58 protein-coding genes and 1 riboswitch (1 of these 59 cut by a window edge) are annotated in these 56482 nt (G+C 57.1%); of the genes, 17 read left to right on the forward strand and 41 right to left on the reverse strand.

Features of this window, described 5'->3' with window-relative positions; genetic code table 11:
• Positions 1 to 94 precede the first annotated feature (94 nt).
• From EL26_RS16045 to EL26_RS16095, 11 genes are all read right to left on the reverse strand, one after another.
• On the reverse strand, positions 95 to 649 hold the full coding sequence (locus EL26_RS16045) for a cupin domain-containing protein (protein WP_052036474.1): 555 nt from the start codon (positions 647 to 649) through the stop codon (positions 95 to 97).
• Positions 650 to 684: 35 nt separating this feature from the next.
• Entirely contained in the window at positions 685 to 1344 is a 660-nt protein-coding gene (locus EL26_RS16050) for a methylthioribulose 1-phosphate dehydratase (protein WP_038091132.1), read from the reverse strand.
• Positions 1328 to 2011 (reverse strand): 2-hydroxy-3-keto-5-methylthiopentenyl-1-phosphate phosphatase, encoded by a 684-nt coding sequence (locus EL26_RS16055; protein ID WP_038091134.1) that lies wholly within the window; start codon positions 2009 to 2011, stop codon positions 1328 to 1330. The genes EL26_RS16050 and EL26_RS16055 overlap by 17 nt, the downstream gene beginning before the upstream one ends.
• Before the next feature lie 25 nt (positions 2012 to 2036).
• The gene (locus EL26_RS16060; protein ID WP_038091137.1) at positions 2037 to 3269 is read right to left on the reverse strand and encodes a 2,3-diketo-5-methylthiopentyl-1-phosphate enolase; all 1233 of its coding nucleotides are present in this window, start codon (positions 3267 to 3269) and stop codon (positions 2037 to 2039) included.
• Between the two features lie 102 nt (positions 3270 to 3371).
• Positions 3372 to 3493, reverse strand: a riboswitch (SAM riboswitch).
• Positions 3494 to 3581: 88 nt separating this feature from the next.
• The gene (locus EL26_RS16065) at positions 3582 to 4748 is read right to left on the reverse strand and encodes a pyridoxal phosphate-dependent aminotransferase (RefSeq protein WP_038091139.1); all 1167 of its coding nucleotides are present in this window, start codon (positions 4746 to 4748) and stop codon (positions 3582 to 3584) included.
• Positions 4749 to 4869: 121 nt separating this feature from the next.
• Positions 4870 to 5508 carry a C39 family peptidase gene (locus EL26_RS16070; RefSeq protein WP_038091141.1) on the reverse strand — a complete coding sequence of 213 codons (639 nt, stop codon included), beginning with the start codon at positions 5506 to 5508 and terminating at the stop codon, positions 4870 to 4872.
• A 140-nt stretch (positions 5509 to 5648) separates the two neighbouring features.
• Positions 5649 to 6161: a PCYCGC motif-containing (lipo)protein gene (locus tag EL26_RS16075; RefSeq protein WP_038091143.1), complete on the reverse strand. Its 513-nt coding sequence runs from the start codon at positions 6159 to 6161 to the stop codon at positions 5649 to 5651.
• 57 nt (positions 6162 to 6218) lie between these two features.
• Complete coding sequence (locus EL26_RS16080; RefSeq protein WP_081857265.1) at positions 6219 to 8687, reverse strand: heavy metal translocating P-type ATPase; 2469 nt, start codon at positions 8685 to 8687, stop codon at positions 6219 to 6221.
• Between the two features lie 20 nt (positions 8688 to 8707).
• A complete protein-coding gene (locus EL26_RS16085) occupies positions 8708 to 9091 on the reverse strand; it encodes an ArsR/SmtB family transcription factor (protein WP_052036476.1) in 384 nt (127 codons plus the stop codon).
• Between the two features lie 101 nt (positions 9092 to 9192).
• Positions 9193 to 9771 (reverse strand): TlpA family protein disulfide reductase, encoded by a 579-nt coding sequence (locus tag EL26_RS16090; protein ID WP_038091148.1) that lies wholly within the window; start codon positions 9769 to 9771, stop codon positions 9193 to 9195.
• A gap of 18 nt (positions 9772 to 9789) precedes the next feature.
• Positions 9790 to 10515 carry a cytochrome c biogenesis CcdA family protein gene (locus EL26_RS16095; protein ID WP_038091151.1) on the reverse strand — a complete coding sequence of 242 codons (726 nt, stop codon included), beginning with the start codon at positions 10513 to 10515 and terminating at the stop codon, positions 9790 to 9792.
• Between the two features lie 120 nt (positions 10516 to 10635).
• Here EL26_RS16095 and EL26_RS16100 point away from each other — a divergent pair, with 120 nt between their 5' ends.
• The gene (locus EL26_RS16100) at positions 10636 to 11892 is read left to right on the forward strand and encodes an MDR family MFS transporter (RefSeq protein ID WP_038091155.1); all 1257 of its coding nucleotides are present in this window, start codon (positions 10636 to 10638) and stop codon (positions 11890 to 11892) included.
• 184 nt (positions 11893 to 12076) lie between these two features.
• Here the strand turns inward: EL26_RS16100 and EL26_RS16105 are convergent, their stop codons facing one another.
• A complete protein-coding gene (locus EL26_RS16105; protein ID WP_052036477.1) occupies positions 12077 to 14392 on the reverse strand; it encodes a GGDEF domain-containing protein in 2316 nt (771 codons plus the stop codon).
• 168 nt (positions 14393 to 14560) lie between these two features.
• On the opposite strand from EL26_RS16105, the gene EL26_RS16110 reads away from it, so the two are divergent.
• Positions 14561 to 15769, forward strand: a complete 1209-nt coding sequence (locus tag EL26_RS16110) for a spinster family MFS transporter (RefSeq protein WP_038091158.1) — start codon at positions 14561 to 14563, stop codon at positions 15767 to 15769.
• Between the two features lie 23 nt (positions 15770 to 15792).
• Here the strand turns inward: EL26_RS16110 and EL26_RS16115 are convergent, their stop codons facing one another.
• The 7 genes from EL26_RS16115 to EL26_RS16145 form a co-directional block, all read right to left on the reverse strand.
• Positions 15793 to 17205 (reverse strand): bifunctional metallophosphatase/5'-nucleotidase, encoded by a 1413-nt coding sequence (locus EL26_RS16115; protein WP_052036478.1) that lies wholly within the window; start codon positions 17203 to 17205, stop codon positions 15793 to 15795.
• A 127-nt stretch (positions 17206 to 17332) separates the two neighbouring features.
• A complete protein-coding gene (plsY, locus tag EL26_RS16120) occupies positions 17333 to 18034 on the reverse strand; it encodes a glycerol-3-phosphate 1-O-acyltransferase PlsY (protein ID WP_052036479.1) in 702 nt (233 codons plus the stop codon).
• An 86-nt stretch (positions 18035 to 18120) separates the two neighbouring features.
• Positions 18121 to 18951: a glycerophosphodiester phosphodiesterase family protein gene (locus EL26_RS16125; RefSeq protein WP_052036480.1), complete on the reverse strand. Its 831-nt coding sequence runs from the start codon at positions 18949 to 18951 to the stop codon at positions 18121 to 18123.
• Between the two features lie 96 nt (positions 18952 to 19047).
• Positions 19048 to 19713: a DUF1802 family protein gene (locus EL26_RS16130; RefSeq protein WP_052036481.1), complete on the reverse strand. Its 666-nt coding sequence runs from the start codon at positions 19711 to 19713 to the stop codon at positions 19048 to 19050.
• A 5-nt stretch (positions 19714 to 19718) separates the two neighbouring features.
• Entirely contained in the window at positions 19719 to 20363 is a 645-nt protein-coding gene (locus tag EL26_RS16135) for a DedA family protein (protein WP_052036482.1), read from the reverse strand.
• 233 nt (positions 20364 to 20596) lie between these two features.
• On the reverse strand, positions 20597 to 20983 hold the full coding sequence (locus EL26_RS16140) for a hypothetical protein (RefSeq protein ID WP_152559291.1): 387 nt from the start codon (positions 20981 to 20983) through the stop codon (positions 20597 to 20599).
• A 36-nt stretch (positions 20984 to 21019) separates the two neighbouring features.
• Positions 21020 to 22633: an ATP-binding protein gene (locus EL26_RS16145; protein ID WP_038091162.1), complete on the reverse strand. Its 1614-nt coding sequence runs from the start codon at positions 22631 to 22633 to the stop codon at positions 21020 to 21022.
• Between the two features lie 116 nt (positions 22634 to 22749).
• Here EL26_RS16145 and ftsW point away from each other — a divergent pair, with 116 nt between their 5' ends.
• Positions 22750 to 23934, forward strand: a complete 1185-nt coding sequence (gene ftsW, locus EL26_RS16150) for a putative lipid II flippase FtsW (RefSeq protein ID WP_052036483.1) — start codon at positions 22750 to 22752, stop codon at positions 23932 to 23934.
• 33 nt (positions 23935 to 23967) lie between these two features.
• Complete coding sequence (locus EL26_RS16155; protein ID WP_038091166.1) at positions 23968 to 24924, forward strand: MBL fold metallo-hydrolase; 957 nt, start codon at positions 23968 to 23970, stop codon at positions 24922 to 24924.
• 117 nt (positions 24925 to 25041) lie between these two features.
• Here EL26_RS16155 and EL26_RS16160 read toward each other — a convergent pair whose 3' ends face one another.
• From EL26_RS16160 to EL26_RS16185, 6 genes are all read right to left on the reverse strand, one after another.
• Positions 25042 to 26751 (reverse strand): methyl-accepting chemotaxis protein, encoded by a 1710-nt coding sequence (locus tag EL26_RS16160; RefSeq protein WP_052036484.1) that lies wholly within the window; start codon positions 26749 to 26751, stop codon positions 25042 to 25044.
• Positions 26752 to 26913: 162 nt separating this feature from the next.
• The gene (thpR, locus tag EL26_RS23970) at positions 26914 to 27474 is read right to left on the reverse strand and encodes an RNA 2',3'-cyclic phosphodiesterase (RefSeq protein ID WP_052036485.1); all 561 of its coding nucleotides are present in this window, start codon (positions 27472 to 27474) and stop codon (positions 26914 to 26916) included.
• Positions 27475 to 27541: 67 nt separating this feature from the next.
• Positions 27542 to 28264, reverse strand: a complete 723-nt coding sequence (locus tag EL26_RS16170) for a phosphocholine cytidylyltransferase family protein (protein WP_038091168.1) — start codon at positions 28262 to 28264, stop codon at positions 27542 to 27544.
• A 14-nt stretch (positions 28265 to 28278) separates the two neighbouring features.
• Positions 28279 to 30120, reverse strand: coding sequence for an aminotransferase class V-fold PLP-dependent enzyme (locus tag EL26_RS23975; RefSeq protein ID WP_052036486.1), 1842 nt, complete (start codon positions 30118 to 30120; stop codon positions 28279 to 28281).
• Between the two features lie 10 nt (positions 30121 to 30130).
• Positions 30131 to 30853 (reverse strand): CDP-alcohol phosphatidyltransferase family protein, encoded by a 723-nt coding sequence (locus EL26_RS16180; protein WP_081857269.1) that lies wholly within the window; start codon positions 30851 to 30853, stop codon positions 30131 to 30133.
• A gap of 188 nt (positions 30854 to 31041) precedes the next feature.
• Positions 31042 to 31530, reverse strand: a complete 489-nt coding sequence (locus tag EL26_RS16185) for a GAF domain-containing protein (RefSeq protein ID WP_038091170.1) — start codon at positions 31528 to 31530, stop codon at positions 31042 to 31044.
• 210 nt (positions 31531 to 31740) lie between these two features.
• Between EL26_RS16185 and EL26_RS16190 the strand changes: the two genes are divergently transcribed.
• From EL26_RS16190 to EL26_RS16205, 4 genes are all read left to right on the forward strand, one after another.
• Positions 31741 to 32604, forward strand: a complete 864-nt coding sequence (locus tag EL26_RS16190; protein WP_038091171.1) for an AraC family transcriptional regulator — start codon at positions 31741 to 31743, stop codon at positions 32602 to 32604.
• A gap of 3 nt (positions 32605 to 32607) precedes the next feature.
• Positions 32608 to 33432, forward strand: a complete 825-nt coding sequence (locus EL26_RS16195) for a transglutaminase-like domain-containing protein (RefSeq protein WP_052036488.1) — start codon at positions 32608 to 32610, stop codon at positions 33430 to 33432.
• On the forward strand, positions 33433 to 35877 hold the full coding sequence (locus EL26_RS16200) for an excinuclease ABC subunit UvrA (RefSeq protein WP_038091172.1): 2445 nt from the start codon (positions 33433 to 33435) through the stop codon (positions 35875 to 35877).
• Positions 35878 to 36006: 129 nt separating this feature from the next.
• Positions 36007 to 36762: a tRNA threonylcarbamoyladenosine dehydratase gene (locus EL26_RS16205; protein ID WP_038091174.1), complete on the forward strand. Its 756-nt coding sequence runs from the start codon at positions 36007 to 36009 to the stop codon at positions 36760 to 36762.
• A gap of 58 nt (positions 36763 to 36820) precedes the next feature.
• Here EL26_RS16205 and EL26_RS16210 read toward each other — a convergent pair whose 3' ends face one another.
• The 4 genes from EL26_RS16210 to EL26_RS16225 form a co-directional block, all read right to left on the reverse strand.
• Positions 36821 to 37363: an RNA 2'-phosphotransferase gene (locus EL26_RS16210; protein ID WP_038091177.1), complete on the reverse strand. Its 543-nt coding sequence runs from the start codon at positions 37361 to 37363 to the stop codon at positions 36821 to 36823.
• A 112-nt stretch (positions 37364 to 37475) separates the two neighbouring features.
• Positions 37476 to 37919: a hypothetical protein gene (locus tag EL26_RS16215; RefSeq protein WP_052036489.1), complete on the reverse strand. Its 444-nt coding sequence runs from the start codon at positions 37917 to 37919 to the stop codon at positions 37476 to 37478.
• Positions 37920 to 38008: 89 nt separating this feature from the next.
• Complete coding sequence (locus EL26_RS16220) at positions 38009 to 38287, reverse strand: hypothetical protein (RefSeq protein ID WP_038091178.1); 279 nt, start codon at positions 38285 to 38287, stop codon at positions 38009 to 38011.
• A 443-nt stretch (positions 38288 to 38730) separates the two neighbouring features.
• Positions 38731 to 39600, reverse strand: a complete 870-nt coding sequence (locus tag EL26_RS16225; RefSeq protein WP_038091180.1) for a tyrosine-type recombinase/integrase — start codon at positions 39598 to 39600, stop codon at positions 38731 to 38733.
• 169 nt (positions 39601 to 39769) lie between these two features.
• Between EL26_RS16225 and queD the strand changes: the two genes are divergently transcribed.
• From queD to queC, 3 genes are read left to right on the forward strand one after another with little or no spacing between them, the layout of a single operon-like run.
• Complete coding sequence (gene queD, locus EL26_RS16230) at positions 39770 to 40189, forward strand: 6-carboxytetrahydropterin synthase QueD (RefSeq protein WP_338010865.1); 420 nt, start codon at positions 39770 to 39772, stop codon at positions 40187 to 40189.
• A complete protein-coding gene (locus tag EL26_RS16235) occupies positions 40176 to 40832 on the forward strand; it encodes a radical SAM protein (RefSeq protein WP_038091183.1) in 657 nt (218 codons plus the stop codon). Before queD ends, EL26_RS16235 begins: the two co-directional genes overlap by 14 nt.
• A 4-nt stretch (positions 40833 to 40836) precedes the next feature.
• The gene (queC, locus tag EL26_RS16240) at positions 40837 to 41550 is read left to right on the forward strand and encodes a 7-cyano-7-deazaguanine synthase QueC (RefSeq protein ID WP_038091185.1); all 714 of its coding nucleotides are present in this window, start codon (positions 40837 to 40839) and stop codon (positions 41548 to 41550) included.
• Between the two features lie 159 nt (positions 41551 to 41709).
• Here the strand turns inward: queC and yfmH are convergent, their stop codons facing one another.
• The 8 genes from yfmH to EL26_RS16280 form a co-directional block, all read right to left on the reverse strand.
• Positions 41710 to 42993 (reverse strand): EF-P 5-aminopentanol modification-associated protein YfmH, encoded by a 1284-nt coding sequence (gene yfmH / locus EL26_RS16245; RefSeq protein WP_038091190.1) that lies wholly within the window; start codon positions 42991 to 42993, stop codon positions 41710 to 41712.
• On the reverse strand, positions 42986 to 44269 hold the full coding sequence (gene yfmF, locus EL26_RS16250; protein WP_052036491.1) for an EF-P 5-aminopentanol modification-associated protein YfmF: 1284 nt from the start codon (positions 44267 to 44269) through the stop codon (positions 42986 to 42988). Before yfmF ends, yfmH begins: the two co-directional genes overlap by 8 nt.
• A 144-nt stretch (positions 44270 to 44413) precedes the next feature.
• Positions 44414 to 44647, reverse strand: coding sequence for a hypothetical protein (locus EL26_RS16255; protein WP_038091194.1), 234 nt, complete (start codon positions 44645 to 44647; stop codon positions 44414 to 44416).
• Between the two features lie 189 nt (positions 44648 to 44836).
• Entirely contained in the window at positions 44837 to 45118 is a 282-nt protein-coding gene (locus tag EL26_RS16260; RefSeq protein WP_038091196.1) for a hypothetical protein, read from the reverse strand.
• A 108-nt stretch (positions 45119 to 45226) separates the two neighbouring features.
• Positions 45227 to 45475, reverse strand: a complete 249-nt coding sequence (locus EL26_RS16265; RefSeq protein WP_038091198.1) for a hypothetical protein — start codon at positions 45473 to 45475, stop codon at positions 45227 to 45229.
• Positions 45476 to 45563: 88 nt separating this feature from the next.
• Positions 45564 to 46733, reverse strand: coding sequence for an NAD(P)/FAD-dependent oxidoreductase (locus tag EL26_RS16270; RefSeq protein WP_038091203.1), 1170 nt, complete (start codon positions 46731 to 46733; stop codon positions 45564 to 45566).
• Positions 46734 to 47009: 276 nt separating this feature from the next.
• A complete protein-coding gene (locus tag EL26_RS16275; RefSeq protein WP_038091232.1) occupies positions 47010 to 47612 on the reverse strand; it encodes a CYTH domain-containing protein in 603 nt (200 codons plus the stop codon).
• 101 nt (positions 47613 to 47713) lie between these two features.
• Entirely contained in the window at positions 47714 to 48367 is a 654-nt protein-coding gene (locus EL26_RS16280) for a CAP domain-containing protein (protein ID WP_238546134.1), read from the reverse strand.
• Between the two features lie 118 nt (positions 48368 to 48485).
• On the opposite strand from EL26_RS16280, the gene EL26_RS16285 reads away from it, so the two are divergent.
• The 3 genes from EL26_RS16285 to EL26_RS16290 all read left to right on the forward strand — a co-directional run bounded on the left by EL26_RS16285 (position 48486) and on the right by EL26_RS16290 (position 49919).
• Positions 48486 to 49382, forward strand: a complete 897-nt coding sequence (locus EL26_RS16285) for a LysR family transcriptional regulator (protein ID WP_038091236.1) — start codon at positions 48486 to 48488, stop codon at positions 49380 to 49382.
• Between the two features lie 24 nt (positions 49383 to 49406).
• Entirely contained in the window at positions 49407 to 49583 is a 177-nt protein-coding gene (gene tatA / locus EL26_RS24645; protein WP_081857272.1) for a twin-arginine translocase TatA/TatE family subunit, read from the forward strand.
• A gap of 141 nt (positions 49584 to 49724) precedes the next feature.
• Positions 49725 to 49919: a hypothetical protein gene (locus EL26_RS16290; protein WP_038091239.1), complete on the forward strand. Its 195-nt coding sequence runs from the start codon at positions 49725 to 49727 to the stop codon at positions 49917 to 49919.
• A gap of 57 nt (positions 49920 to 49976) precedes the next feature.
• Here EL26_RS16290 and EL26_RS16295 read toward each other — a convergent pair whose 3' ends face one another.
• Complete coding sequence (locus tag EL26_RS16295) at positions 49977 to 50711, reverse strand: hypothetical protein (RefSeq protein WP_038091242.1); 735 nt, start codon at positions 50709 to 50711, stop codon at positions 49977 to 49979.
• Positions 50712 to 50806: 95 nt separating this feature from the next.
• On the reverse strand, positions 50807 to 52204 hold the full coding sequence (locus EL26_RS16300; RefSeq protein WP_038091245.1) for a branched-chain amino acid transporter BcaP: 1398 nt from the start codon (positions 52202 to 52204) through the stop codon (positions 50807 to 50809).
• Positions 52205 to 52391: 187 nt separating this feature from the next.
• Here EL26_RS16300 and EL26_RS16305 point away from each other — a divergent pair, with 187 nt between their 5' ends.
• Complete coding sequence (locus tag EL26_RS16305; RefSeq protein ID WP_038091248.1) at positions 52392 to 52853, forward strand: hypothetical protein; 462 nt, start codon at positions 52392 to 52394, stop codon at positions 52851 to 52853.
• Between the two features lies 1 nt (position 52854).
• Here EL26_RS16305 and EL26_RS16310 read toward each other — a convergent pair whose 3' ends face one another.
• Positions 52855 to 53940: an HD-GYP domain-containing protein gene (locus tag EL26_RS16310; protein WP_038091251.1), complete on the reverse strand. Its 1086-nt coding sequence runs from the start codon at positions 53938 to 53940 to the stop codon at positions 52855 to 52857.
• A 166-nt stretch (positions 53941 to 54106) separates the two neighbouring features.
• Here EL26_RS16310 and EL26_RS16315 point away from each other — a divergent pair, with 166 nt between their 5' ends.
• Positions 54107 to 55297 carry an ornithine cyclodeaminase, nickel-pincer nucleotide-dependent gene (locus tag EL26_RS16315; RefSeq protein ID WP_038091252.1) on the forward strand — a complete coding sequence of 397 codons (1191 nt, stop codon included), beginning with the start codon at positions 54107 to 54109 and terminating at the stop codon, positions 55295 to 55297.
• Positions 55298 to 55396: 99 nt separating this feature from the next.
• Here the strand turns inward: EL26_RS16315 and EL26_RS16320 are convergent, their stop codons facing one another.
• Positions 55397 to 55876, reverse strand: coding sequence for a hypothetical protein (locus EL26_RS16320; protein WP_038091254.1), 480 nt, complete (start codon positions 55874 to 55876; stop codon positions 55397 to 55399).
• 228 nt (positions 55877 to 56104) lie between these two features.
• On the opposite strand from EL26_RS16320, the gene EL26_RS16325 reads away from it, so the two are divergent.
• Positions 56105 to 56482: the 5' portion of a hypothetical protein gene (locus EL26_RS16325; RefSeq protein WP_152559292.1), read on the forward strand. 264 nt of this gene lie beyond the right edge of the window; 378 of the gene's 642 nt are visible here — the first part of the coding sequence; it begins with the start codon at positions 56105 to 56107; its stop codon lies off the right edge, out of view.

A 56482-nucleotide genomic window follows, 5' to 3' on the forward strand; every position in this document is an offset into this window, starting at 1 on the left:
AAAAAGACACCCCCTAAAATAGATTACCATTGAGGGGTCTTTTCTCAATGTCTATTTTAAGGGGGGCACATCACATCCATCGAGAGGCTCGTTCTTACAAAACTTTCGCTTTATCCGCCGGGATCAAGCTTTCATCATACACCGCAACCCAGCCGTCCTTGGATTCAAAGATGCGGATCGCTTTGACTTTGCGCAGGTCGGTGAGGGTGAACCAGTGGCGGGTGTACGCCGGGACGGAGATCAGGTCGCCCGGGTAGAGGATCACGTCAAAGTACATGTCGTCCTTCGGCCCTTTGATCGTGAAGATGCCTTCGCCGTCGACGATGAAGCGCACTTCGTCTTCCGTATGGTGATGCTCTTCCACGAACTTCACGAGCAGGTCTTCGATACCCGGGGTTTGCTTCGAGAGCACCACGATGTCCTGCGATTGGTAGCCGCGCTTCGCCGACAGCGCTTTGATCTCTTCGCCGAACACGTCGATGATCGCTTGCTGCAGCTCCGGAGTCACTTCGTAGGAGTCTTTCAACTCGCCTTGCAGACGGGAGATGTCCCAGTTTTCGTAGATGATGCCTTGGGATTCCAGGTAGTTCGCGACGTTCTCGGTTCCTTCAATCAGCTCTTGCGATTCAACAAAACGGATCACTGCCATAGTTGAATACCCTCCTCAAGTCTCCTCAGTATATCTTAGAGAGCCGCCGCTGCCAGCGCGTTGCCTTGCAGGGTCAGCTTCAAGAACAAGTTGTGGAACATCCACTCAAACGCCTCCAGATGGCGTTTCGCGGCAAACACGTTCTCGCCCCATGCGGTGATCCCGTGGTTGCGAATCAACACCGCCGGCACGCGCGGGTCGAGCACGTCGCCGATCTCCGCCGCGAGCTTCGGGATGTCGGCCCAGTTCTCCACGATCGGAATCTCAATCGCCGCGTTCTCTTCCCAAATGTTCAGCGCTTTGATCAGCTCCAACCCCTGAATCCGCACGCGGCCACGCTCGAACATCAAGTCGGAAATCAAGTTGTTGTACTGCGTGTGCACATGCAGGCACGCCCCCGCGTTCGGTACGCGCTTGTAGACTTCCGCGTGAATCAGCGTCTCCGCCGACGGCTTCAAGCTCGTCGGCTCCAGCGCTTTGGAGTCGGCGTCCACCACGAGGAAATCGTGAACGGTGAGGTTTTCCTTGTCCTTGCCGCTCGCCGTGACCGCAAACGCCAACGGCTCCCCGCTCAATTTGACAGACAAATTGCCCGACGTCGCCGGGAACCAGCCCTTCTCTGCAAAGTTTTTCGCCGCGTCCACGAGCTCTACAACCGTACGGATGCGATCTTCTTGCTTAAATGCGTAGGTCATTGGAAACCTCCCCCTTCACGATTTTTTGCAGTACCTCGATGACGTCATAAAACGTCGAGAACGGCGCATGCGCAAGCCCGAGGGCTTCACAGTCCTTCAGCAATTTCGAGCGAGCGATCACGAAATCGGCGAGCTTTGCCGCCTGCAGATCGGTGATCGAGTCGCCGATGACGATCTTGTAGACGTCTTCATCCGGGAATTGACGCAGCACCGACGGCTTGCACATGCCGCAGCCGTTCCGGCAGTGCTCATCGCACGCATGCGGCCACGTCACTTCAATCGTTCCTCCGGAGAAGTCGCTGCCGTTGCAATAGATCGGGTTCTCAATGGCAAACGGCGCCAACAACGGCTTCACAAAAAAATCAATGCCGCCGCTCGTCACCCAGAAATCGATCCCTTGTTCCTTGCAAAACTCCAAAAACTCCGGGAACCCGCTGCGAATCACCGCCACTTCCTGTGCATAAGCGGCAACGTCGTCGCGCAGGGCGGAGGAGATGCCCGCAAACATCCGGCCGACGCCGGTCTGAATGGGAATCTCTTGGTTTAAAATTTGGTCCTTGGTGGTCTCCCAACCCGGTGCCCCGAACTTCTCCATGATCGTGATGATCATGTCGCGCTCGGTGATCGTCCCGTCAAAGTCACAGAAGATGGCGATGCGTTTGCTCATGGGTCTCCTTCTTTCTAATTAGGGTCTATTTTTCAGACGGGTTGCCCCACAGTTCGAGGGCCGTCTTGAGCTCTTGAGAAGTTTCCGCCGCTTCGGAGAGGGTCTTGCCGCCCACAACCGCGTCGATTGCCGCCACAAACGCGCGTCCGCCCGCTGCCGATCCGCCCGGATGTCCGTGCACGCCGCCGCCCGCGTTGATGATCTGGTCGTTGCCCAGATCGCGGTACAGATACGGCACCAATCCCGGATGGATGCCGGCGCTCGGAACCGGAATCGCGCGCTTGAGATCCCCGCGCGGTTCGGTGAGAGCTTGAGCAATTTTCAGCGTTTCACCGCGCTCCAGCGCCACGGAGCCATACGCGGACGGATACAAACCGATGTCCGCTCCGGCGATGCGCATCAATTGACCCAGCAGAACGTTTGCCGCCACGCCGTACTGTTCCGACGGATACAACGCGCCCGCGAGTGCCGGGTGCGCCATGATCGGAACGTTGATGCGCGGGTCTTCCGCCAAACGCTGCAACACATCATAGCCGAACGTCAACACGTTCAACAACAAGGCAGAAGCGCCGGCGTCGACCGCCCGACGGGCTTTTTCAAAAATCTCCGTGACCGGCCCTGTCAAATTCGCCGCATAGAGCGTGAACTTGCCGGTTTCCTGCTGCGCGCGCTCTGCAGCCGCACGGCAAGCCGCAATGCGTTTTTCAAACGGCGCGTACGTCTCGTCAAAGAAAATCTCGTCGTCCTTGACCAAGTCCACGCCCCCGAGCGCTTGCTGATAGAAGTGTTCCGCCAGCGTCTCCGTGTCATAGCCGATGACCGACTTGAAGATGCTCATGAGCAGCGGTCGGTCGTACGCGTTCAACGTCTCGCGCAGCCCTTCGATGCCGAATTTCGGACCGGGGAAGCGGGAAGCGAACTGCGGCGGCAATTCGATGTCCACGAGGCGGATCATGCCGTCCATCGAAAGTTTGCCAAACACAGACGTCAACAGCGCCGGGATGTCCGGTGTGAAGTTGATCGTCGGGTACGCGATGGTGAGCAGGGCTTTTTCCAGCCCGTTGGCCGTTGTTCCCAGCTCTTTCACGTCGGCGACGTGACCGAGGTGTTTTTGCATCGCGCCTTTGCGAGCGGCCGGCAAATCGGTCCACGAGCCGACGGTGAGGCCGACGGCGATCCCGTTGGCTTTCTTCAACCAGTCGGTGCCCGGTTTGCCGTGCGCAAGATACGTAACGTGAACGAATTCTGCTGTCGTCATAGAAAAAGGTCTCCTCTCGATTCGAAACTCATGAATCCATAAAAAAGCCTCTTTCTAATGACGACAAGAAAGAGGCGTTGCTTATAGCATAAGCATCCGTGCCTCTTATCTTTCAGGAACCATGAAACTTGGTGTATTCCTGTAGGAGTTAGCACCGTGTATCACCATGGATACCGGTTGCCGGGCGTCATCGGGCCAGTCCCTCCGCCTGCTCTGGATAAGAAGTTCGTGCATGAATATTACAATTGTCTTGCAACTAGAGAATAATATTACAGGGTGTCCCCCCTTCTGTCAATTCTTTTTTGGGAGACGTTACAGAGTACATTTTACCATTCGATCGACCGCTTCTTGCAAGCGCTGTTCCGAAGTCAGAAGCCCGACGCGCACATAGCCTTCGCCGCTTTCGCCGAAGCCGACGCCGGGTGCCACCATGACGTGCGCTTTCTCCAACAGCGTGTCGGAAAACTGCCACGACGTGAAACCGCTTGGCACCGGCACCCAGGTGAAGAACGAACCCTTCGGCATCAGAACATCCCAGCCCGCGTCGCGCAACCCGCCGACAAACACGTCGCGGCGGCGCTGGTACGTCGCAGCCAGATCGTGCACGCAATCTTGCGGAGCGTTCAGCGCCGTGATCGCCGCGCGTTGGATGAACGCCGGAAGCGAGACGTAGTAATGGTCTTGGATCAAGTTGATCGCCGCGATGACGTCCTTGTTCCCCAGCGCGAATCCGACACGCCATCCTGCCATGTTGTACGTTTTGGAGAGCGTGTAGAATTCCACGCCGACTTCCTTGGCACCCTCTGCTTGCAGGAACGACACCGGTTTCTCGCCGTCAAAGCCGATCGCGCCGTATGCGAAGTCGGAGGCGACGACGATGTTGTGCTTGCGTGCGAATTCGATCGTATCTTCATAGAAGGAAAGCGGCGCGGTCGCGGAGGTCGGGTTGTTCGGGTAGTTCAAGAACATGATCTTCGCTTTGTCCAGCTTGTCCTGCGGAATCTGCGAGTAGTCCGGGAGAAACGCGTTCTCGCGCAAGAGCGGCATCATCACCATCTCCGCTTGCGCCAGCGCCACGCCCGACCAGTAATCCGGGTAGCCCGGGTCCGGCACGAGCACGGCGTCGCCGGGGTTGCAGAGGCAAACCGGAAGTTCGACGAGGCCGGTCTTGCCGCCGAACAGAATCGCCACTTCGGTCGCCGGGTCGAGGTCGACGTTGAACTCGCGCTTGTACCAATCGGCGATGGCGATCTTCAATTCAATCATGCCCGCAAACGGCGGGTACTTGTGCGTCACCGGGTCGAGCACTTCGGTGCGCAGGGATTCGACGATATGCGGCGGCGTCGGCAAATCCGGGTTGCCTTGGCCGAGGTTGATCACGTCATGACCGGCTGCGATGGATTGGTTGACTTTCGCCACCATCGAAGAAAAAAACTGCGTCGGCAACGCTTTCAGACGGTCCGCTTGCTTTATGTTCATGGGAAAAAGAGACCCCTTTCAATAAAAATAACTCTCCTCACTATACCGCTATCTTTGCCGAAAGAAAAGCAAAAAGACAGCACTTCCCGAGGGAATGTGCTGTCTGTTCATCCAATTCTGATTACTGGTAGTAGACCACGCCGCGGTACGGGGTGTAGGAGAGACCGGTGTAGTAGGTCAGCGCACGGGTGACGCCGCCAGCCGGGTCTTTGATGGTGAAGTCAGCTGCAGCGGTGCCGGAGTTTGCGTAACCGGAGATGACGACGAAGTGCGTGCCGCCGGCCGGCTTGTTCATGCCGACGATGTACGGACGGCCGAGATCCAGAGCGGCTTTCGCTGCGGAGTAAACGGTCGACCATGCGGTCGGGGAAGAAGTGGTCACGTGGTTGACGATGCCTGCGCCTGCTTTGGTAACGGCATCGCCGTAGACCAACGGGCAAGCCGAGGAGCCCATCTTGGAGTTCAAAGTACCCGGGTCGATGGAAACGCCGTAGTATTTGAAGACCATCGCCGTAGAGGTCAAGGTGCAACCGGAAGCGGAGATCGTGTCACCGCAAGATTGCATGGTCGTGGAGCTCCAGGTTTGGCCGGATTGGCTGTAGAGCGGCACCGCCAGCGAGACGGCTTCCGGAGCGACGACGCCCATTTGGATGCCGGCTTGGTTAACTTGCGGAGCGAGATCGTTGTTCGTAGACGCCATTGCGACTTGAGTGGTCAGAGCCAAAGAGGCTGCGACGATGGCAAGAAGTTTCTTATTCATTGTAAAACCTCCCTTTGTTTTGTAAGTTTATTATATAATGCGAAACTGTCCTTTTCAATAGGCTTTTACTAGTATGCATATTTTCATAACACAAATAAAAAAGAGCCCCTCCTCGTTCGTGAGGAAGGGCTCAAGTGTGTTCATGAAGTTTGCGGCATCGGGGTCGGCGTCGGCTTTGCGTAGCCTTCTTTGTATTTGGTGTCGATGACGTTGCGAATGTCGAGCACCGACTTGCCGTCTTGTTTGAGTTGCGCCGATTCGAGCGTGATATTCATGCAGGTGTCGCAACGGGTGCCGTGGTCATCCCAGACGACCGTGCCGTCCGGTTTGACTTCGTGGATGAAGCACGACATGTTGCTCATGTGGCCGGCGCTTTGACCGCAGCCGCAATAGCACGGCATCTGGTTGACGAGATCGCGGTTGGCGGCTGCCGTTTTGTAGGCGGTGACGATCTTCGGATTCGCGTTGGCGAGGAACGTCGGCAAGTCGGTCAACGATTTCGTTTCCTCTTGAATGTCGCCGCTTGCGACTTGGTGTTGATGTTCGTTCAATTGGACGGCGTTTTTGTCGCTCCCCGTCTGTGCGGCGGAACAACCCGCCAGCAGAATGATCGAGGCCGAGAGCACGCCGATGGCCGTATGCGTAAATTTCATCGCAAGAGGTCCTCCTCAAAAAGTAGTACGTTTCATTCTAGTTTCATTACGCGAATTTTAAACCTGCTGGCGTTGGCGCAGCAGACGCATACCGTTGGCGATGACGATCAGCGCGGCTCCGGTGTCGGCGAAGACCGCCATCCACAGATTGGAGAGGCCGGCGAACGTCAGCGCGAGAAACAGCACTTTCACGCCGAGCGAGAACCAGATGTTCTGCTTGATCACGCGAAGCGCGCGGCGGCTGAGCGAGATGGCGAACGGCACTTTTTGCAGATCGTCCGACATCAGCACGAGGTCGGCCGTCTCCAGCGCCACGTCGGTGCCCGCCCCGCCCATCGCAATCCCGATGTCGGCAGCCGCCAACGCCGGAGCGTCATTGAGACCGTCTCCGATCATGCCGACGGGCCCGTGCGTTTTTTTCAGCGATTGGATGGCGCGGAGCTTGTCTTCGGGAAGCAGGTCGGCGAACACGTCCTGAAGCGGCAGAGCGGACGCGATGCTGCGGGCGACGCGCTCATGGTCGCCGGTGAGCATCACGAGATGCGAGACGCCGGCGGCGCTCACTTGCACAAGCGCGGCTTCCGACTCTTCGCGCAACACGTCCGCCATCGCGATCAAGCCTTGGATGCGGTGTTCGTCGGCGAGCAGCACCACGGTGCGACCGAGATCTTGGTGTTGCCGGATCAGCTCCGAAACTTCTGCTTCAATAAGATACGACTCCGCAAGCCACGAAGGGCTGCCGATGCGGTAGGTCTTGCCGTTGACATCGCCTCGGGCCCCCTTGCCTGCAAGAGCTTGGAACCGCTGAACGGTCGGCAACGGGTTCGGATCGAGCTCTTGGAAGTGCGCCACAATCGCCCTTGCCAGCGGATGTTCGGAGCGCGATTCCAACGCCGCCGCCACGGGCAGCACTTCGTCCGGCGCGAAGTCGCCGAGCGGTTCCAGTTGGACGACGCGCGGTTTGCCTTGGGTGAGCGTGCCGGTTTTGTCAAACGCGAGCGTTTGCAGAGAGCCCGTCTGCTCCAAAATCCCGCCGCCCTTGATCAGCACGCCGTTGCGGGCGGCGTTGCCGATCGCCGCGACGATGGAGACGGGCGTGGAGATAACGAGCGCGCACGGGCAGGCGATGACAAGCAAAACCAACGCTTTGTAGAGCCAGTCGTGGAAACTGCCGAAGCCAAGCAAGGGCGGGACGATGGAAATCAGCACGGCGAGCAAGACGACGAGCGGCGTGTAGTACGCGGCAAAGCGGTCGACGAACTGTTGCGACGGGGCTTTTTGCGCTTGGGCTTCTTCGACGAGGTGGATCATCCGCTGGATGGTGGAATCCTCGACGCGCTTGGTGACGCGAAATTCGAACGCGCCCTGCTCATTGAGCGATCCGGCATAGACCGCATCGCCGGGCTGTTTGAAGACCGGAATCGACTCTCCGGTCACCGCCGCTTGGTTGACGTGCGACGACCCGTCGGTCAGCACGCCGTCCATCGCGATGCGCTCACCGGGACGCACGATCAGAATGTCGCCGACGCGCAACTCGTGCAGCGGCAACAGTACTTCCGAACCGTTTCGGCGCACCAACGCCTGTTTGGGCGTCACGTTCATCAGATCGCGAATCGAGCGGCGGGTGCGTTCCATCGTGCGGGCTTGCAGCCAGTTGCCGACGGCAAACAGGAACACCACGGCGGCGCCTTCCGACCACTGCCCGATGACGGCGGCGCCGATCGCCGCGACTGTCATGAGAAAGTTCATGTCGAGCGTCCACGACTTCAGCGCAAACAGCCCGGCACGCGCGGCGTAAAACCCGCCGCTGAGAATCGAGATCAGATACAGCCAAACGGCGAGCGACGGGGAGAAGTTCCCGTACTCCAGCACCATCCCGCCCGCAAGCAGTACGCCGGAAACGACGGTCAGCACCGTGCGCAACCGGCGCGTCGAAGAGCCTTGCGCCAGTGCGGTGCTTGCTTCCCCGTCGAGCGTTGAGTCCACCAGTGTGGGTTGGTAGCCGACTTGGGAGACCGCTTTGGCAATTGCGCCGAGTTCAGCGGATGCGGCGGTGTGGATGACGGTCATCTTGGTCGTGCTGAAATTCACGTCGACGGCGCGAACGCCGTCCAACTTGCTCACCACGCGCTGCACCGTGCGGGCACATTCCCCGCAATCCATCCCGTCCACCAAAAAAACCGACTTGGCCTCGTCCGGTTTCAACTCGTCCGCCGCAACGGGAGACTCCCCGGAGACCATCGCCAACTCCTCAAACCCGTGCGATCCTGGCTCCGTTTCACAGCAAGAACCTGTCGAACAACAGGACGATTCCGGCGCTTCGGAGAGCACGACGAGTTCATCCGCCCCGTGCTCGCTCTCGCAGCAAGAACTTGACGAGCAACACGTTGAACCGGCCGTTTCGGAGAGGACGACGAATTCGTCCGATCCCTCACCGCCATGAGTATGATGATGATCGTGCGCATGATCATGGCGATGGTGATGGTCATGTCCATGCCCTTCATGAGAATGTCGATGTTCGCCCATCTGCTCTCCGCCCTTCCCGATTATCTATGAGAAACGTGATGAAGACCCGTCTCAAACAAATTGAGGATGTGATCATCATCCAAACTGTAATAATTCATGCGCCCGGACTTGCGGCGTTTGATGATGCGCAAATTGCGCAAGAGACGCAGCTGATGAGAGACAGCGGATTGCGTCATTTGAAGCGCGGCGGCGAGATCGCACACGCACATCTCGCTGACGCTGAGCGCCCGCAAGATGCGGATGCGGGTCGGATCGCCGAGCACGGCAAACACCGCGGCCAACTCCGTCACTTCCTGTTCCGGAAGACTCGCCTCGCGAACCAAAGCGACCGTCTCCACATGAACCACATTGCAACAAGATTCCGCCGTCGATTCCTCCAACTGCGACTTCGATTGAGATCGCATCCCCTCACGCCCCTTTCTCGATGTAGTTTCACTATAACATATGAGCAAACGCTCAAGTATCGTGCGCACAAAAAAAAGCCGACCGCCTGCACACGAGGCTGTCAGCTTTTTTCCGCGGCGAGAGCGCGTTGAAGCATCCCGTCCATTTGAACTTTGTTCAACGCGCCCTCCCGCCGCTCGCGAATGACTCCGTTGGAGTCGATGATGAAGGTGGTGGGCACAGAAGTCACCAGATAGGCGCGCTGTGCGGCACCGTCCGAATCCTTGAGCACCGGAATCGAGATCTTCAGCTCCTGCAAGAACTTCGAAGCGTTCTGCACAGCGTCCTGCGACGTCAAATTGATCGCGTAGAACTGCACTTGATCTCTATACTTCTCATACGTCGCCTGCAGATCGGGCGTCTCGCTCCGACACGGCCCGCACCAAGACGCCCAAAAATTCACGACGGCAGGCTTGCCCTTCAAGTCGTCCAACTTGACGACGGCGTTGCCGCCCTCAAGCGATTGCAGCGCAAACGCGGGAGCCCGAAACCCTGTGCGCGGAGCCGGATCGGCTTTCGCGGCATCGGGCACGACGCTGCTCGACGATTGCGAATCGCCCTGATAAGTCGACAACGAAGCGACTCCCGCCAACACGATGACGGCGATGCCGCCAAAAATCAGAGATTTGGTACGACCCATCCATCCAACCTCCCTGCACTAAAAACCGATCCACCCGCCGGTCAGACGCAGGAGCCATTGGGTAATCAGCGTCATTCCGTTCGTAATCAACAGAACGCCCATGATCACCATGCCCGCGCCGCCGACTTTCGTAATGATCTCGGAGTACTTCAACAGCCAGCGCACCGACCCCAGCGTAATCGCCAAGAAGACGAACGGCAGCGCGAAGCCCAGCGAGTAGAACACCATCAAACTGCCGCCCGCGACAGGATTGGTCGCGGCGATCGTCAGCACGGAAGCCAAAATCGGCCCCACGCAGGGTGTCCAACCGGCGGCAAACGAAACGCCGACGACGACAGCGCCGAGATAGCCGACCGGCTTGTTGCTCGTCTGAAACTTCTTGGTTTGCATCAAAAAATCAATCTTCAAAATTCCGGCCATAAACAAGCCCATGACCACGATCAAAATGCCGCCGACGCGGCGAATCAGTTCCTGGTTATTAATAAATATGGACCCGATCGACCCCGACGCAAACCCGAGCGCCACAAAAATAATCGAAAACCCCAGCACAAAAAACAACGAGTGCAAAAACGCCTTGCGCCGAACGCTGCGCGTATCGCGTTGTGCGCCATACAACTGATCGTACGAGACGCCGGTAATAAACGACAAATAGGACGGATACAACGGCAACACGCAAGGCGAGACAAACGACAACAGCCCTGCCAAAAAAGCGATCAAAAACGTTGGATGCGAAGATGAGAACACGAAAGTCAATCCTCCTTTTTGACTACCACTATCATACAGGAGAACCCCCATCCCCACAATCGAACGTCCTGTGACTAGACACCTCCCATCCAAGGCAACTTATAGACGAGGTGAAAACACATGCCATTTACCCTTTCGCGTCTCGGAAACCAAGTCTGGGTGCTTCTCGCAGGCGTTCTCTTCACACACTTAGGAACCTACATGCTCCTCCCCTATCTCTCGATCATCTTCTCCCTCGAAAAAGGCCTCACCCTCTCCCAAGTCGGACTCGTCCTCGGAGCAGGCTCGGTCGCCTACCTTTCAGGTTCTCTCGCCGCAGGCTTTATCGCCGACCGCATCGGCAAAAAAACCACCATGATCACCGGATTGCTCTTGCGGGCAATCGGGCTCGCCCTCTTCATCTGGACAGGAACCTGGATGTCTCTCTTCCTCACAAACCTGCTTGCCGGAATCGGCTTCGGCCTCTACATGCCCGGCGCGAAAGCGGGCATTGCGGCGTTCGCGACCGAAGGCAACAAAACCACCGCCTTCTCCTATCGCGGCATCGCCGCGAATATCGGCGTGACCGTTGGTCCCGTGATCGGAACTTTCTTGCACAACATCTCAAGCACCCTCCTCTTCGCGGGAGCCTCGATCGTCTACGTCGGACTTGCGATCGCGCACGTCTTCTATCTCCACCGAGACTGCATCGGCCCCGACTGCCCCGAAGTCCCGAAAGCCAGATTCCGTGACATCTTCACCGATCGACCGTTTCTGGTCTTCAGCTTCGCGACGATCTTCGTCTGGGCGCTGTTCACCCAATTCTCGCTCGCCCTTCCCTTGAGGGCCCAACAAATCCAAGCCGCCCACAACATCGGCATGATCTGGACGGTCACCTCGATCCTGATCATCGTCGCCCAAAGCGCGGCGACCAACCTGTTCACCAAGTACCTGCACCCCTTAACGACGATGGCCCTCGGCATGCTCCTCCTCGGCATTGCCCTTGGCACAGTGGCTTTCAGCCACTCCTTCTGGCACCTGCTTGCCAGCGCGGTCCTCTTCACCATCGGCGAGATGCTGATCATGCCCACCTCAGACGCGATCGTCTCAGACCTTGCGAAACCGGAGACCATCTCCGCCTACTTTGGCGTAGCCTCGTTCGTTTTCGGAGCGGGCGAAGCCCTCGGCAATGTCGGAGGCGGCCGCCTCATGCAACGCGCCGTCGACCAACACTTTCTCGAACTGCCGTGGATTCTCTACGCCATCGTCGGCATCCTCCTGGCGGCAGCCTACGCCATCATGTCCCGTTGGGAGCGGCTTTCAAAGCCGCTGGCTCACACGCTCACAGAGCGAGTGGGCGCGAGCCCACGAACACCCAAAACCAAACAAAAAACCTAACCCCCGTGCAAAAACAGAAGTTAGGCGACAGGCACAACAGAAACGTGCCGGTTCCTTTTTTTCAACTCCACCGTGAGGCAGAAACCGGCGGGAGGAGAGGCAGGGGAGCTGTGGAGACTGCGACTTTGGAATCTTTTTTCTAACCATTGGACGGTTTTACTCAATCCGAAAGAACAAAAATTCCTCAGGAGCGGCGTAACAGTTCCCCTGCCTCGCCGACCACCACCCCATTCCCATCCCCATCCCGAACAAACACATTCCCAACCAAGCCTTTCGCGACCTTCTTCATCTCGGCTGCGAGCTCCGCAATCGCACCGGGGTCCAAACTGCGCCCTGCCTCAACTTCCACCGCCGCCACCGAAACCGACAACTCCACCAACTTCTCTCCCAAGCCCAGTTGCCGCAACCGCAACGAAACCGCCCGCGAGAAAAGCCTAACGATCTCCCTCCCCAACCCCTCACACCGCTCCCCCGCACAAACCACCACAAAATCATCCCCGCCGATATGCCCTAAAAAATCGCTCTCCGTCCCATACTTCCCCACCTGCCGCATCAACAACTGCGACAGAAACAAAATCATCTGATCCCCATGCTCAAACCCGCACCGATCATTAAACCGCTTAAACTGATCCAAATCCACATAAAGCACCGCAAACCCTTCCCCTCTGCGGACGCGGGTGCGCAACTCCTCCTCAATCCGCAGATTCCCCGGCAACCCCGTCAACGGATTGGCATACTTCGCGATCTCGATCTTCACCTTCGACATAACGTCCAACAAATTCTGCACCGACACAACCCCGCGGTACTCCCCGTCATCCGTCACGATGATATCATCATACCGCTTCAAATGATTCCGCCCTGTCGCCAGCGAAGAAACCTCATCAATCATCACATCTTTCTCCACCCGCAACGGAGCCGCGTCCATCACCTGCACAACAGACCGTCGAAAATAAAGCGGCACTCCATACTGCGAACCGAGCATCGCAAACAGATGCGCGCGGGTGATCAGCCCCAAAGGCACCCCCTGCTCCGCCACCACCACCGAAGTCAACTGCCGACGACTCTCGAACAACTCATGCACATCCTTCACCGTTGAACGAGGAGGAACCACATAAGTCGGAGTCGCGATCGTGCCAATTTGCAACATCGACCCGCTGGACAACTGCAACCGTTCCATTTTTTTCTTCTCAATAAACCCGATCACGCCCGCCGGAACAGCCGAAGCAAAAGCAACCCCCGGCCGCCCGAGCAAAAACCCCTGCCCGTAATCAATTCCGAGCGCCAAAAGGGTCTTCACCTCTTCCTCCCGCTCAATCCCCTCCGCAATGATCTTGCAGCGTATCTTCCCGGCAAGCGTCACAAACGCCTCCAACAACGCCTGCTTCACGGGATCATTGTGGACATCCCGCACCAACGACATATCCATCTTGATGAAATCCGGACACAACTCCACAATCGACTGCAACGACGAATACCCCGCCCCTGCGTCATCCACCGCAATGAGATACCCCTGCTGTCGATAATGCTCCAACGTCTTGCGAAACGCCGCATAATCCCGAATCGAATGCCGTTCCGTAATCTCAAACACGACATCCGCCGGAGACAGCCCGTACAACTGCAGGAGGCGTTTCGTCTCCCCCTTGGTAAACTGCGGATCATCCATCGTCCGCGGATTGATATTCAAAAAAAGCTTCGCCCCGTCCGGCAACTCCTGCGCCCGCTCAATCGCCCGCTCGCGGCAAATCTTCTCCAGAGCGTACAACTCCCCGGTCTCCTCCGCAAACGAGAACAAAGCGTCGGGCCGTTCAAACCGGCTCCCCTTCGGCCCGCGCGACAACGCCTCCCAGCCAAGAGGTGCCCCGGTATCAAACGAAACGATCGGTTGGAAGTGCGCTTCCACCCTGCGTCCCGCGAGCAGATCGCGAAACTCCACCAAATTCTCATCGCCGGCGACGGCAGACTTCCTCGCCATCCTAACCGCCGACTTAATCGCGGTATACAGCTGCCTCTCCAACGCTTTCCCCGAGTTGTCGAGCACCGCATACCCCACATGCAAATCAATCGGCGACGACAACATCGCAGGACGGTTCGCATTCACCTCGCGCACCGTCTCCCGCTGCACCTCCATCGCCACCTCATACAACTTCCGGTCGTCTCCGGAACTGCGCGCAAAGCATATCAAGAAATCGTCGCCCCAAAAATTCTCGACGTCGATCAACTCCTCATACGTAAACAGCCGCAAACTCACACGGCGGATGCTCTCCTCCACCAACTGCAGCAGATCGCCTGACGTGCGCTCGCCAAAGCGCCGTTCCAGATCGGCGAACTGCACGATATCCAGATAGAGAAACACGATCTGCCGCTTGTCCTGCAGGACTTTTTTCATCCGCTTGGCAAACGGGTGATGCTTGATCACTTCGCGCACCACACTCCCGCGCTCGTTCCCGGGCAACCGCCCGCGCTCCCGCCATTTCGCAAACCACCCGCGTCTGCTTTCCATAAAATAACCCCCTCACCTCCCTCCATTGTAAGAAGCGCGGAAGCCCCCTGCGTAAATCTTGCTTATCATTTCGGTAAAGGTTTCGTAATCTTCAAGAGATACCCACTCCTTCCGAGACATGGTACACTAGAACATGAAGACGATCTCAACCAAAAAGGAGACTGAACCATGAGAGCTCCACAGGTCCGTCCCGCCCAAATCCTGCTCTTATTCCTCTTGATGAACATCATCAACTACGTCGACCGCCAAGTCGTCTCCGGGGTGTTGCCGCTGTTGAAGGAACACTTCACCCTGACGGACGCCGCACTCGGTCTGCTCGGCACGGCGTTCATGATCACCTACTCGCTCACGGCGATCCCGTTTGGCGCTTGGTCGGACCGCTGGCTTCCGCATAAAGTGGCGGCGATCGGCGTCGCCGTCTGGTCGGTGGCCACCGTCTCCTCGGCGCTCGCGTGGTCGTTCGCCTCGCTGTTTCTCTTCCGCGCCCTCGTCGGCGTCGGCGAAGCGGCGTATGTTTCCACGGCGAGCACGATCCTCTCCGGCACGTACGAAGAGGGCAAGCGCTCCGGCATCCTCGGCATCTTCAACTTGGGCATGCCGATCGGCGGCGCGATCGGGGTCGTCCTCGGCGGCTGGATCGGAACGAAGTTCGGTTGGCAGTGGGCGTTTTTCCTCGTGGGTGTGCCGGGATTGATCCTCGCGTACCTCGCCTGGAAACTCCCGTTGCAAAAAACCGCCGCTCCGCCCCGCCCCAAGTTCAAGCTCAGCGAACTGGGCACCCTGATCCAAAACCGCGCGTTCTTCTGGGCGACGCTCGGCTACGCGGGCATCTCGTTTGCGTTCGGCGCGATCGTGCTGTTCGTCCCGACGTTCTTCCAGCGCGAACTCGGCTATGAACTCGGCACGGCCACCATGCTCGCCGGCGCGCTGCAAGTCGGAGCCGGATTGCTTGGAGCCCCGATCGGCGGTTGGGTCGCGGACTTCTGGCAGAAGCGCGACAAACGAGGCCGCGCGTACACCTTGGTGCTGGCGATGACCGCATCGGCCCTTTGCTTGTGGCTGGGGTTGATCTTCCACTCCCTGATCCTGTTCTTCCTCTCGGCGTTCTTCATGCTCTGGCATGTCGGCGTCGCGGCGGCGTTGATCTTCGACGTCACCGACGCCAGCGTTTGGAACACGGCAAACGCGCTTGCGATGTTCACCATGCACTTGCTCGGCGACATCCCGAGCCCGGTGATCGTGGGCTACATCTCCGACAAATTCTCGCTGACCACCGCTTTTGCCGTCATGCCGATCGCCCTGCTGCTCGCGTCCCTGTTCTTCTGGCGGGCGAGCAAACACCAAACCCGCGAAAGCAAAACCCCCCGTCTGCTGTAGACAGACGAGGGGTTTTTTCTCCATCATGAGGCGTTCGCGGCGCCCACTTGACGCAGCGTCCGCAGATACGGAATCAAATCATCGCGCACATACACAAACTGCACAAAGTCCAGATGCTTCGTCCCCGCCAGCGACGGGTAGCCGCAGATGTCCGGGTAGGCGAGATGATTCCCGCCGCCCACCGTGTACCAGCGCTCCGGATCAAGCGGCTCGCCGTTGACGCGCAAATTCACGAACTCCCCGTCCTGCTCCTCCCACGTCAACCCGGAGAAGTGCATCTTGCCCATCTGGATGCCTGCGGGACGGAACCCGTTCCCGCCGCGCGGTCGCTCGGTGATCGCAGGGTCCTGCGATTCGCGCAACAACCCGGCAAACTGGTGCCCTTGCATCTCCAGTGACCCGGAGAGGATCAAACTGCGCACGCGCTCAAACACCATGCCTTTCGTGATCGGCCCCGCGGGAAGCCCTTCTGTCGCCGCCGCGCCGAACATCAACCCGACTTCCGCTTCCCAGCGGTGTTTCATACCGTCCGCAATCGCCGTCACCAGTTGCTCATGCGACCACGGCGACTCCAATTCGAACAACACTTCAGCAAAAAACGCCTCCGCCTCGCGCCGCCCTGCTTCCAGCAACGCCGCTTGTGCCGGATCGACCGGGCCGTCCGCTTCGACGGGATGCAAACAGCCTTGGTACGAAACGACCCGCGCAGACTCGACCTCCACTTCCAGAGACACTTCGCCCACCCATTTGCCCAACGCCCCGGCTTGCGCGATCACCACGCCGTCCACAACTTCCGGCTCCTGCATCGCCGTATGACAGTGCGCGCCGATGATCAAGTGCACGTTCGGAGCGAGCGCTTTGGCGAGTTCGCGGTCCGCTTCCAAACTCATGTGCGAGACGTAGACGATCACGTTCGCGCCCTGCGCCTGCAACTTCGCAATCGCCGCACGCGCCGCTTCCACCGTGTCGACATTGCGAAACCCGTGCTTCATCTCGTACGTCGTCTCAAACGGGTCGGTCGTCCCGAACAGCCCCGCGCGCACGCCGGGTGCCAGTTCGAGCACGAGTGCTTCCTGCATGTTCCCGATCACCGACCCGTCGCCTTCGAGCAAGTTGCAGAGCAGAAACGGCAGGCTCGTGCTCTCGGAGAGCTCTCGAATCTCCTCCGGCCGCGAGCGCAACAGTTCGTTGTTGCCCATGCCCAGCGCGTGATATCCGGCCTCTTCCAACATCCGCAGATGCAACCGCCCCTTCGTCGCGAGGCACTCGTTGACGCTCATGTCCAGATGATCGCCCGCATCGACGACCAACACACACTCGCCCGCCGCTTCCAACTCCGCCCGTCTCGCTTTAAGCACCGCGACTTGTCTCAGCCAAGCCTCATAATTCCCGTGCAAATCATTCGTATGCAGCACCGTCAACCGCGTCGTCGTCATCTGTGCAACTCCCCCTTTGCTGTTCGAACTGGAGTTCGCCAAACAGGAACTTTTTTCCTGCCCCACCTGTAAAAAAACGCCCCCGGCACAGTTCAGTCTGCGCCCGAGGCCTTTTTTCAGAAATCCGTTACGCTTTGACCCAGTACACGATTGCGATGAACACGATCGCCGCCAGCCAATACACCACTTTGATCATCGCCTGCTTCTCACGCGGCAGACGCTCCAGATGAATCTCTTCGATCTTATGCCCGATCTTCGGTTCGTTGCGCAAGTAGAGGCGCTCAAAGTTCGGCAGGTGTCGGTAGAGAATCCCCGCGACCATCACCAAGAGCGCCAGCGTGCTGCCGAGCGGCTGGTCGATGCAGAGGAAGAACACCACCGCGCCCGCGATCACGATCGTGGTCGCAATCGAGATGTAGCGAATCAACAGCACCAGCACCACATACGCCACGACGACGACGATCAGCGGAATCGGATAGAGAGCGAGCAGGGAACCGGCCGCCGTCGCCAGCGCTTTGCCGCCGCGAAACCCGGTATAGAACGAAAACGCATGCCCGAGCGCCGCGCCCGCCGCCGTCCAGAACGCCAACACTTGGTCTCCGGTGATCAGCAAGACGATCAACGTCGGCAGGAACCCTTTTAACACGTCGCAGATCAAAACGATCGCCGCCGCGCCTTTGCCGTACACCGCCAGCGTGTTCGCGGTGCCCGGATTGCCGCTGCCCCGCTCAAAGATGTTTCCGCCGCGGCTCTTGCCCACCAAGAACGCAAACGGAGTCGAACCCACTGCGTACCCAATCAATAATACCAACAGCATCATAAAATTCATCTGGGTCACCTCAAGACTTAACATTCTGAGTTCATTGTATCAAAAAAGGGCTGGCAGGAAAAACTCCTTGCCGGCCCTTTCCTTTTTTAAGAATCCCACAGACCCATCTCGCGCATCACGTTGACGACGCGGTCCGGGTAGTCGCTGCAAATGCCGTCCACGCCCCACGACAGCAGTTTGGCGATCTCCGCTTCGTCGTTGATCGTCCAAACGTGCACTTTCACGCCGTGGTCGTGCGCGATTTGCACCGAGCGCGGCGTGACGACTTTGATGCCGTACTGCGAGACCGGCACTTGAAACGCGTCGACGGGCGGCTTGTAGAACTTGTGCAGCCCGCAGCGCCAATACGCGACGAACTCCACCATGTTGCGCGTGTTCGCCGACGTCGCGACCCCGTTCATGCCGAGGCGCTTGAAGCGCTGCATCGTCACGGTGTGAAACGACGTGACCAGCACGCGGTCTTGCGCCCGGTGGCGCTTGATCGTCTCGACCAAAGCGGTCTCCATCGGCGGGGTCTTCTGCTTGATGTCCATGTTCACGCGGATGTGCGGAAACTCCGTCAGGACTTCGTCGAGCGTCGGGATCGTCACGCCCTTGCCCCGAAACGGAAACGTTCGACCTCCATCCGTGCTGAACTTGTACCCGAAATCGATCGCTTTAAGCTCCGCCAGCGTCTTGGCGGAAATCGCGCCTGTGCCGTTGGTCAGGCGGTCGACCGTGTCGTCGTGACTGAGCACAACATGGCCGTCCTTCGTCATATGAACGTCGGTTTCAAACGCATCGGCGCCCATCTCCACGGCGAGTTGAAACGCCTCCCGCGTGTTCGACGGCGCGTGACCCGACGCCCCTTGGTGAGCCAACACCATCGGACGGTGCAGGTCCAGGTACGGCTTGATCTTGCTCTTGCGCTCCGGCATAGCGGTGCTCCCCCGTTTCTCTCTCCCGTTACCCCTTCAATCAAACGCGCGCTCTGGATGCGCTTTCACCGCCACTTCGGCGGGCGGCGGCCCTCCTCAGCTGTGCGAACCGTGTTTCGCGCGCGGGTCGTGTTCGTGCCACAGCCCCACGCTGCGCAGGATCTCTTCGCGCAGCTCTTCGTAGCGCTCCGTCGAAATCACCGGCTCCAAATCGGTGTCGTGAATCGGATCGGCGAGCGTGATCCACGATTTGCAGCCCGTGTAGTCCGCAGAGACGTCGATCGTCTTGGGATTCGTCAATCGGTACGCGCGCAGCAGCAGGATATGCAGCGGTCGGTCGGATTGCCAATTCAAGCGCTCTTCGGCGTAGTTGTGCGTCATCACGTGATACGCGTCGAACTTCTTGAGCAGCTCCGCGTCGTCCTTGATCACGATGTCGTCGGTGACATGTCCGACGTGCGTGATCGTCACTTGCTTTGGCGGCAGTTCGCGTCCCTCCAGCGTCTTGGCGAGCACGTCTTGGTAGCCCGGCTTGATCAGGTCGGCGCGTTGGTGCTCATACGTCGGATAGAGGTAGAACGATTGCTCCTCCAAGCGGAATTCCCGCGTCTCTTCCGTGATCCCGCCCTTGCGGATCAGCACGGTCTGGTCGCCGGCGGCGATCCCTTCGATGCAGACGGCCCATTCCTTCAACGCCACTTCCTTCACAGGCAAGTGCGGGCTGTGCACGTCCACGGAAAAAGATCGGAAGCTCACTGACATGCGATTCACTCCTTCGGTTCGGGTGGTACACCTTGAGAGGTTAGTTTTGCCGAACGCCGCTTTCTTATCACGCGGTAGACGATCGGCGCGAGCAACGACAGCAACACGATCACGATGATCCAATAGCGGAACGGGTAGACGATCGCTTCAATCATCCGCCAGCGGTGCCCGACATATTCGCCCAAGAGCAGAAACGTCAGCGCCCACACCAGCGCGCCGATGTACGCAAACGGAGCGAAGATCCGGTACTTCATCTGCGTCACGCCCGCCGTCAGCGCCGTCACATGGCGAAATCCCGGCACGAAATAGCCAAAAAACAACATGACACGCCCGTATCGCTCCATATAGCGCTCAATTTTCAGCAAGCGCTCTTCCGTCAAATGCAAGAACCGTCCAAACTTTGTGACAACCCCGTATCCGACAAATCGTCCGATCAAGAAACTGAGCGTGATGCCGCAGATGCTGCCGAGCACCGCGGCGACCAACACGCCCCAGAAATTCATATGTCCTTTGTGGACCATCACCCCGACGAACGAAAGCAGCGTCTCGTCCGGCAGCGGAATTCCCACAATCCCCAACAGCAGCAAAATGAACAGTCCAATGTACCCGTAGTGGTCGAGGAACTGTATCCATTGATCGATTGAAATCACCCCATCAGATGATCAAAAAACATTCGCACGCAAGCGCTCCTCACTCCGGCAGCAAGGTGTTGAACCATTCACCGGCGAGGTAGATCGCCAGCACCGACGTGACGGACCATACCATCATCCACACAAATTTGCGCATCGAACGGGACCCCTCTCTGGACAATCTATGCGGCGCATGTAAGAAAAAGCATGCATCGCTGCATGCTTTTACTATGTCCAGAAGCGGGCCCCAACCATTACTCCGCCGCCGCAGCCAGTGCCGGGCCGCTGACGAGTTTGGATTCGACGCCGTTTTCCTTCCACTCTTCGATCAGAGTGGCCACAGTTTCCGGCGCGAGCGGGAAGACTTGGATGACGACCAGCATGTCGAGCATCGCTTTCTGCTCGTTTTTGCGTGCGCGTTGCAGAACGTCCGCCACCGTGTCCATCTCATCCGGCACGAGGCCGCCCTCTGCAGCGCGGATATAGATGATGTTTTGGCCGAACGCCACTTCGTAGACGTTGTCCGATTCAGCCGGAGCCGGGAACGCGCGGTCCTTGAAGCGGGAGGTCAGGCCCATCTTCTGCACCGGGTTCAATTTGGTGCGCTTGAGCAGCGCTTTGATATCGAAAGTTTCGCTCATCTGCGGTTTCTCCTTCCAATCCATGAAACTACTATCCTAGTCTAGTATAGCTTCCTCGTGGCGTGCGGGCAACCAAATCGAAACGAGTGTCCCCTGTCCGATTTCGCTCTGGATTTCCATGTCTCCGCCGTGCGCTTCGATGATCGACTTGGAGTTGTGCAACCCAAGCCCGGTGCCTTTGCTCTTGGTGGTGTAGAACGGCTCGAAGATGTCTTGCAGGCGGTCTTCCGGAATGCCTTGGCCCGTGTCGCGGACTTCGATGATCACCCCGTCCGGCTCTTCGGCTCGCCGGACGGTCAACTTGACCATCCCGCCCGCCGGCGTGGCGTCGATAGCGTTGCGAAACAGGTTCAAGATCACTTGGTGCAGCTGATCCGCGTCCGCCTGAATCGCACCGACGTCCTCGTAGTGCTCCACCAAGCGCAAGTTCGCTTCCCGGAACACGCCTTGCATCAAGTTGCAGATGCCCTGCAACAGTTCGAGGAGGTTGCACTCGGCGAAGTTCGGGTTTTGCGGGCGCGAGATGTCGAGGAAGTGGTTGACGAGACCTTCGATGCGGGAGATTTCGCCGAGGATCATCCGACCCTTTTTCTCCGACTTTTCGGAAAAATCTTCCTGCCCGAGCATTAACTGCATCGCGAGTTTGATCACGGCGACCGGGTTGCGGATTTCGTGCGCGATCTGGGCGGCGAACATGCCCATCGTCGACAGCCGCTCCGATTGGCGCAAGTTGTGCTCCAGACGAACGTAGCTCGTCATGTCCCGCCCGACCAAGAGCAGCGCGGATTGCTTCACGAGCGGGTCGATCACCCAGCGGGCGTCCCAGAACAGATGATGCTCCGCTCCGGTCGCGGGATGGAGCCATTTTTCGTGAAAATCGGTGAGGTCGCGCTGTTCTTGCAGAGCGATCCACGCCGCGCTTTTTTCGGAAAAAACATCCTGCAGCCGCAGCGGGCCGTTGATCGGCATCAGGAGATGCGCCGCTTGGTTTCGGTGCAAGATGTTGCCCGCGGCGTCGGTGATCAAGATCAAGTGGTTCGACGTCTCGGAGATTTTCTCTTGCAGGAGCAACGTGCGGTAGTGCTCCGATTTCAGCTTCATCGCGTGCTCGATGGCGTGTGTCGCCGAGAGCACGGTGCCGAGCATATACGGGGAGTGTTCCGTTTTGTACGCGGCGATGGCGAGCGCTCCGATCACGCGGCCGTTGTCGTCATGAAACGGAGCGGCGGCGCAGGACATCCCCTGCAGGTCGGTCAAGAAGTGATCGCGTCCGACGATGTGCACCGGACGGTCTTCCGTGAGCGCCGTGCCGAGGGCGTTGGCGCCGAAAACCTGCTCCGACCAGATCATGCCGGGTGTGGTGTGTTGTCTGAGCAGCGCGTCGGGCAAGCGTTCGCCGCGCGTGGCGAGCAAGACGCCGTCCGCATCGCAAACCGCGACGATGCATTCGCTTTCCACCGTGCGGTAGAGATGATCAATATAAGGAAGCGCCGATTCCAACAAGAGTCGGTTGGCGAAGATGCGGGATTGCAAGTCGGCAGCCGGGACGGGAGCGACGGAAGGCAGCGTGTTCGGGTCGATCCCGTAGGCACGAGAGCGGGCCCACGCTTCTGCAAATGAGGGCGACGGGTGTAAATTGGTATCGTTCATCGCGACATGGTCCCTTTCTGATTCAAGTAGACTTCCGCTATTATAGCAGATTCCAAAAGGGTTGTCGGTTCGAATGTCGAAGTATTGGTAAGACATGAACAATCTGGAGGCCACGCATGAAAGTAACAAGACACCGACCTGATTTCGTACTGTTCCTCGTCGTGATCCTTTTGGCTATGATCGGGTTGGTGGCTGTCTACAGCGCCAGTGCGATCTACGCATACAAAATGCAAGACACGCCGAACTACTATTTCCTGAGACAGTTGATGTTTTTTGTGATCGGGACGTTCGGGATGTTGTTTGCGATGAACACCCACTATCAGATGTGGTACAAACTGTCGCGTCCGATGCTGTTGGTTACATATCTCCTTTTGGTCATGGTGTTCGTTCCAGGCGTCGGGATGAACGTCAACGGCGCCTACCGCTGGATCTCGCTCGGGCCGTTCTCATTCCAGCCGACAGAGATCGCGATGATCACGATCAACCTCTACCTCGCCTACCTGCTCACGAAAAAGGGCGACCGCGTCTCCGATCCGAAAGCGTCGTTCTGGCCGTCGGTCATCCTCGTGGTGATCGGCTTCGGGCTGATCATCTTGGAGCCGGACATGGACACGGCGATCACGTTTGCGGGCGGTCCGTTTCTGATCATGTTCGTCGCGGGCGTGCCGTGGAAACACTTGCGCAACACCATGTTGCTCGCCATCATCACGTCGGTGCCGCTGGCGTTGATGGGTTATCGCGGCGACCGGATCTGGGCGTATCTCGATCCGTTCAAGCACATGGACGGCGACGGCTACCAGATCGTGCAGTCGTTGTTCGCGATCTCGACCGGCGGATGGACGGGGCGCGGTTTGGGTCACTCGATTGAGAAGTTCTCGTACTTGCCGGAAGCGCACACCGATTTTATCTTCGCGATCTTCTCGGAGGAGTGGGGGCTGATCGGCGGTCTGTTTCTGATCGTGCTGTACGGCGTCGTGATCTGGCGCGGAATTCACATCGCGTTGAACGTGCAGGATAAATTTGCGCAATTGGTCGCGATCGGGATCACGTCGGTCATCGCGATGGCGGTTTTTTTCAACATCGGGTCTGTATCCGGTTTGCTGCCGGTCATCGGCGTGCCGCTCCCGTTTATCTCGTACGGGGGGACGTCGTTGGTGTTTAAGCTGTTTATGATGGGGATTCTCTTGAACATCTCCCGGTATACAGCGCGCCCGGAGGAGATCGCGTTGCTGCCTTCTTCGGCGCCGCGCATCAAGCACGGGGCGAACATTGATCTGAAGACTTCGCGTTTTGACGCTTAAGGGCGCCGAACGCAGGATGAGGTGATTTCCAACATGAAAACGACTCCGCAAGATCTCGGATACGGCGTTCATTTGATCGATTTGGAAGAAGGCGGCGAACTCGGCCGCACGGCGGCGTACATCGTGCGCGGCGAGAGCAAGACCGCGCTGTTTGAAGTCGGTTCTTCGCACGCGGCGCAGAACATCCTCGACAGTTTGGACGTGCTCGGCATCAAGCCGGAGGAGATCGACTATGTGATCGTGACGCACATCCACCTCGACCATTCCGGCGGTGTGGGCTACATCCTGCCGAACTTCCCGAACGCGACGGTGCTGTGCCACCCGCGCGCCGCCCGCCACCTGATCGACCCGACGCGATTGATCGCCGGGGCGAGCGCGGTGTACGGCGACGACTTGGAGCGCATCTTCGGCAAGATTTTGCCGGTGGCAGAGGAGCGCGTGCGGGCGATGGAAGACGGCGAAGCGCTCGACCTCGGCGGGCGGACGCTGACGTTTTACGACTCGCCGGGACATGCGCGCCACCACTGTTCGATTCACGACAGCGGCTCGCAGGGGATCTTCACGGGCGACACGGTTTCGATCCGCTACGTGCCGGAGTTGACGGGCTGGGACTTCACCTGCTTGTTCCCGTCGACCTCGCCGTCGGAGTTTGACCGGGAAGCGGTGTTCCGGACGGTGGAGAAACTGCGGGCGTTGAACCCGGAGCGAATCTACCACACGCATTTCGGGGCGACGGAACCTGCTTCGTACGCGTTTGAGCGGACGCTTCGAACGGTCGCCGACTACGACGACTTCGCCCGCGAGATGTTCCGTCCGGGGCTCCCGTGGGAAGACCTCGCCGAACGCATCCGCGAGTACATCCGCACCGACCTCGCCGCGCACGGTCACCACGTGCACGACTTGAGCGGCATCGAGCTCGACATCCGCCTGAACGCGCAAGGCTTGCTGTTCGTGCTGGAGAAGGAGCACGCGAAGAAGCAACAAGGGTAAGAACAGAGTATGAAAAAAGACCTGCTCACGGGAGCGGGTCTTTTTTTGAGTAGAGCCTGCCAAACAGGCAAGTAAGACCCGCCCATGCCTGAGCGGGTCTTTTTTCGTCGTTTGCAGTTAGTACGAAAACTTACCGACCAGCCGTTGAAGTTCTTCCGCGAGTTTCGCGAGCGTAGCGGCGGACGTCGCGATCTCTTCCATCGCCGCCAACTGTTCTTCGGCGACGGCCGAGGCGTTTTGCGTGCCGGATGCCGCCCCTTCGGCGACTTGCGAGATCATCTCAAACTGCTGCGCCACTTGCACCGTGCCCACCGACATCTGCTGCGACGCCGCCGACACTTCTTGGATCTGCTGCGCCACTTCGGTGACCGATTCGAAGATCTGCTCAAACGAAGCGCCCGCTTCGCTGACAACAGAGATGCCGGTCGCCACTTCCTGCGTGCCTTTTTCCATCGAAAGGATCGCGAGATTCGTCTCGTCCTGAATCGCGCGGATCAACTCACCGATCTCTTGCGCCGACGCGCTGGACTGCTCCGCCAGTTTGCGAACTTCGTCCGCGACCACGGCAAACCCGCGCCCTTGCTCCCCGGCGCGCGCCGCTTCAATCGCCGCGTTGAGCGCCAACAGGTTGGTCTGTGCCGAAATCGACGTGATCACGCCGATGATTTCCCCGATCTGTTCCGAACGCTTGCCCAGTTTCTGCACGACGCCGGACAGCTCCTCAATCGTGCTGTGAATCGAATTCATCTGATGAACCGCCGAACGAATCGCGTCATTGCCCGCCGTCGCAATCTCCGACGTCCGGTTTGCCATCTGCGAAACATGGTTGGCGCTGGACGCGATCTGCTGCGCTCCCGAAGACATCTGATCCATCTCCGCCGCACAGTCGTTGACGCTGCGCACTTGATGGTCCGCCCCTTCGGCAATTTCCACGATGGTGCCGGAAATTTGCTCGGTCGCCGCCTTGGTCATGTCGGCCGACGCGTTCAGCTCTTCCGACGACGACGCCACTTGCTCCGCCGAGATCGCAATCTGCTCCACCAGCCCGCGCAAGTTGTCGACCATGCGGTTAAACGCGCCCGCCAAGTCGCCGATCTCGTCGTTGTTTTTGATGCGAAGATGCTTGGTGAGATCGCCGTCCCCCGACGCGATCTCTTCCAGTTGCGCGTTGACGTTGCGAATCGGCGTCAAAATCGTGCGGATCAAGACGAACGTGAGGATCAGCGCGGCCGCCACCGCCAGCGGGCCGATCACCCAAATGTAGAGGCGGGCATGCTGGGTCGCGGTCTTGCTGTCTTCCCATGAGTCGGCGGTCAGTTTTTCAATGTCCGCGTTGATTTTGGTGTAGAGCCCGCGGAAGTTATCCATCGCTTCTTTGCCGTCGTTGATATGCGTGCGCGCCGCTTCCACTTGGCCGGTTTTGACGAGGTTGATCTGGCTTTGGAAGTACAGTTTCAACTTGTCGATGTGCGGCATCGCCTGCACTTCGACGAGGTCCTTCATGATCGGATGATCGCCCTCATGTTGGCGGATCGTCGCCAAATCTTGATCCAGTTGGGCGAGGCCGTTTTGGTACGGTTCCAGGAAATCGGTTTGGCCGGTGATCACATACCCGCGCACGCCCGTTTCCATATCGACGAGATCGGTCAACAGATTATGCGCCGCCGTTCCGGTCGGTATCGAATCGGTGACGATCGTGTTCGTCTGCTGCTCCAACTCTCCGAAAATCTGATAGCAAGTCACACAGATGAAGATCAGAAAAAACACCACAATGGAGTTCGTGACCCCTGTTCGAAGCCGCAGCGGAATCCGCATTTTCTTCTTCATAAACCCAATCACCTTCCCTTGCTTGAATTCATGTCTCTTTCTTGATCTGGTATGTACTGCTTTTGTCTAACTTCGACACGGCGCGAGGCGAAACCTTCCCCCTTCCACGCAAAAAAAAGCAGGCCGAGGGCTCTCCGCCCCGCCTGCTTTTCACTTCCTTTTTTACTTCTGCAAGGAAAACGTGTGCCGAATCGGATACTCCGGCCCCGACGGGCCCGTGGAGACCGATTCGAACAGATGCACGCCTTCGACCCGCCAACGCAGCCCGGACGGCGGATTGCCTGCCGATTCGGGACGAAACTTGGCGTCGGCGCTGCGCAACCGCCCCAGCGTAATGTGCGGACGGTACTCGCCGTGGTTGAAACCCTCCACGTCAAACGAGGTCGAAAGCGCCGTGACGACGCTCTTCTGCAAGCGTTGCAACGCCTCCATGTCCCGATCCACGCCGCACCAAACGACTTTGGCGCGCGCAAACCATCCGACATGACCGAGTTCCAGTTCAAACGGCGCGTGCCCGGCGACGGCGGGTTCCGCCAACTCGATCAGCTTCGCCACTTGCCCGCCGTCGAGATTGCCCATGAACTGCAAGGTGAGGTGCATCTGCTCCGGTCGGTACCAGCGTTTGAGATCCAAGTGCGGCTCCAGCCGTTTTTGCAGGGAGATCAGTTCCGGGCCGCACACGTCCGCCGGAACTTCCACTCCGAGAAAGTAACGTCCTGCCATTCGCGTTTCCCCCGATCCCTGATGTACATAGCCTGTACAACGTGATTGCAGAGAGTGCAGAGATGCTTTACGCGAAAAACTGCTTGGCCCGTTCCAAGTCGTTGTGGTCGTCGACTTCCACCCAACGCAGATCGCCGACGTCGACCACGCCGAGTTTCCACCCTTCGCGGATCAACTCTTGGAACGCGCGCTCGTAGTATTCGTTCAGTTCGCCCTGCTCGACCAGTTTGGCGAGGTGGTCGACGATGCTCGGCACGTCCTCGGCGTTCATCTTGCACAAGCCGAGCGATTCGCCCAAGCCCCGCTCCACAGAGATCTCCTTGCTCAGTTCCGTGACATGACCGTGCTCGTCGAGGACGAACTTCATCGCCTCTTCGTCGAGTTTCGACTGCATATCCACCGCCAGATGGCTGTGCGGATGAGCCGCCACGCGTCGGAGAATCTCGTTGTCGAGCAACAGGTCGCCGTCGGTCAGCACGAAGCCGTCACGCAGGAACTCTTGCGCGCAAAGCAAGGTGTAGCCGTTGTTCGTCTCGTCATAGCGCTCGTTGTGCACGAGGCGCACGGGCGTGTTGTGGTTTTGCGACCAAGCGTCCACAAACGCCGCGATTTGGTCGTGCAGGTAGCCGGTGATCAGAACGACTTCGGAAAAAGCGCCCGTCTCTTCGGCCCCTTCCAGAAAACGCTCCAAAATCGACTTGCTCCCGACCTGCACCAAGCATTTCGGCATGGTGTCGGTCAGCGGGCGCAGGCGCGAACCGACGCCTGCTACTAGGATAACCAGTTTCATTGTTCTCTCCACTCCTATTCGCGAGCTGCGGCCGCTTCAGCCGTTGCGTCGCTTTGCTTCATCCGGAATCCGCGCTCCATCAGGTCGAGGAACGCCAGCACATGCTCTTCGCGGACATGGCCGATGTTGGCGATTTGGAACGCGCGGCCGAGCAGCGGGCCTTTGCCGCGGTAGATGACATAGTTGTGCTGTTTCACCCATTCGTGGAACCCTTCCACGTCGACGCCCGACGGGTAGTACACGGTCGTCAACACGCGGGACATCCGGGATTCCTCGATCGGGAAGCTCATGCCGAGTTTCTTCAAGCGGTTGCGGATCAGCGACGACAGGTAGCCGTAGTGTTGCATGCGCTTGTCCAGCGTGTCTTGGAGCAATTCATCAAGCGCCGTTTCCAGCGCGTAGAACAGCGAGACGGCCGGCGTGTTCGGCGTTTGATAGTGCAGTTCCTCAAACTCATAGTGACGGTAGAGATCGAGGTAGCGGGTGTGCGCGGGCTTGCCTTGCAGCGCTTGGAAAGCGCTGCGCTTGCCGCAGACAAACGCGAGGCCCGGCAGCGACGCGAGCGCTTTGTTCGCCGAGGCGGTGCAGAACGTGATGTTCGCTTTCTCCACGTTCAACGCTTCGGCGCCGATGGAAGACACAGCGTCCACGAGGAACTCGACGTTGTGCGCTTTGAGCAGCGCGCCGATTTCGTTGATCGGGTTGAGCATGCCGGTCGACGTTTCGTGGTGCACCATCATCAACGCGTCGAAGTTGCCGGTTGCGACCGTCTCTTCGATTTTGACGAGGTCCATCGGTTTCGTCCAGCCGAATTCCAGCGCCGTATAGGTCAAGTTGTGGCAGCGTGCGAGGTCGATCAAGCGGTTGCCGAACTCGCCGTTGGAGAGAATCAGCAGGTTTTTGCCCGGCCCGTAGGACGAAAGCAGAGCTTCGTTCGCTGCGGTGCCGGAGCCGGTGAGGATGACGTTCGTATAATCTTGCGTCGCGCCGTAGACTTTGTTGAGCTTGGCGCGGCAACGGGTGAGAATTTCGATAAATTCCGTCTCGCGGTGGCCGATGTCGGCGTGCAGGAGCGCGGATTTGACTTTTTTGGAGACCATGACCGGGCCCGGACAGAGCAAGACTTGCTCGGAGACCTGCGGAGCTGCGTGTTCTTCTCTTTTTTCCGTGAAGAGGCGAACGGCTTGCAGGTAGTCGGTCACGAAGTCGATTTCGATCCAAGTGTTCTCCTCGACCGGTTGCAGCACAAACGGATGCGCGGCGGCCATCTCGTTGAACGCTTCCTCGTAATAGCCGTCCTTGTGCTTCTCAAGCCCTGCAAAAAACGCCTCATTCGCGTCCGCATTCACATACGCGATGCCGACGAACTCGCCTTGGGAGCGGTCGGAGGGGATGTTTTTGTTCAGGTAGACGTTGCCGTTCTCGACGGTGACTTTCATCTCTTCCGGTGAGGAAATCGACTTCGCTTCGTAGAGCAGCGTGTTCGCCGTCAAGTTCAGCAGAGCTTCAAACACCGCGTCTTCCGCGACCACGTCGCCGTCGAGCAGGAAGAACGAGTCGTTTTGCACAAATTTCGCGGCCAGCCACGCGGAGTACGCGGTGGACGTGGTTTTGTAACGGGCGTTTTCGACGATGTGCACGGTGACCGGCGGGTTCGACGCCGCGAGATGTTCGCGGACCGCTTGGCCTTCGTAGCCGATGACAACGGTTACTTCCGTGACGCCGAGGTTCGCCAACTGGCGAATCTGGCGGGAGAGGATGGTTTCCGAACCGATCGGCAACAACGCCTTGGGAAGAGTTTGTGTAATCGGGGCCAATCGTTCGCCGTCGCCGGCTGCAAGGATGACTGCTTTCATGCCCGAGACCTCATTTCATAGAAAAATAGGATTTCCACGCTTTCAGCGGTTTGTAGATCGCAAACAGAGCAGAGATCACGACGATCCCGACGAGCGTCCAGTACCCGCCGACGATTGCGCTCGCCAGCACAACGAACGCGTACTGTTCGTCGATGGAGAAGTCGATGACGAATTTGCGGCGGCCCGCGGTCGGACGGCCGAGCACCGGACCGACAGACGCAGCCGCTTGCTGATCAGCGCCCGGCTGCGGGATGGCGCGGTTCATCTGGCCGTAGTACTCCAAGAGGAACAGGAAGAACAGCGCGCCGAGCGCCCAGAGATAGACGGACGTCGCGCCGTCGTGCGTGCGCGAGTAGCCGAGCGCGAGCGTCGTGACGTACGCGAATTCCTTGATGCGGTCGCACATCTGGTCGAGCCAGCCGCCAAACGGACTCATCTTGCCCGTGTGGCGCGCCAATTGTCCGTCGCACCAGTCGAGGACGTACGAGACATAGAGAATCACAGCGCCGAGAATCAGTGCTGCCGTCGAGCCTTGGTAGAAAAAACCGCACGCGGTCAAGCCGAGCACGAGCGAAATCAACGTCATATGGTTGGGGTGCAAACCGAGACGCGCAGCTGCGTCTGTGACCGGAATCGACAGCCACGTGTAGCACTTTCCTAAGTAATAGTTGCTGTACTTCGTCACCGACTCGATCTGCCGGTATCTCTCCCGCAAACTCATGTTAAATTCCATCCTCCCGGTATTTCAAAAGTCTCGTAGAATTTTTACAAAAAAAGACTTGATTCCGATAGATTTCACATTCCAGCATACATCCAAACGGAGCCAAAAACAACATCAAAAGCTTGGCATCATCACGCGAAAAAACCGACCTCCACCCCATGTGGAAGTCGGCGATTTATTTCCTAAGCAATAATGAGAACTTAGGCTTGAATGTGTTTCACGAGCGCTTGCACGAACAGCTCAAGATATTTTTGGTCCAGTTCGTCGAAGCGGTCCGGGATCGGGCTGTCGATATCCAGAACGCCAAGCAACTTGTCTCCCTGAACGATCGGCACCACGATCTCCGAACGGGAAGCGGCATCGCAGGCGATGTGTCCGGGGAATGCATGAACATCCGGGACGACGATCGTTTCGCGCTTGGCGGCCGTCGTGCCGCAGACCCCTCGGCCGAGCGGAATGCGAACACAGGCGGGCAGACCTTGGAACGGGCCCAACACCAGTTCGTCGTTCGAATCCAGAAGATAGAAGCCGACCCAGTTGATCTCTTGCAAAAACAGATTCAACAACGCCGAAGCGTTCGACAGGTTGGCAATCAAATTGGTCTCGCCCTCAATCAGAGCTTCCAGTTGGCTGATGACCAACGCGTAATTTTCTTCTTTGGTACCACTGTATGCTTGAACGGAAAACATGAGATTCCCTCTCTTCCTATGTATGTACTTGAACAAAGTATACGCTACGATTGCACAGGTTTCCAGAACTGAAGTTCTTGTGACGCTTCCTCTCCTGTCCGGCAATCGGTGGTACAATTTAGCAGCGAAGAAGTCTTGCAGTTTTGTGCATGAAAAGCTAGGACAATGCAACGCACTCACGGCTATAGTAGGAGTCAAGGAGGATCAGGAATGGATTGGCTTGGGAAAATGAACGGTGCGATACGTTATATCGAGGAGCATCTGACGGACGAGATTGATACGGCTGAAGCAGCAAAAATCGCTTGCTGCTCTGTCTATCATTTTCAACGCATGTTTTCTTTCATTACGGATGTTTCGCTCTCGGAGTACATCAGACGGAGGAGACTGACGCTTGCTGCGTTCGAGTTGCAAACGACGGATCGCAAGGTGCTCGATCTGGCTCTGAAGTACGGGTACGACTCACCGGAAGCTTTTACTCGCGCGTTTCAAAACCTGCATGGAGTCACGCCGACGGCGGCTCGCAGACCGGGAGTCCTCGTCAAAGCCTATCCCCGAATGACCTTTACGATGAGTATCCAAGGAGATGTTGCCATGAAGTATCGGATTGAAGAAGTTGGATCGTTCTCCGTGATCGGTGAAAAAAACCGAATCAACATGCACGAGGCATTCGAAGTCATTCCACCCCTTTGGGAAAAAGCGAACCAAAACGGCCTGATGCAGACACTCATCGATCTCCTTTGGTCGCAACCTCCAACGACTCCTCACGGCATCTTGGGTGTATGCGCCAATGGCAACTTTGGCAACAACGAAGCGTTCGATTATTATATCGGTGCCATTTCGGACGGTGAGCCGCTTGCCGGCATGGAGAGTTTACAGTTTCCGGAGAGCGCGTGGGCGGTATTTGAAGCGTCTTCACCGGCAGAAGTTCAAGATATTTGGAAACGTGTCTATACAGAATGGGTTCCCACGTCAGGATATGATCTGGCGAATCTCCCCAGCCTTGAATGTTATTGTCCGCCGGGTCATCAACCTGTCGCCGAAGTTTGGGTCGCCATTGAGAAAAATAATAGGTGAAACATGGACATTCAATCTCACGAACGATACACCAACTTTACTGTGGAGACCGACCCTGGAGAGTTCTCTACCCTCTTCGAACCTCTCCCAACAGATTTGACTGAATTATGCACCTATGTGAAACGACAATTCATTCACCCGAGTCAAACATCACAATTTCGTCCCGCATTGGATCCAGCCATGCGGGATGAAGACCCTCTGTATGACGGGGTGCAGGATTTGTTGAAAGAATTGCTCGCACGTCATCCTGAAGGGCTGACGCTTGACAGGATGCCTGCAGAAAGGTTGATCGTCTCCTGCCGGTTTCACGCCTTGCTGCTTGCTTCTATCCTGCGTTACAAAAATATACCTGTGCGATGTCGAGCAGGCTTTGCACGCTATCTGTCTGAAAGGAACGACAAGTACGTGGATCATTGGGTATGCGAAGTCTGGTCCAAAGAGTTGAGTCGATGGATCTTCGTCGATCCGGACCAACAGATCGTCGACATTCCCCCGGATGATTTTCTCACGGCGGGTGATGCTTGGTTGCTCTGTCGCTCCGGTGAATGGAATGCCAACGTATTCGGGATCAAGCGGTCGTGGGGACTCGGGCGAATTCGTACCAACCTCTGTCTGGACCTTTGGAACGTCCTTGGGACTGAACCAAGGTATTCAGACTTGCCCCCGATTTGCGAAGTGGAGATGAGCCGTATGAAAACGCACGATTTGCAGATGCTGGATGAGCTCGCCCTCCTCTTACAAGATGTTGACTACGAATGGGACAACGTAAGAGCACTTGCATCCGCACAGCCGAAACTGCAAGTACCTTCAGGGCGAGGAGGTTTCTAGATGGATCAAATTGAGGTTGCCGGGGCGCGGTTGCACAATCTCAAGAACGTGAATGCCGTCATCCCCAAAAAGAAGTTCGTCGTGGTGACCGGCGTGAGCGGATCGGGCAAATCGAGCTTCCTTCTCGATACGCTCCATCAAGAGAGCCAACACCTCTATTTGCGAGCTGCGGGCCTCTCGCACAACTTCAGCCAAGCGGACTCGTTTGATCTGATTCGCGGCCTGAGCCCGACCATTGCGGTGGAACAGCGCATCGTCGGGAACCTTAATCCGCGCTCCGTCGTCGGTACTTCGACTCGCCTCTTGAACTTGCTCGCCCTCGTCTATGCGAATGAGGGGGAGTCGCTCGATGCCGCACACCACGATCGCAGTGAATTTACCCCCGGGATGTTTCTGTTCAATTCTCCCCACGGTCAGTGCCCTGAATGTCAGGGGCGTGGATCTGTGATGCAGGTGGACTGGCAAGCAATCTTTCCAGACAGAAACGCCTCTCTTGAGGAGTTGCATCGCTTTGCGTACTTTTATCCCAAGAAGAAATTCGAAGATAAGGCCTATATTGAAAAGCGGCTCGTGAATTTTGGAGAACGTTTCGGTGTCACCGCGAGCACGCGTTTTTCTGATCTCTCCTCAGAAGCTCAAGACGTTTTTCTAACCTATAGGCCGCCCCGTTCCCGTTCGAAATCACAACCGCAGCTGATCTTCTACGGGATTCACACTGTGATGGAAGAGCGCCTCAAGCGAGGGGAGGTAAAAGTTCCGAATCTGCAAACGGCGAAGCTGTGCCCCGCCTGTGAGGGGCATCGCATTCAGGAACGAGCGATGCGCGTCCGGTGGCATGGTGCTCATATCGGTGATCTAGGCAGGATGGAAGCTTCGGAATTGCAGGCGTTCATCCGCAACGTTCAGAATCACCGAGACAAACGCGATGTCACGAGCCGCATTCTCCATGAAATCTTGAAAACGCTGGATGCCCTGCAACTTGTCGGTCTCTCCTACTTAACGCTCTACCGCGAACTTCCGACGTTGAGCGGCGGTGAACTCCAACGCCTGCACATCATGCTGCAGTTGACCGCGAAGTTCGATTCCGTCATCTACATCTTCGATGAGCCGACCGCCGGGCTGCATGAAACGGAAAAGTCCCAAATGATCAGCAGTTTCAGGCAGCTTCGTGATGACGGGAATACCGTCATCGTGATCGAGCATGACGAGCAGGTGATCAGAAGCGCCGATACGATCCTCGATTTCGGTCCAGGGGCGGGTCGCTTAGGGGGAACGCTCCTCTACTCCGGTTCGCTCGACGGGTTCCTCGCCCATGAGACCTCCCTCTCCGCAGCATCCCTTCGGTCGAATTCATGGCCGCCGAAGAGCTATTCATATGACAGCAAGGAGACCAAATCCCGCTTCACGATAAGCGATGCCCGTACCCACAATCTGCAAGGAATCACCGTCGATGTTCCCTTACACTGTATGATCGGGGTCTGCGGGGTATCCGGAAGCGGCAAGAGTTCCTTGATCCTCGACTCGCTGTTGCCGAAACTTGATGAACAGCTGGCACGCCGTGGTGCCGGTCCCGCTCCCAAATCGGACTTGCTTCCCGAATCGGACGGCGAGGAGAGCGATCAAGTGCTCGTGAGGTCGGTTGCGGAACTGTCTGATGCACCGGATCTAGACGGATACATTGTCGTGACACAGAAGTTGCCGCGTCGGTTTGAGACCTCGTGCGTCGCGACTTTTTTAGGTGTCTGGGATGCGATTCGCAAGGTGTTTGCCGCGCAAGAGAGCGCAATTCGTCTAGGACTGGACGCTGGTGCATTTTCGTTCAATTCGACGGGAGCGTGTTCGCAATGCGGCGGGAGCGGGCACACCAAACGCTGGATGGGGAACCTCCTGTTTCGAGATCTCTGCACCCTCTGCGATGGTGCACGCTTCCATGCGGAGGTGCTCCAAGTGCGGCATCGAGAGAAGTCGATTGCGGACATTCTCAACCTGTCCGTGGAAGACGCTCAGTGTCATTTTGAAGAACATCCAAAGATTCGCAAGATGCTCGGAACGCTCGTCGAGATTGGAATGGGTTACATCTCCATGGGGCAAAGCCTCACGACGTTGAGCGGAGGCGAGACGCAACGGCTGAAGCTCGCAAGGGAGTTGGTGAAGGGCAACCCCGGACATTATCTGTACGTGTTGGACGAGCCGACGGTTGGACTCAGTCGTTACGACACCGAAAAGTTGCTGATCTTGCTGAATCGATTGGTCAGCAGCGGGCATTCCGTACTCGTGATTGAACACGATCCGTACGTGCTGTCCTTCTGTGATCACCTGATTGAACTTGGACATGGCGGAGGAAGTCAGGGTGGACGCTTGGTTGCAACTGGAACACCCTCTGAGCTAAAAGCCAACGTTGCTTCGGTAACAGGACGTTATCTCATGTCGTCTCCATCTACGTAAGGTCCTCGTCAAATCAGGCAAACTGAAGAAGTCACGAATCCAGTATCCTGATCGCTTTAATGGAGGATTGAATTATGCTATGCTTGGAGAATCTAGAGATATTATCATTCAAAGGGGTTTCGAACCAATATGGCTTTGCATCGGTATTCCCGCACAGAATTGGTTATCGGGCCGGAGGGCCTGGAGAAATTGAAAAACAGCACGGTCGTCGTGCTCGGCATGGGCGGCGTGGGCTCGTATGCGGTGGAAGCGCTTGCCCGCAGCGGCGTCGGCCGCCTCGTGCTTGTGGATAAGGACGACGTTGACATCACCAACATCAACCGTCAAATCCCCGCTCTCACCCACACGGTCGGCTTGGACAAAGTCGATGTCATGGCCGAGCGCGTCAAGCAGATCGACCCGGAAATCGACGTGGTTCCGCTCAAGATCTTCTATCTGGAGGAAACGAAGGATTCGATTTTTGAATACAACCCGGACTATGTTGTCGACGCCATCGACACGATCTCGGCGAAGATCCTCGCCATCGTCGAGTGCAACAAGCGCGGCATTCCGATCGTCTCTTCGATGGGCGCCGCGAACAAAATCGACCCGACGCAGTTCCGCGTCATGGACATCTCCAAGACCAAGATCGACCCGATCGCCAAGATCATCCGCCGCAAGTTAAAGGACTATGGCATCTACAAGGGCGTCAAAGTCGTCTGCTCGCTGGAAAACCCGCGCAAACCGCGCGAGGACGTCACCGACCAGATCGTCCCGCAAGCCGTCAAGGAAGGCGAAGCACCGCGCAAAGCGAAAAACCCGCCCGCGTCCATCGCTTTCGTCCCGCCGGTCGCCGGACTGACGCTCTCCTACGTCGTCGTCACCGACTTGGTCGGCATCAAGTAAGAAATCCACCGCCCTGCCCGACAAAAAAGGAACGCGCCCGCACTGGCCGCGTTCCTTTTTACTGCACGCGAATGTATTTCGCCGGCACCCGATCCGCCAGCCAGATGTTCTCTCCGCCGTTGTAAAAAACTTCACCGTCCGCCCACGCTTCCTCTGCGAGGATCACGAGAAGCGTCGGCGCGGCACTGCGGCGCTTGCCGACTTTGCCCGCCGTCTCGGTGTCTGTGGACAAGTGCACATAGTGGCGGCCCATCGGCAGCAACCCCTGCGCCAAGATGCTCTCCACAAACTTCGGCGCCGTCCCGTGGTAGAGAAGTTGCGGCGGTTTCGCGGGCGTCTTCACCACTTTCTGCGGGACGGAATGCCCGTACCGCGCCCGAATCCGGTCGTCCTCGATCTCAAACCGTTTCTTGTCAAACGCGCCGGACATCTGCACCAGATCTTCCCGCGTCACGCCGGCAAACGCCCGCGAGTACCCGCGCAATTCGGTCAACAGCTGCTCCACGTCGACCCAGCCTTCCTCGTCCAACTCCAATTCAAATTCCCACGGCGCATGGCGCAGCGCGTACGAGAGCGTCTTACTCAATTTTACAAAGTCCATTTATCCCCAACCCCCAATGTTATTCACAATTTCTATCCACAATATCCACAGCGGTTATCCACGATATCCACAAAAAAGGGAGCGTGTTGTCCGCTCCCTCCAGTTTACCAAATTATTCATATCGTTTGTCATGATAGAGCACATACCCGACCGGGTGATGCGTGAAGTGCAACACCGGATCACCGGGGTTGTCCGTTGTGGCGTAGGCGTGGTTTCTGTCGATGTACTCGCCCTGCAACTCGATCGGTTGCCCGGCTTCCAATCCCGCGATGCGCTGCTTCAGTCCCAGATGGTCGCCGAACCGAACGGCACAAAATGCTTCCGGCAACACCAGCGAGGCGTCAGCGCCCTGGATCGAGAGCACTTCGATGTGGTCGATCAGGAAATGCATGTGGCTGACAGGCCCGTCGGACTTGTCCGGTTCAACCAGTTTCACCACCGCTTTGCAATGCAGCAACGGTCCCTTCAACGAAAGCGCGTACTTGTGGTGCGGCAATTCGCAGTTCGCAAGCGTGTGCCCGAAGATCGGATGGCGGAGCAGTTGCTCTTGGGACATCGAAAACACCTCCGGAGGATTGTGTTCACTGCCTGCTCTTATTATAAATCATAATTTTCAAAAAGAATAGATAAAAAGAAAACCCCGGCTTACGAAGCCGAGGTGGTTTTCATGCGTGTAAAGCGAAACATCGCGAGACCTGCAAACGAAAGGAACAACAACGTCTGCACTTCATGCAGCTCCGTCCGGTACACCACGCTGGACGTGATGTCGGTCACGGCCAACGCCAAGAACAAAATGCCTCCCCAGAAATAGGCGGAGCGCATTCCTTCCTCCTGCCGTTTGTAAAACGCGAACTTTACCAGTACCATCAATGCCGCGAACACGAACACACCGATCATCAGTCCGTTGAACAGAATCATAGACATGTGCTGTCACACCTTTCTCACGAGACTTGTTTGTAAGTTAGACGAATCTGTGCAGAAAAGGTTTCATACTTCCCGTGATTTTTTCATAGAAAGTACGAATTCTGTGTCTACATTATGTCCGTCCGCCGGCCGGTCTGTCAGTCGGCGAGTTCGATGCGGTTGCGCCCGTTCGCTTTGGCACGGTACAGGGCGTGATCCGCTTTTAGAACAGCGAAACCGGCGAGGCAGAGGCGTTCTGCACCGCGTCCGCAAACGCCAGATCATGCAGCCGGCGGTTCCCGAATCCGGGCAGCCCGTCGATCCCCGCGAGACGCTGGGTCTGGAGAAAGCCCTCCTGAGTTTTTAAAGACTTTATTCGACATGGATCTCCACAATCCTTGTGTTGTAAAAAAAGAACAGCCCGCGAAAGGGGCTGCTCATTCATTATAAAGTATTCGGTATCCCTACAAATCCAACGCCGAGATGAATTTTTGATATTCGTTCGCACGCACGCCGCCCGCCGGGACGAGGACTTCCAGCGAGTTGGTGCTTTTCAATCCGAGCATCTGCGCGACGTGACCGATGTCGATTCCTTGCTCAATCATGTGCGCCGCCAGCGACCGGCGCAGCGAAGAGAGCGCGATATGTCCTTCGAGTTTGGCCTCTTTGGCCGTCTCCACGAATAATACTTGCAGGCGCGCCAAGCGGATCGGGCCTTTTTCGTCCACGAAGACGTTCGGCAGTTTGCTTTTGGTCGCGCGGATGTATTTTTTGATCAGGTCTTTGAGCTTGCGCGAGAAAAACACCAACCGGTCGCGTTCGCCCTGCTTGTTTTTGACCACCATAAACAAATCGTCCCACGAGATGTCGTCTTGCGTCAGGCGGCCCAATTCGTCCGGTCGAAGCCCCGCTTCGTACATCGTCGTGAAGATCGCGCGCCGCTTCACGTCATGGCACGCGATGATGAAACGCTTCATCTCGTCGATCGTCAGCGGCCTTGGCAAAGCCATGATGTAAGAGCGGCTTTCGCTGATCAAGTCGTCCATGTCGGCCGACTCCCCGCGCTCCGCCAAGAACTTGTAAAAGTTTTTCACCGCTTTGTATTTGCGGTGTACGAGTTTTTCCGACTTGCCTCCCTCGCGCAATTCCCGGCCGAAGTCATTGACGTCGTCTTCTGTCAAGGCACTGAAGGGCTTGTCGCGCTTGGCAAGGAAATCGGAAAATTGCCCGAGATCAAGCAACACCCCTTGCACCGTCCCCGGCGACTTTTTCTTCTCCTCGAGGTACGTTCCGAACGCCTGAATCTGAGCTTCGTGTTCAGCTTTACCTGTCATGGGTTCCCCTCCACTTTCATACTCACCGTCATATTTTGAACCAAACTCAGCAGAGAATGCAAGCGTCTTTCTACTATAGGCGGCAACTGGAAACTCTAGAACTCGTGACAAGCCCTCCTCGATTTGTTATATTGGAGTTTAGACTACTGCGGGAAAGGTGTGAATCATGATGACCCAAGTACCTTACCATATGAAGGAAGTTGCGGTGACGAAGATTTTTACGTTCGACTCCGCGCATCGACTCGACGATTATATCGGCAAGTGCGCCAACCTGCACGGCCATACCTATAAACTCGAAGTCACGATCAAGGGCCGGACGGATCACCGCGGCATCGTGGTGGATTTCGGCGATATCAAGTCCATTGTCAATGAACAGATCATCGGCAAGTACGACCATCGTTTTCTCAACGATCTGATGGATTTCAACACGACGGCGGAGAACATGGTCGTGCATTTCTTTGAGATCATCGACTCCTATCTGCAACAGATCGACAACGCGACCCCAGTGCGCCTGGTTAAGTGCCGCCTCTGGGAAACCCCGTCGGCGTACGCGGAAGTCACGTGGGAGGATTTCCATGCGGCTCAATGAGTTGTTCCTCTCCATTCAAGGTGAAACGTCCTCGGCGGGGCTTCCGACGATCTTCGTGCGTTTTACCGGGTGCAACTTGCGCTGCACGTACTGTGATACGAAATACTCCTACTACGAAGGCGATCCGATCACGCCGGAGCAAGTGATGGAGCAAATTCGGGCGCTTAAAGTCAAGCGCGTCTGCTTGACCGGTGGCGAGCCGCTGATCCAACCGCGCCAAGAAACACAAGTGCTGTTGGACATGCTGGCGAACGAGGGCTATGAAGTCTCGATTGAAACGGACGGCTCGATCGACATCTCGAAGTACACGATGCATGAGAACCAGCGTTTCATCGTCGACATGAAAGTCCCGTCCTCCGGCATGAGCGAGCGCATGCACTGGGCGAACTTGCGCCATCTCGTCCCGAACCGCGACGAAGTGAAATTTGTCGTCGGAAACCGCGAAGACTACGAGTGGTGCACCAACTTGGTTCGCGAATACGATCTCGACCCGGCGAAAGGCTACCAGCTGATCTTCTCGCCGATCTTCCGCGAAATCGAATTGGAGCAACTGGTGAACTGGATTTTGGAAGACGGCCTCGACGCCCGCTTCCAAGTCCAACTGCACAAGATCGTCTGGGACCCGGACAAGCGAGGAGTGTAACCCCATGACCCAAGCTGCCAAAAAAGCCGTCATCATCCTCTCCGGCGGACTCGACTCCACCACCTGCATGGCGGTGGCGAAAAACGAAGGCTACGAGCTCTACCCGCTCTCGTTTTTCTACGGGCAAAAAGCTGCCATCGAGCTGGAATCGGCGAAGAAAGTCAGCGAGTTCTACGGTGTGGCCGACCGCCACTTCATCGCGGACTTAAACGGCATCATCCGCGGCTCGGCGCTGACCGACGCCGACAAGGAAATTCCCGTCCACCGCGACGAAAACGAAATGGAGAAGGAAATTCCGGCGACCTACGTCCCGGCGCGCAACATCATCTTCCTCTCCATCGCGCTGTCCTACGCCGAAGCGATCGGCGCTGAAGCGATGTACATCGGCGTCAACGCGCTCGACTACTCCGGCTATCCGGACTGCCGCCACGAGTTTATCGAAGCGTTCCAGGAAGTCATCAACAAAGGCACGGCGGCCGGCGCACACGGCGCGGGCATCCTGATCAAAACGCCGCTGCAGTTCCTCTCCAAAGCGGGCATCGTCAAGCTCGGCGCCGAACTGGGCGCACCGCTGCAGTTCTCGCACTCCTGCTACTTCGGTACCGACCCGTCCTGCGGCGTGTGCGACTCCTGCCTGCTGCGCATCAAGGGCTTCCAAGAGGCCGGCGTGCCGGACCCGATCCCCTACGCCGTGGAGATCGATTGGAACACGAAATAACCGCGTCACCTCCCCGTCTCTGGCAGGCGGGGATTTTTTTCGCGCACAAAAAAGCTCATGAATCCGGATCTCTATGGGTATCAATCCCCCACAACAACGTCCATACCGACAAAAAAAGCTCTCGTCCGCAAGTCGGGGTACGAGAGCTTTTTGTTCGTGTTATTTCGGCAGCACCAGCGACACGGCGCGATGCTCCGGCACGAGGTGTTCGCGCAGGCGAAGGTTTACGTCTTCCAGCGTGATGCCTTCGAGGACCGACACGATGTCGAAGTAGTCGGCGTCCTTGAGCTGATACGCCGCATAGCTGCGGGCGATGGCGCGCGGAGAGTCGAGTTCCGCGATTACGCGGCCGATCATCTTGGCGCGGGAACGGTTGAAGTCTGCTTCCGGGACGCCGTTTTTGCAGACGTCGGCAAACGCGCGCTCCACTTCTTGCAACACCCGTTCCGGGTCTTTGCTGTCGCCGCCGAATATGGAGTGCGCGAAGTTTTCCGCGACATCGTACGACCAACCGAAGCTTTTGTCGATGATGCCCGCTTCGTAGAGCGAGTTGAACAGCGGCGAGCTCTTGCCGATGATCGCTTCGAGGCCGACCGCCGTCACGTACTCGTTGACGAGCAACTCGCGACCGGTCGGACGGCTCGGGTCTTTGTAGCCGAATTGAAGTTTCGGAATCGAAACCGCCATACGCTGTTCATGGCGCGGTTGTGCCACTTCCTGTTTCTCCTCCGGGAAGATGCGCTGTATGTCCGGCTGGCGGCTGAAGTCCTTCGCCGCTTGGTTGTCGCGCACGAGCTTCATCATCTGCTCCGGGTCGACGTCGCCGACGACGACGAAGTTCATGTTGCTCGGGTGGTAGAACGTGTTGTAGCAGGTGTAGAGCAGGTCCTTGGTGATGTGCGAAATCGATTCGACGGTGCCGGCGATGTCGATGTTGATCGGGTGCAGTTCATACATCGACGCCAGCAAGTTGAAGTACACGCGCCAGCCCGCATCGTCGTCGTACATGCGGATCTCTTGGCCGATGATGCCCTTCTCCTTCTCGACCGTCTGTTCCGTGAAGTACGGCTCCTGCACGAAGTTCAGCAGGGTCTCGGTGTTCTCCATCACGTTGTCGGTGCAAGAGAACAGGTACGACGTCATGCCAAAGGAAGTGAACGCGTTCGCCGAACCGCCGTAGCGGGCAAACGTGTTGAACACGTCCTCGCCGTTTTCCTGCTCGAACATCTTATGTTCAAGGAAGTGCGCGATTCCGTCCGGCACGACGGTGGGCTCCGAGTCGCCCGGCACGATGAATTCGCGGTCGACCGACCCGTATCGTGTCGTGAACATCGCATACGTCTGCTGGAAGCCGACGCGCGGAATCACGTAGACGTTCAAGCCGTTTGCCAGCTGTTCGTGGAAGACGCTGATCTCCAGTTGTTCATTGCGCAACTCACGCATGGGACTCCCCCTCCTGATCTCGCAGCATGTAGACGGTGTCGAGCTGGATGCCTTGCGACACGCGCACGACGTCGTCCTTGGTGACGTTTTGCAGTTGCTCGATCATCTCTTCCGTCGTGCGCACGCGGCCGCCGATCACCCCGTTGAGGTGGATGTCGGCGAGCGACCCCGGTTGGTCGAGCGAGGTTTTGTAGGAGTTGACGTAGCCCTTGAGCGTAAACTCCATCTCTTGGTCGGTGATGTTGCCCTGCTGAATCTCTTTGAGCTGCTCCTTGGTGATCTCCAACGCTTTCTCGAAGTTGGCAAATTCCACGCCGGATTGCACGTAGAGCAAGCCTTTCAACGCTTCGTTGCGCGAAGACGCGTAGTAGGCGAGCGAGTGTTTCTCGCGCACATTCAAGAACAACTTGGAGTGCGGGAACACGCCGAAGATCCCGTTGCACATCATCATCGCCGCGTAATCGTCCGAGTCGTACCCGACGTTCGTCCAGAAACCGATGTTGAGCTTGCCTTGGTTGACGTCCATGCGGTCGACGATCGTTTTGACTTCGCCCGCTTGATGCGTCACGTTGACCGGCGGGAAGTCGCCGCGGACGTTGCGTTCAAACGAAAACGCCTTGAAGATCTGCTGCGACACTTGATCCGGGTCCACGTCGCCGATGACGTAGACGTGCGCCGGAGAGGACGAGAGCATCTGTTGGTACAGCGCGTACAGCTCCTGCGGCGTGATCGTCTCCAGTTCCTGCTCATAGCCGAGGCGCGGGATGGCGAACGGCTCTCCCTTGGTCATCTCTTCCAGGCAGCGTTCGCGGGCGTAGGAAGTTTTGTCGTCGATGATAGCGGCCATGCGTTTTTTCTGTTGCTCTTTCTCCGCGTCGACGTACGCCGGCAGAAATCCGCCGTTCTCCGTGACCGGGTTGGTCAAGACGCCGGAGAGAATCTCCAACGCTTTTTCAAACAGGTTGACCTCGGTGGCGAGAAATTTCTCGTTGGGAACGGACATCGTGAAGTCGATGACGAGTCGCTCGCCTTTTTTGATGCTCAAACCGTGCAGGGAGGCACCGTAGAGGTCGTCAAGCGCCAAATTGAGTTTCTCCGGTGTCGGGCATTGCGCCGAACCTCGCAACAGCACATACGGAATCAAAGCCAATCCCGTCACCGTGTCTTCTCGCAATTCTTGTATCAAGTTCACAACGATGGTGGTCATCTTGTATTTTTGGGTCGGAAGGACGTGAACTTGCAAGCCGTGTTCCTCACGTGTTGCAAACTGACTCATCGTGTTCATCCTTTCTGGATGCGCCATCCCCAGAACTTGGGTTTGGGCATATTATATTCCTAGTAGTACCATAACAGCCGCAGAAAAGCAAAAAACCCTCTGCACAGGTTCCACAGAGGGGACGCAATCTACACATTCTTAGGTCTAGCTTCGCTTGACCAGCGTGCGCGCGGCGGCCTGAGCTACATCGAAGTCCACCTTCGAGATAATCGAGGATTCCTTGATCCATTTCTGAACATCCCGGCTCATCGTCGGTGAGACGTACTTTGGAGCGCCGTAGTGGTTGATCAGTTCCTTTTTTGACAAACCATGCTGAGACAGACAGTGAAAGTTGGTGAGGATCTCCATCAACTCTCCGCAAGCAGGGCATTGAAACATGAACACAACCTCCTGTAGTCAGGATTCGGCCTTTCGCAGACCGTGAACTTCCTACACGCCGTTTTCAGAAAAAATATTCTATTTTACTATCCAGTTTACATGGCTTGGTCCTCAATCTCATGAGTCGCAAGTCCCATTCTTTGTAAAAAAAGCTCTCTCCAATTGTGGAGAGAGCTTCAAGGGTTGTGTTTACATCCATTTGTTTTTGATGTTGCTCAATTGATGCCAAATCGCGCCGAGCCCTGCGAGATAGTACCCGATCTGCACGATCCAGCCCGTGGAATCGAGGTCCATCGCCCAGTTCAGAATCAGCAAAGGCAGCACGGTGGTCATCATGTCGCCGAGCACGCCGGTCAGCGTTGCGTGCGAGAACGTCTTGCCGATCAGCCCGCGGTACATGTCGGTCAACCAGTTCAGCCCGATCAAACCCAGTACGACCCACATCGTGTACAGCATCCATCCGGTAAGCATTTCAGCTTCCCCTCCGTTACGGATTTAAGATGAAAAGATCTTGTACTGTACAATATGAAGGGATCGGTGTACATGGGATGGGCAAGTGCGGTTTTTTCGAGTACGGTCTTACGCTTTTTTGAACTTGCTGAGGATCTCTTGGCGCTCTTCTTCGGTGCCGGAGAAGTTGTCCGCCGCGAAGCGGCGCTGCGCCCACGAGATCATCTCTTGGCGGGACGTGAAATCGTACGTGTGCTCGCCTTCGATCGACGAGATTTCCGAGACCACGAAGCGGCGTCCGTGCGCGTGGATGTTCATCTGGTTCCAGTTGTCTTCTTTGTAGACGTTCATGCGTTTTCCGTCTTTGAAATTCGGCATGTATGTACACCTCCTGATGTTGAGAAAAAAGTCCTTCCACGCAAGCGGGGAAGGACTTTCGGTTGTCGTAGTCAAGCGTGTTGCGGTCTTACTTCTTGAAGAGAGCGCCGATGGTGGAGAGGTAGCGCCATTTCGAAGCATCCTTGATGCGGTACGCGACCCAGCCCTTCGGCTTGAACTTCGGCGAGAGGTTCGCAACTGCCACTTTGCGGCCGAGCGATGCAACTGCCCCGTAGAGGTGCGGCTCGAACGACTCCAGCTTCAAGTGCTTGATCGACGCGTAGATGTTGTCGGCAGCCAGATCGCCCATCTGCACGGAGATCTGTGCGGTCGGCGGGTACGGACGTCCTTCCGGGTTGAGGTAGAACGATGCGTCGCCGATGATCCAGACGTTGGTGTGGCCGAGTGCGCGCAGGTGCTCGTCGAGCTTGGCGCGGCCGCGCGGTTCGGTTTCAAAGCCCGCGTCGATAACTTGCTTCACGCCGCGAACACCGCCGGTCCAGATCATCGTGTCGGTGTTGATCGTGTCGCCGTTCTTGAGGTGGACGACGCCCGGTTCGACTTGGACGACCGGCATGCCGATCAGGAACTTGACGCCGCGGTCTTCGAGGGATTTCTTGGAGAACTCGACGAGTTCCGGGTCGAAGCCCGGCATGATCGACGGAGCGGCTTCGACGGAGTAGATTTTCACTTTGTCCTTCGGAACGTTGTACTTCGCGGTGAGTTCCGGAAGTTTGTCCGCCAGTTCGCCGACGAGTTCAATGCCGGAGAAGCCTGCGCCGCCGACGACGAAGGTCAGCATGGAATCGCGCTTCTCTTTGTTGTAGTTCTGGAAGCACTTCTCGATGTGCTCGCGAATGCGGTTCGCTTGGTTGACCGACTTCATGGTGAAGGAGTATTCCTTGAGGCCCGGGATGCCGAAGAATTCGGTGTCGGAGCCCAGCGCCACGACGAGGTAGTCGTAAGAGAGCGTCGAATGTTCGAGTTCGACGGTCTGCGCTTCCTTGTTGATCGAAACGACCGTGTCCTTGATGAACTTGATCGGTTTGGAGCCAAGGATGGAGTTCAGCGAGATGGTGATGTCTTCTTGCTTCTTCGCACCGACAGCCGGCTCATGCAACTGCGTGATCAGTTGGTGATAGTCATGTTTATTGACGAGGATAATTTCAGCATCTTGTGTGGTAGCCAGCTTGTTCAGTTTCAAAGCGCAAACCAAACCCGCGTACCCAGCGCCAAGGATTACAACTTTTTTCGCCATAATTCCCCACCCTACTTGTGTCGAATTTCACATACTACAGTAATTCTATCAAAAATGTGACAAACGTCAATGCAAACTGGTACTCTTTTATGAATTCTATTGTCTGACAACTTGAACTGAGTCTAACTAGTGTGGTAGAATAGTCAGGTTTCTTGCTGGAAGTGCGGTTTTTGTCTAACCTTGTCGATGGGAATACGTGAGACGGAGTCGGGTTGACGGCTCCGTCTTTTTGTTGTGCTGTCGGTGTGGGAATAGCTTTTGCGAAGAGGCGGGTTGTTACTCGCAGTTTACGAGATTGAGGGCGTAGACAAGTTTTGGAATGGAGCTTTCTTCTACAGTTGTGCCGTATTGGTTTTTGAACGCTTGCACGATTTGGTAGAGACGTTCTTCACGGCCGGAGAGCAGTTCGAACTCGATTTCATAGAGTTTGTGTTCCCGGCAACGGCCGACGATCGAGACGTCGTCGAAGCAGACTTCCGCTTTGACGCCCTGTTCTTCGATCTCGTAAATGAAGCGCTCGGTGCGAAGCATCACGAGCGGGGCGATGTCGTCGTACTGGATGCCGAGTTCGCCGAGAAGCGCTTGCAGAGCCGGGCTTTCCGGCGGCAGGCGGTCGGGAGCGTCTGTGTAGGTTTCTTCGATTTCGATGCGCTTGTGTGCTTCGTCCGTGGAGCGCTTGACGGCGAGGATGGAGCGGTCTTCGAGCACGCGCAGGCGCAGACCGATCTCCTTGGCACCCAGGCGGCGGTCGGAGGTGTCGTAGTACTGGTTGGTTTGGCGTTCGATGTGGTGCAGCGCGTGTTCGCCGTCGTAGTCTGCTTTGATTGCCGCCCACGTGTCGGCGGTCATGCGGAATTTGACTTCCATTTCAATGGCCATGAGGGGTAAGGACTCCTTTGGTTGCCTGTTTTGTTCCATTGTACCAAAAAAGCCGCCGGGAGAGTCCGGCGGCCTGTTGATGATAAGACTTGCCCTTTCCCCTACTGCCGAATAAACTCCTGCGTCCAGTAGTACCCGTACTGCCCGCCGACGGCGACACCGCAGCCGATTTGGGTGTACTCTTTCTTGAGGATGTTCGCGGGGTGGCCCGGCGATTTCATCCAAGCATCCACCACCGATTGCGGCGTCTGTTGCCCCGCCGCGATGTTTTCCCCCGCATACGAGAATGTCACCCCGAACGACTTCATCATGTCAAACGGCGAACCGTACGTCGGGCTCTGGTGGTCGAAGTAGTTTTTGTTGCGCATGTCCTCCGACTTGATGCGCGCCATGCGCTGCAACTCCCAGTTCATCTTCAGCGGCGACAATCCGTACTTCGCCCGTTGCGCGTTCGTCAACTGCACCACTTGGTTTTGGAACGACGTCACTTTCGGGTCGAGCTGCGGGATGATCAAGTGCTGGCCCGGATAGATCATGCTCGGGTTCTTCAAGTTGTTCGCTTGCACGATCTCGCTGACGCCGATCTGGTACTTCGTCGCGATCTTCCACACGCTGTCTCCGCTCTTCACCGTGTACGCAACCGACGATTCCGCGTGCGCCGGAGCCGGGGTCACCGCGTTGGACGGCAGAAGCAGCGTCGTGGTCAGCGCCAGAGCAGCGAGGCTTTTGAGCATGTCGGCAAAACGTTTGTGCATGATGGCACCCCTTTTCGTAAAACTTCCTTCGTAGTTTGTACCCCGACAAGCACTCTGCGTCATGGAAGTTCTGGTACAATAGGGGTACGATTGCCAACGCTCTCTGGAGGTGCATGCCATGATCACCGCCCATCTGCTCGTGTTCGTCACGGTCGCCGAGAAAAAAAACTTCTCCCGCGCTGCAGAGGCGTTATCGTTAACACAACCCGCGATCTCACAGCAGATTCAGTCCCTCGAAGACTACTACGGCACCAAGCTGTTTGAACGCACCAGCAAACGCGTCGAGCTCACCCACGCCGGCGAAGTGCTGTTGCCTTATGCCAAGGAAATTCTCAACGTCTCCGCCGTCGCCAAGGGCGCGCTCGACGACCTCGTCGGGAAAGTCACCGGCAAGCTGACGATCGGCGCGACGTTCACCATCGGCGAATACATTCTCCCGCTGATGCTCGCCGAGTACACCAAGAAATTCCCGGACGTCGAAGTCAGCGTTCTCATCGCCAACACCGAAGAGATCGGCGAGAAAGCGCTCGACCACTCGATCGACGTCGGCCTCGTCGAAGGCCGTCTGCTCCACCGCAACTTGCACCTCACCCCGCTGATGGAAGACGAGATGGTGCTGTTCGCCCCCGCCGGCCACCGGCTGGTCGGACTTGCAGTCACCCGCGAACAGCTGTCCAACGAACCGTTCATCTTGCGCGAACCGGGCTCCGGCACCCGCGTGATCGCCGAAGAAGTGCTCGACGAACTCGGCGTCCACCCCGCCAAAGTGTTCAGCATGGGCAGCACCCAGTCGATCAAGGAAGCGGTCGAAGCGGGCATGGGACTCGCGATCCTCTCCAAGTGGTGCATCCGCAGAGAACTGCAGTTCGGCACGCTTGCGCAAGTCACGCCGAAGGGCTTTCGCTTCACCCGCCCGCTGCACGTCTTGGAGCGCAGCGGACATTTTCAAACCAAAGCGGTGGAGGAGTTTCTGCACCTCGTCCTTGCGTTTCCCACCGTCCAACTCACCTACTAATCACACGCAACAGGAGGAGTCTCTATGCTTTCCAACATCGGCCTTCCCGGCCTGATCTTGATCCTCGTGATCGCCCTGATCATCTTCGGCCCGAGCAAACTTCCCGAACTCGGCCGTTCGTTCGGCAATGGTCTAAAGGAATTCAAAAACTCCGTCAAAGGCATCGCCGACGACGACCACGACCACGACGCCCAAAAATGACCGCTCGCACTCGCGAACGGTCTTTTTTATTCCCCGGTGATCACGGAGACCTATCCACGCACGTCTTGCATGCGAAGAAGTCGCACGGGGAAACTACAGAAGAAACGTGGAACAAGAATGGACTTGAGGGGAGGATGCAAGATGGATCAACGTGAGCTGCAGCAGAACATCGAGACGTACGTGCGGCAACAGATGGAGGCCGGCGTCCACATCGAGTCGGTCGTCGACGTGGCCCGCCAATTGGACGTGCCCGTCACGATGGTGGACCGCGCGATGCGCAACTTGACCAAGCAGGGCATCCCCGGCCTGCCGTATCAAACCGCGACCGAATTCTAAGTGGCAACACGCCCTGTTCACGGGCATGAAAAAAAGCGGCTGCCCAGGCCGCTTTTTTTATTTCCAGATGTCTTGGATGTGTTCGGCGAGCGCCTGCGTGTTCAGCGTCCCCGCCCCGCCCTTGGCGATTTGGTTGGCGTAGCGGTTGAAGCTCTCCGCGTGCGCCGGGTTGTCGGTGATGTAGACGGTGCCGACGAGCGGGTCGAGTTGGCGGAGTTTCTTCGAGATGGCGGCTTGCTGTTTTTGCGGGATGTCGCCTTCTGTTTTCACGCGCATCTTCTCGTTGTTCGTCTTGGGCGCGTCCCGGTCGTACTTTTGCTTGTCGCCTGTGTAGATTGCGACGTAGGCGTTGTGCTCTTCGTCCAACAGCACCGTGCTGCCGACCACCCCTTCCAGTTGCGAGATCTGCGAGGAGAGGGTTTGGCTGTAGAGCAGGTGCGGATTTTTCTCTTCGTTTTTCTCTTGCAAGATCGCGAGCGGGTCGTTCGGTTTGCGCTCCAGAGTTTGGACCTTGTCTTCCTTTTTGTCTTCCTTTTTCTCTTCTTTTTTCTCGTCCTTTTTCTCTTCTTTGCTTTGCGTGGTCGCACCGCCGCCGCCCTTGCCGCCGCTTTGCTTTTTATCTTCGCCGCCGCTGGCTTGGTCGGAGCCTTGGCCTTCTTGTTTCTTCTTCACCTGCCCGCCGTTCTCGGCGATTTTTTGCTTCTCATACGGGGTGCGCAGAACCGTGCAACCGCTGGTGGTGCTTGCGACCAGCAACGCGGAGAGGGTCAGCGCAATCCAAGATTTTTTCATTGTCGGGGTCCACCTCCGAAGCTAGTATCCCCTGGCAAAAAAAGAAGCATTCGCCATCAGGGCGAACGCTTCTCGGAAACGATCTCGTCGGATCGTTACTGTTGATTCAGTTTGGAACGTTTGCGCGAGTAACCGAAGTAGACGAACAGACCTACGACCAGCCAGATCAAGAAGAACGTCCAGGTTTGCCACTTCAACTGCACCATGAGGAACAGGCAGAACAGCACGGCGAGGGTCGGCAGCAGCGGTACGAGCGGCACGCGGAACGCGCGCTTCAAGTTCGGTTGTTTCTTGCGCAAGATGATGACCGAAATCGAGATCAACGAGAACGCCGCCAGCGTCCCGATGTTGGTCAACTCCGCCAGCGTGTCGAGCGGCACGAAACCTGCTACCAAGCCGCAGATGATGCCGACCAGCCACGTGGAGCCGTACGGTGTTTTGTATTTCGGATGCACCGTGGAGAACATCTTCGGCAACAGACCGTCGCGGGACATCGCAAACGAGATACGGGTTTGGCCGTACGTCATGACGATGAGGACGGTGGTGATCCCGAGGATCGCGCCCAAGTCGACGAACCCGGCGAACCAGTCTTGGCCTGCCACTTGCAACGCCAAGGAGATCGGATGGTCAATGCCTTGGAATTGCGGGAACGGCACGATGCCGGTCATGATCAACGTCACAATGATGTAGAGCGCGGTGCAAATGGTCAGCGAGTAGATGATGCCGCGCGGCAAGTCGCGCGCCGGGTTTTTCGCTTCTTCGGCCGCCGAGGAGACCGCGTCAAACCCGATGTAGGCAAAGAACACGAGCGCAGCCGCTTGGAAGACGCCGGAGAACCCGAACGGCATGAACGGTTGCCAGTTTTCCGGTTTGACGAAGCGGAAGCCGACGATGATGAACAACAGGACGACGGCGATTTTGACGACGACCATGATGTTGTTGACGCGGGGCGATTCCTTGACGCCGCGGGAGAGCAAGAACGCAACCAGCATGACGATCAAGAACGCCGGCAAGTTAAAGTACGTCGTTTCATGCGGAACAGCGCCCGGTGCGGCGGAGAGCACGGTGGGCACATCCCAGCCGGTGATGCCCTTCAAAAGGGATTGGAAATATCCGGACCAGCCGACGGCGACGGCACAGATCGCCAGCGCATATTCGAGTATTAAGTCCCACCCGATAATCCATGCGATAAATTCGCCGAGCGTGGCGTAGCTGTATGTGTACACAGAACCTGAAACCGGAATCATCGACGAGAACTCCGCGTAGCAAAGTGCGGCAAACGCGCAGGCAAGCCCCGCCAAGATAAACGACAAGATCAGCGCCGGACCTGCGGTCAACGCGCCCTTGCCCGTCAAGACGAAGATCCCCGTGCCGACGATCGCCCCGATCCCGAGCATGGTCAGGTCGAAGGTGCCGAGTGATTTTTTTAACGTTTGTCCGGATTGCGAGGTCCGAATCAATTCCTCGATGCTTTTTGTACGAAACAAACTCATCCAGTGGTCCTCCTTCATTGCTGCGTCCGTAAGTGTGGGGTTGGTCAACTTGTTGGATGATTACATACCAGCATTGTATAGACTAGTTTGAATTTTGTCAAATGCTCGATATTTGGAAAGACCAGGGCTCTCCATCCGCTTATGGTACACTAGAAACAGCAAGGAAGAAAGAAGGGGAGTGGCTGAAATGAGCAGCGGAATGCTCGCAGATATCGCGCAGATTTTCATAGATCAAGTGTCTTCCGAGTGGGGTCTTGATTATTCGGAAGAGAGTTTGAAACAGGTCGACCGCTTGGTGAATTTGGTGTCCGAACCGGGACACACGCCCGACCCGACCTTGGTGTTGTCGATCGGCGCCTACTTGGGCGAGACGACAGTGCGGTTGCTTGGCGGCGAGTGGAAACTCGACGAGGAGGACATCGCCGATTCCAGCGTCCTCGTCAACGACTGCGAGATGTGGCCGTTCCGCCGCGCGGGCCAACGAATTTACTACGGCACGGAACGTCCTTTGTACGCGTGGTATGAGATGGCGAAATCCGCGCAAACCGGAGAAATCAAAATGCTCCTGCAAGCGCAGGAGCAGGTGACGATGATCCGCCCCACCGGGCAAGATCCTCTCATTCTCAAAGTCGAGAAAACCAAAAAATAAATTATAAGATTTCTTCGCAGCCCGTGATCATCAAGTTCAGATGTTGCGACAGATCCACTTCGCGGGTCGGAATGTCCTCCCCGTCCTCGTTTTGCAAAATCCGCAAAATCGGACGGTGGGGGAATTTCGTGTTGATGTCGACGACGACCGCACGCTCCCCCGTGTTCAGCACGACGGTCAGCCCGATCGGATAGAGGGCGACGTTGTCGCGGAACATGCGAATCAAGTTCGGATCAAAGCCGGACGACGAAGCAAACAGCATCTCCAGCGCTTCATGCGGCAAGAACGCTTTGCGGTAGACGCGGTGCGAGGTCAGCGCGTCATAGACGTCCGCAATGCCGACGATCTGTCCGTAGAGATGGATCTCGTCATCCTTGAGCCCGCGCGGATATCCGCTGCCGTCGAGACGTTCATGGTGTTGCAGCGCGCAATGGGCGGAAATCAGAGGAATATCGGGGTGCTCTCGGAGCATGTTATAACCGATGGTGGTGTGCTCCTTCATGATGTCGAATTCCTCGCGGGTCAGCTTGCCCGGCTTCATCAAGATCTCCATCGGAATCTGCGTCTTGCCGATGTCGTGCAACATCGCGCCGATCCCGAGGTCGATCAGTTGGTCGTGCTTCAACCCCAAAGCCAAACCAAGCGCCGCCGAGTAGATCCCGACGTTGACAGAATGGCTGTAGAGATAGTTGTCCGTGGTGTAGATTTGGGTCAAATTGATCATGACATTCCGATGAGTCCGCAATTCCCCGAGAATGTCTTCAAACGCACGGCGAAACTCGCGGCCAAGACGCGGGTTGGAAACGGTTCGCGTCCATTTGCGCGCTTCGATCATTTCGTTAAAAGACTTGTACACGGCACGGACGGCGCGGTTGCGGGTTTCCTCGCTGACCGCTTCTTGAATCTGCAAGTCGTCTGTGCGGGGATCTTGGATGTAGACCTGCGAAATTCCGAGATCAAGTAGGCGTTGAATCATCGCTTGGCTCAACTCCTTGCCTTCCGCCAACAACACGCTGCCGTTGCTCATATAGATGTTCTTGCCGAGCTTGGCACCGGGTTGCAGTGATTGGGTAGTCGTGATATGCATCTATGACATCACCCTCGCTGGATGGAAATATGGATCGAAAAATGATGTACTCTCAAACTTTTTCGACACAAACTGTTATTTACCTGCAAGCTTAGCGCACCTCTTAAAAGAATTAGACATGTTTTGCGTAATCGATGGTAGCTCTAACAGAAAGGGAGTCCCCGCGATGTACATCACAGAGTTATTCGAGCTCGACGCGCACCTCCCGATTTTGGACGACTTGGAAGCGGCCGTGCAAAGCGCCGGCGGTCACTTTGAACTGTTGTCGCACAAGCCGCTGAAATTCCTCGTCTACAGCGCCCCGGAGCACGTCGAAAAACTGGCGGATTTAATGAAGCAACACGGATGCATCCGTTTGCACTCCACCGAGTTGATCGTGAAACCCTCCCCCAAGGACGGCGTCGTGCCGGACGACTTCCACTCGACGTCGAACTACCCGACTTTTGTATTTTATGAAGGACGTTGGCAAGCTGTCGAGCGGTTGCGCATGGACGGCTGCGTAAAAATCGAGAACGGCAAGCCCGTCTGCACCCTCATGCGCAACGTCAAGCAGGGAGATCTCGTCGTCTGCGGAGAGTCGGGCGTGCGCATCTCCGTGCTCTCGATGCCGAGCAACGACGAGAAGGAATTCGCCTTCATGACCAGCGAAGTGTCGTCGGAGCGCCAAGTGCCCGTGATGATCCGCACCATCGCCCGCGAGATGAAAGACATCCGCGACGCAGGCGGCCGCATCGTGTTCGTGGCGGGCCCCGGCATCGTGCACACCGGCGGGATGAGCGCGTTTTGCGGGCTGATTGAAAAAGGGTATGTATCTGCCGTCCTCTCCGGCAACGCGCTGGCGACGCACGACATTGAGAATGCGTTTTTCGGCACGTCGCTTGGCGTCAACACCGCCACGGCGATCGGCGTTCCCGGCGGACATCGCCATCACCTCGTCGCCATCAACCGCATCCGCTACCACGGCTCGATCGCCCAAGCGGTGCAAGCGGGTGAACTGACGAAGGGGATCATGTACACGCTGGTCAAACACAACGTTCCTTATGTGTTGGCGGGATCGATTCGCGACGACGGCCCGCTGCCGGACACGCAGATGGATTTGATCCAAGCGCAAAACGACTACCAAGAGCTCGTCCGCGGCGCGAACATGGTGATTATGATCTCGACGATGCTGCACGCCATCGGCACGGGCAACATGATTCCGGCGACGTGCAAGACGATCTGCGTGGACATCAACCCTGCCGTCGTCTCCAAACTGGTCGACCGCGGGTCGACGCAAGCGACCGGGGTCGTCACCGATGCCGGGCTGTTCGTCGAAGGTCTGAACCGCTGCCTCGACGTGTTGGAGCGAAATACGTAAATAGCAAGAAAACCCGGCATCCGCTCGGGTTTTCTTGCGTTGAAGGAAGCTCGAATCACGTTCAGGCAGGATCGCCGTCGCATTCGTTTGCGTATGAAGTTACTGTTGGTACTTGCCGAAGGTCTTCGTGATCCGCTCCATCGTCTCCGCCTGCGTGGTGATGCCTCCCCCATAGAGGATCACGTTGCCGTGCTGGAACAGGGGAAGCGGCGCTTCTTGGTCCACATGGCGGCCTTGCAGAACGGCCATCTTCTCGTCATAGCGGCGCTGGTCTTCAAACTCCTGACGCACTTGCAGCGCTTCTGCGTACGCGCTCTGCGCATCGGGGTAGACGTAGACCTCCGTCCAGCCGTTTTTGACTTGGTACTGGTCGATGTAATCGATGTTGAGCAAATAGTGCGTCCCCGTAGCGTTGGGCAACAGTTGGCCCGTGCCTTGATCGATCGGATAATGCGCCGTCACGCCGCAGCTCTTCAAAGTCTGGATCAGCGAATCTTTCGTATATTGCGGCCCCTGAACATTCAGGTCACAACCGGATAACAGCAGCGTTACAATCCCCAATATCAAAAACAGTGACATCCGTGTGAATTTCCCCTGATTCAACTCGGAAATGCCCCCTTCCCTTTACCCCTATAGTATGTATTTAGCTTACACAAAAGACAGACAATTCACAAGAAAAAAATTATTTGTACAAACTTAAAAAACGACTCACAAGCAGATGCTTGTACTTACGGACGGAGGCCTATCGGTCGCGGACGATTTGCGATATACTGATGAAGTACTTCGAACAAAGGAGGAACCTACAGCGTGTTTTCCCTACTTCGGGCTTTGCTGATCCGCCCACATGCGATCCTCGCACACCTCTTGAAGAATCCGAGTCCGGAAGCTTCTTCGCGATTGAGTTTTGTGGTTCTCGTCATGATGATGATCGACACCGCTATCGTAGTTGGTCAGTCTCCCCAACTTGAAACATACCTCGGCCCCGAGAGCTCCTGGCTCAAATGGGGAATCGCTTTGCTGTTGCCGCCGCTGGAATTTCTGCTGCAGCGGTTCGTGTACATGCTGACCGCCCGCTTAGGTCTGTTGATGTTCGCGTCCGATAAGATGCCGCGAACGCTCGAAGAACGCCGTGCCAAGACGCGCCTGCTGCGTTTGGCGTTCCCGTACATCGTCTACCCGATGACG

Source organism: Tumebacillus flagellatus (assembly GCF_000714935.1).
Taxonomy (GTDB): domain Bacteria; phylum Bacillota; class Bacilli; order Tumebacillales; family Tumebacillaceae; genus Tumebacillus; species Tumebacillus flagellatus.

Bases quoted from the DNA above. Each gene is read 5' to 3' on its own strand.
- EL26_RS16045 (WP_052036474.1), bottom strand. From the start codon at position 649: ATGGCAGTGATCCGTTTTGTTGAATCGCAAGAGCTGATTGAAGGAACC.
- EL26_RS16050 (WP_038091132.1), bottom strand. From the start codon at position 1,344: ATGACCTACGCATTTAAGCAAGAAGATCGCATCCGTACGGTTGTAGAG.
- EL26_RS16055 (WP_038091134.1), bottom strand. From the start codon at position 2,011: ATGAGCAAACGCATCGCCATCTTCTGTGACTTTGACGGGACGATCACC.
- EL26_RS16060 (WP_038091137.1), bottom strand. From the start codon at position 3,269: ATGACGACAGCAGAATTCGTTCACGTTACGTATCTTGCGCACGGCAAA.
- EL26_RS16065 (WP_038091139.1), bottom strand. From the start codon at position 4,748: ATGAACATAAAGCAAGCGGACCGTCTGAAAGCGTTGCCGACGCAGTTT.
- EL26_RS16070 (WP_038091141.1), bottom strand. From the start codon at position 5,508: ATGAATAAGAAACTTCTTGCCATCGTCGCAGCCTCTTTGGCTCTGACC.
- EL26_RS16075 (WP_038091143.1), bottom strand. From the start codon at position 6,161: ATGAAATTTACGCATACGGCCATCGGCGTGCTCTCGGCCTCGATCATT.
- EL26_RS16080 (WP_081857265.1), bottom strand. From the start codon at position 8,687: ATGGGCGAACATCGACATTCTCATGAAGGGCATGGACATGACCATCAC.
- EL26_RS16085 (WP_052036476.1), bottom strand. From the start codon at position 9,091: ATGCGATCTCAATCGAAGTCGCAGTTGGAGGAATCGACGGCGGAATCT.
- EL26_RS16090 (WP_038091148.1), bottom strand. From the start codon at position 9,771: ATGGGTCGTACCAAATCTCTGATTTTTGGCGGCATCGCCGTCATCGTG.
- EL26_RS16100 (WP_038091155.1), top strand. From the start codon at position 10,636: ATGCCATTTACCCTTTCGCGTCTCGGAAACCAAGTCTGGGTGCTTCTC.
- EL26_RS16105 (WP_052036477.1), bottom strand. From the start codon at position 14,392: ATGGAAAGCAGACGCGGGTGGTTTGCGAAATGGCGGGAGCGCGGGCGG.
- EL26_RS16110 (WP_038091158.1), top strand. From the start codon at position 14,561: ATGAGAGCTCCACAGGTCCGTCCCGCCCAAATCCTGCTCTTATTCCTC.
- EL26_RS16115 (WP_052036478.1), bottom strand. From the start codon at position 17,205: ATGACGACGACGCGGTTGACGGTGCTGCATACGAATGATTTGCACGGG.
- plsY (WP_052036479.1), bottom strand. From the start codon at position 18,034: ATGAATTTTATGATGCTGTTGGTATTATTGATTGGGTACGCAGTGGGT.
- EL26_RS16125 (WP_052036480.1), bottom strand. From the start codon at position 18,951: ATGCCGGAGCGCAAGAGCAAGATCAAGCCGTACCTGGACCTGCACCGT.
- EL26_RS16130 (WP_052036481.1), bottom strand. From the start codon at position 19,713: ATGTCAGTGAGCTTCCGATCTTTTTCCGTGGACGTGCACAGCCCGCAC.
- EL26_RS16140 (WP_152559291.1), bottom strand. From the start codon at position 20,983: ATGAGCGAAACTTTCGATATCAAAGCGCTGCTCAAGCGCACCAAATTG.
- EL26_RS16145 (WP_038091162.1), bottom strand. From the start codon at position 22,633: ATGAACGATACCAATTTACACCCGTCGCCCTCATTTGCAGAAGCGTGG.
- ftsW (WP_052036483.1), top strand. From the start codon at position 22,750: ATGAAAGTAACAAGACACCGACCTGATTTCGTACTGTTCCTCGTCGTG.
- EL26_RS16155 (WP_038091166.1), top strand. From the start codon at position 23,968: ATGAAAACGACTCCGCAAGATCTCGGATACGGCGTTCATTTGATCGAT.
- EL26_RS16160 (WP_052036484.1), bottom strand. From the start codon at position 26,751: ATGAAGAAGAAAATGCGGATTCCGCTGCGGCTTCGAACAGGGGTCACG.
- thpR (WP_052036485.1), bottom strand. From the start codon at position 27,474: ATGGCAGGACGTTACTTTCTCGGAGTGGAAGTTCCGGCGGACGTGTGC.
- EL26_RS16170 (WP_038091168.1), bottom strand. From the start codon at position 28,264: ATGAAACTGGTTATCCTAGTAGCAGGCGTCGGTTCGCGCCTGCGCCCG.
- EL26_RS23975 (WP_052036486.1), bottom strand. From the start codon at position 30,120: ATGAAAGCAGTCATCCTTGCAGCCGGCGACGGCGAACGATTGGCCCCG.
- EL26_RS16180 (WP_081857269.1), bottom strand. From the start codon at position 30,853: ATGGAATTTAACATGAGTTTGCGGGAGAGATACCGGCAGATCGAGTCG.
- EL26_RS16185 (WP_038091170.1), bottom strand. From the start codon at position 31,530: ATGTTTTCCGTTCAAGCATACAGTGGTACCAAAGAAGAAAATTACGCG.
- EL26_RS16190 (WP_038091171.1), top strand. From the start codon at position 31,741: ATGGATTGGCTTGGGAAAATGAACGGTGCGATACGTTATATCGAGGAG.
- EL26_RS16195 (WP_052036488.1), top strand. From the start codon at position 32,608: ATGGACATTCAATCTCACGAACGATACACCAACTTTACTGTGGAGACC.
- EL26_RS16200 (WP_038091172.1), top strand. From the start codon at position 33,433: ATGGATCAAATTGAGGTTGCCGGGGCGCGGTTGCACAATCTCAAGAAC.
- EL26_RS16205 (WP_038091174.1), top strand. From the start codon at position 36,007: ATGGCTTTGCATCGGTATTCCCGCACAGAATTGGTTATCGGGCCGGAG.
- EL26_RS16210 (WP_038091177.1), bottom strand. From the start codon at position 37,363: ATGGACTTTGTAAAATTGAGTAAGACGCTCTCGTACGCGCTGCGCCAT.
- EL26_RS16215 (WP_052036489.1), bottom strand. From the start codon at position 37,919: ATGTCCCAAGAGCAACTGCTCCGCCATCCGATCTTCGGGCACACGCTT.
- EL26_RS16220 (WP_038091178.1), bottom strand. From the start codon at position 38,287: ATGTCTATGATTCTGTTCAACGGACTGATGATCGGTGTGTTCGTGTTC.
- EL26_RS16225 (WP_038091180.1), bottom strand. From the start codon at position 39,600: ATGACAGGTAAAGCTGAACACGAAGCTCAGATTCAGGCGTTCGGAACG.
- queD (WP_338010865.1), top strand. From the start codon at position 39,770: ATGACCCAAGTACCTTACCATATGAAGGAAGTTGCGGTGACGAAGATT.
- EL26_RS16235 (WP_038091183.1), top strand. From the start codon at position 40,176: ATGCGGCTCAATGAGTTGTTCCTCTCCATTCAAGGTGAAACGTCCTCG.
- queC (WP_038091185.1), top strand. From the start codon at position 40,837: ATGACCCAAGCTGCCAAAAAAGCCGTCATCATCCTCTCCGGCGGACTC.
- yfmH (WP_038091190.1), bottom strand. From the start codon at position 42,993: ATGCGTGAGTTGCGCAATGAACAACTGGAGATCAGCGTCTTCCACGAA.
- yfmF (WP_052036491.1), bottom strand. From the start codon at position 44,269: ATGAGTCAGTTTGCAACACGTGAGGAACACGGCTTGCAAGTTCACGTC.
- EL26_RS16255 (WP_038091194.1), bottom strand. From the start codon at position 44,647: ATGTTTCAATGCCCTGCTTGCGGAGAGTTGATGGAGATCCTCACCAAC.
- EL26_RS16260 (WP_038091196.1), bottom strand. From the start codon at position 45,118: ATGCTTACCGGATGGATGCTGTACACGATGTGGGTCGTACTGGGTTTG.
- EL26_RS16265 (WP_038091198.1), bottom strand. From the start codon at position 45,475: ATGCCGAATTTCAAAGACGGAAAACGCATGAACGTCTACAAAGAAGAC.
- EL26_RS16270 (WP_038091203.1), bottom strand. From the start codon at position 46,733: ATGGCGAAAAAAGTTGTAATCCTTGGCGCTGGGTACGCGGGTTTGGTT.
- EL26_RS16275 (WP_038091232.1), bottom strand. From the start codon at position 47,612: ATGGCCATTGAAATGGAAGTCAAATTCCGCATGACCGCCGACACGTGG.
- EL26_RS16280 (WP_238546134.1), bottom strand. From the start codon at position 48,367: ATGCACAAACGTTTTGCCGACATGCTCAAAAGCCTCGCTGCTCTGGCG.
- EL26_RS16285 (WP_038091236.1), top strand. From the start codon at position 48,486: ATGATCACCGCCCATCTGCTCGTGTTCGTCACGGTCGCCGAGAAAAAA.
- tatA (WP_081857272.1), top strand. From the start codon at position 49,407: ATGCTTTCCAACATCGGCCTTCCCGGCCTGATCTTGATCCTCGTGATC.
- EL26_RS16290 (WP_038091239.1), top strand. From the start codon at position 49,725: ATGGATCAACGTGAGCTGCAGCAGAACATCGAGACGTACGTGCGGCAA.
- EL26_RS16295 (WP_038091242.1), bottom strand. From the start codon at position 50,711: ATGAAAAAATCTTGGATTGCGCTGACCCTCTCCGCGTTGCTGGTCGCA.
- EL26_RS16300 (WP_038091245.1), bottom strand. From the start codon at position 52,204: ATGAGTTTGTTTCGTACAAAAAGCATCGAGGAATTGATTCGGACCTCG.
- EL26_RS16305 (WP_038091248.1), top strand. From the start codon at position 52,392: ATGAGCAGCGGAATGCTCGCAGATATCGCGCAGATTTTCATAGATCAA.
- EL26_RS16310 (WP_038091251.1), bottom strand. From the start codon at position 53,940: ATGCATATCACGACTACCCAATCACTGCAACCCGGTGCCAAGCTCGGC.
- EL26_RS16315 (WP_038091252.1), top strand. From the start codon at position 54,107: ATGTACATCACAGAGTTATTCGAGCTCGACGCGCACCTCCCGATTTTG.
- EL26_RS16320 (WP_038091254.1), bottom strand. From the start codon at position 55,876: ATGTCACTGTTTTTGATATTGGGGATTGTAACGCTGCTGTTATCCGGT.